This is a genomic window from Methylobacterium sp. Gmos1, assembly GCF_053764715.1.
This window is the reverse complement of sequence record NZ_JBSNCC010000010.1, coordinates 171,561-225,636: the sequence shown is the minus strand read 5'-3', so window position 1 is coordinate 225,636 and position 54,076 is coordinate 171,561. Positions and strand designations below refer to the sequence as shown.

The 54,076-nt window shown below is 71.8% G+C and carries 43 protein-coding genes and 1 pseudogene (1 of these 44 running past the window's edge); 21 read left to right on the top strand and 23 right to left on the bottom strand.

The features are described from left to right. Window positions 1-242: pseudogene (locus ACS5PV_RS20020) on the bottom strand (hypothetical protein); the annotation flags it as partial. A 378-nt stretch (window positions 243-620) separates the two neighbouring features. On the opposite strand from ACS5PV_RS20020, the gene dnaK reads away from it, so the two are divergent. From dnaK to ACS5PV_RS20005, 3 genes are all read left to right on the top strand, one after another. Further along, window positions 621-2,537, top strand: coding sequence for a molecular chaperone DnaK (dnaK, locus tag ACS5PV_RS20015; protein WP_455397090.1), 1,917 nt, complete (start codon window positions 621-623; stop codon window positions 2,535-2,537). Window positions 2,538-2,684: 147 nt separating this feature from the next. Next, on the top strand, window positions 2,685-3,857 hold the full coding sequence (gene dnaJ, locus ACS5PV_RS20010) for a molecular chaperone DnaJ (protein ID WP_455397089.1): 1,173 nt from the start codon (window positions 2,685-2,687) through the stop codon (window positions 3,855-3,857). 165 nt (window positions 3,858-4,022) lie between these two features. Continuing rightward, window positions 4,023-4,667, top strand: a complete 645-nt coding sequence (locus tag ACS5PV_RS20005; protein ID WP_455397088.1) for a class I SAM-dependent methyltransferase — start codon at window positions 4,023-4,025, stop codon at window positions 4,665-4,667. Between the two features lie 146 nt (window positions 4,668-4,813). Here ACS5PV_RS20005 and ACS5PV_RS20000 read toward each other — a convergent pair whose 3' ends face one another. Then, window positions 4,814-5,863 carry a hypothetical protein gene (locus ACS5PV_RS20000; RefSeq protein WP_455397087.1) on the bottom strand — a complete coding sequence of 350 codons (1,050 nt, stop codon included), beginning with the start codon at window positions 5,861-5,863 and terminating at the stop codon, window positions 4,814-4,816. Between the two features lie 170 nt (window positions 5,864-6,033). Between ACS5PV_RS20000 and ACS5PV_RS19995 the strand changes: the two genes are divergently transcribed. The 6 genes from ACS5PV_RS19995 to ACS5PV_RS19970 all read left to right on the top strand — a co-directional run bounded on the left by ACS5PV_RS19995 (window position 6,034) and on the right by ACS5PV_RS19970 (window position 12,116). Next, a complete protein-coding gene (locus tag ACS5PV_RS19995) occupies window positions 6,034-7,350 on the top strand; it encodes a replication-associated recombination protein A (RefSeq protein WP_455397086.1) in 1,317 nt (438 codons plus the stop codon). 130 nt (window positions 7,351-7,480) lie between these two features. After that, window positions 7,481-8,329 carry a ParA family protein gene (locus tag ACS5PV_RS19990; protein ID WP_455397085.1) on the top strand — a complete coding sequence of 283 codons (849 nt, stop codon included), beginning with the start codon at window positions 7,481-7,483 and terminating at the stop codon, window positions 8,327-8,329. A gap of 313 nt (window positions 8,330-8,642) precedes the next feature. After that, the gene (locus ACS5PV_RS19985) at window positions 8,643-9,995 is read left to right on the top strand and encodes an RluA family pseudouridine synthase (protein ID WP_455397101.1); all 1,353 of its coding nucleotides are present in this window, start codon (window positions 8,643-8,645) and stop codon (window positions 9,993-9,995) included. A gap of 156 nt (window positions 9,996-10,151) precedes the next feature. Further along, a complete protein-coding gene (locus ACS5PV_RS19980) occupies window positions 10,152-10,574 on the top strand; it encodes a hypothetical protein (protein ID WP_455397084.1) in 423 nt (140 codons plus the stop codon). 47 nt (window positions 10,575-10,621) lie between these two features. Next, window positions 10,622-11,284 (top strand): HAD-IA family hydrolase, encoded by a 663-nt coding sequence (locus ACS5PV_RS19975; protein WP_455397083.1) that lies wholly within the window; start codon window positions 10,622-10,624, stop codon window positions 11,282-11,284. Between the two features lie 43 nt (window positions 11,285-11,327). Further along, the gene (locus tag ACS5PV_RS19970) at window positions 11,328-12,116 is read left to right on the top strand and encodes an ATP12 family chaperone protein (RefSeq protein ID WP_455397082.1); all 789 of its coding nucleotides are present in this window, start codon (window positions 11,328-11,330) and stop codon (window positions 12,114-12,116) included. Window positions 12,117-12,149: 33 nt separating this feature from the next. Here the strand turns inward: ACS5PV_RS19970 and ACS5PV_RS19965 are convergent, their stop codons facing one another. Together ACS5PV_RS19965 and ACS5PV_RS19960 are read right to left on the bottom strand one after the other, a co-directional pair. Continuing rightward, a complete protein-coding gene (locus tag ACS5PV_RS19965) occupies window positions 12,150-12,440 on the bottom strand; it encodes a hypothetical protein (RefSeq protein ID WP_455397081.1) in 291 nt (96 codons plus the stop codon). 98 nt (window positions 12,441-12,538) lie between these two features. Further along, a complete protein-coding gene (locus ACS5PV_RS19960; protein ID WP_455397080.1) occupies window positions 12,539-12,856 on the bottom strand; it encodes a hypothetical protein in 318 nt (105 codons plus the stop codon). 436 nt (window positions 12,857-13,292) lie between these two features. Here ACS5PV_RS19960 and ACS5PV_RS19955 point away from each other — a divergent pair, with 436 nt between their 5' ends. The 5 genes from ACS5PV_RS19955 (at window position 13,293) to ACS5PV_RS19935 (ending at window position 18,748) form a co-directional block, all read left to right on the top strand. Further along, window positions 13,293-14,483, top strand: coding sequence for an aminotransferase class V-fold PLP-dependent enzyme (locus ACS5PV_RS19955; protein WP_455397079.1), 1,191 nt, complete (start codon window positions 13,293-13,295; stop codon window positions 14,481-14,483). 374 nt (window positions 14,484-14,857) lie between these two features. Further along, window positions 14,858-15,796, top strand: coding sequence for a D-2-hydroxyacid dehydrogenase (locus ACS5PV_RS19950; RefSeq protein WP_455397078.1), 939 nt, complete (start codon window positions 14,858-14,860; stop codon window positions 15,794-15,796). Between the two features lie 183 nt (window positions 15,797-15,979). Continuing rightward, the gene (locus ACS5PV_RS19945; protein WP_455397077.1) at window positions 15,980-16,840 is read left to right on the top strand and encodes an NADP-dependent methylenetetrahydromethanopterin/methylenetetrahydrofolate dehydrogenase; all 861 of its coding nucleotides are present in this window, start codon (window positions 15,980-15,982) and stop codon (window positions 16,838-16,840) included. Next, the gene (gene fchA / locus ACS5PV_RS19940; protein WP_455397076.1) at window positions 16,840-17,508 is read left to right on the top strand and encodes a methenyltetrahydrofolate cyclohydrolase; all 669 of its coding nucleotides are present in this window, start codon (window positions 16,840-16,842) and stop codon (window positions 17,506-17,508) included. The genes ACS5PV_RS19945 and fchA overlap by 1 nt, the downstream gene beginning before the upstream one ends. A gap of 331 nt (window positions 17,509-17,839) precedes the next feature. Beyond that, on the top strand, window positions 17,840-18,748 hold the full coding sequence (locus ACS5PV_RS19935; RefSeq protein ID WP_455397075.1) for a metal ABC transporter substrate-binding protein: 909 nt from the start codon (window positions 17,840-17,842) through the stop codon (window positions 18,746-18,748). Window positions 18,749-18,754: 6 nt separating this feature from the next. Here the strand turns inward: ACS5PV_RS19935 and ACS5PV_RS19930 are convergent, their stop codons facing one another. From ACS5PV_RS19930 to uvrC, 4 genes are all read right to left on the bottom strand, one after another. Beyond that, window positions 18,755-19,801, bottom strand: a complete 1,047-nt coding sequence (locus ACS5PV_RS19930; RefSeq protein ID WP_455397074.1) for a DUF3616 domain-containing protein — start codon at window positions 19,799-19,801, stop codon at window positions 18,755-18,757. 150 nt (window positions 19,802-19,951) lie between these two features. Further along, window positions 19,952-20,203: a molybdopterin converting factor subunit 1 gene (gene moaD / locus ACS5PV_RS19925; protein WP_355292099.1), complete on the bottom strand. Its 252-nt coding sequence runs from the start codon at window positions 20,201-20,203 to the stop codon at window positions 19,952-19,954. 8 nt (window positions 20,204-20,211) lie between these two features. Further along, window positions 20,212-20,811 carry a CDP-diacylglycerol--glycerol-3-phosphate 3-phosphatidyltransferase gene (gene pgsA, locus ACS5PV_RS19920; RefSeq protein WP_455397073.1) on the bottom strand — a complete coding sequence of 200 codons (600 nt, stop codon included), beginning with the start codon at window positions 20,809-20,811 and terminating at the stop codon, window positions 20,212-20,214. 79 nt (window positions 20,812-20,890) lie between these two features. Further along, window positions 20,891-22,942 carry an excinuclease ABC subunit UvrC gene (gene uvrC / locus ACS5PV_RS19915; protein WP_455397072.1) on the bottom strand — a complete coding sequence of 684 codons (2,052 nt, stop codon included), beginning with the start codon at window positions 22,940-22,942 and terminating at the stop codon, window positions 20,891-20,893. 110 nt (window positions 22,943-23,052) lie between these two features. On the opposite strand from uvrC, the gene ACS5PV_RS19910 reads away from it, so the two are divergent. After that, window positions 23,053-24,150 (top strand): glycosyltransferase family 61 protein, encoded by a 1,098-nt coding sequence (locus ACS5PV_RS19910; RefSeq protein WP_455397071.1) that lies wholly within the window; start codon window positions 23,053-23,055, stop codon window positions 24,148-24,150. Window positions 24,151-24,214: 64 nt separating this feature from the next. Here ACS5PV_RS19910 and ACS5PV_RS19905 read toward each other — a convergent pair whose 3' ends face one another. After that, a complete protein-coding gene (locus tag ACS5PV_RS19905; RefSeq protein ID WP_455397070.1) occupies window positions 24,215-24,931 on the bottom strand; it encodes a chemotaxis protein in 717 nt (238 codons plus the stop codon). Between the two features lie 258 nt (window positions 24,932-25,189). On the opposite strand from ACS5PV_RS19905, the gene ACS5PV_RS19900 reads away from it, so the two are divergent. Continuing rightward, a complete protein-coding gene (locus ACS5PV_RS19900; RefSeq protein WP_455397069.1) occupies window positions 25,190-26,152 on the top strand; it encodes a L,D-transpeptidase family protein in 963 nt (320 codons plus the stop codon). Between the two features lie 91 nt (window positions 26,153-26,243). Here the strand turns inward: ACS5PV_RS19900 and ACS5PV_RS19895 are convergent, their stop codons facing one another. Further along, window positions 26,244-27,014: a DUF2076 domain-containing protein gene (locus tag ACS5PV_RS19895; RefSeq protein ID WP_455397068.1), complete on the bottom strand. Its 771-nt coding sequence runs from the start codon at window positions 27,012-27,014 to the stop codon at window positions 26,244-26,246. Between the two features lie 293 nt (window positions 27,015-27,307). On the opposite strand from ACS5PV_RS19895, the gene ACS5PV_RS19890 reads away from it, so the two are divergent. Further along, window positions 27,308-29,479, top strand: coding sequence for a malate synthase G (locus tag ACS5PV_RS19890; protein WP_455397067.1), 2,172 nt, complete (start codon window positions 27,308-27,310; stop codon window positions 29,477-29,479). Between the two features lie 182 nt (window positions 29,480-29,661). On the opposite strand, the gene bcsS is transcribed toward ACS5PV_RS19890, so the two are convergent. The 5 genes from bcsS to ACS5PV_RS19865 all read right to left on the bottom strand — a co-directional run bounded on the left by bcsS (window position 29,662) and on the right by ACS5PV_RS19865 (window position 37,776). Further along, a complete protein-coding gene (gene bcsS, locus ACS5PV_RS19885) occupies window positions 29,662-30,444 on the bottom strand; it encodes a cellulose biosynthesis protein BcsS (protein ID WP_455397100.1) in 783 nt (260 codons plus the stop codon). Window positions 30,445-30,595: 151 nt separating this feature from the next. After that, complete coding sequence (locus ACS5PV_RS19880) at window positions 30,596-33,070, bottom strand: response regulator (protein ID WP_455397066.1); 2,475 nt, start codon at window positions 33,068-33,070, stop codon at window positions 30,596-30,598. A gap of 89 nt (window positions 33,071-33,159) precedes the next feature. Then, window positions 33,160-34,389: a UDP-phosphate alpha N-acetylglucosaminyltransferase gene (locus ACS5PV_RS19875; protein ID WP_455397065.1), complete on the bottom strand. Its 1,230-nt coding sequence runs from the start codon at window positions 34,387-34,389 to the stop codon at window positions 33,160-33,162. Then, the gene (locus ACS5PV_RS19870; protein ID WP_455397064.1) at window positions 34,386-36,353 is read right to left on the bottom strand and encodes a GumC family protein; all 1,968 of its coding nucleotides are present in this window, start codon (window positions 36,351-36,353) and stop codon (window positions 34,386-34,388) included. The genes ACS5PV_RS19875 and ACS5PV_RS19870 overlap by 4 nt, the downstream gene beginning before the upstream one ends. A gap of 238 nt (window positions 36,354-36,591) precedes the next feature. Continuing rightward, a complete protein-coding gene (locus tag ACS5PV_RS19865) occupies window positions 36,592-37,776 on the bottom strand; it encodes an acyltransferase family protein (protein WP_455397063.1) in 1,185 nt (394 codons plus the stop codon). 194 nt (window positions 37,777-37,970) lie between these two features. On the opposite strand from ACS5PV_RS19865, the gene ACS5PV_RS19860 reads away from it, so the two are divergent. Beyond that, window positions 37,971-38,225 carry an acyl carrier protein gene (locus tag ACS5PV_RS19860; RefSeq protein WP_455397062.1) on the top strand — a complete coding sequence of 85 codons (255 nt, stop codon included), beginning with the start codon at window positions 37,971-37,973 and terminating at the stop codon, window positions 38,223-38,225. Between the two features lie 221 nt (window positions 38,226-38,446). Here the strand turns inward: ACS5PV_RS19860 and ACS5PV_RS19855 are convergent, their stop codons facing one another. The 5 genes from ACS5PV_RS19855 to nth form a co-directional block, all read right to left on the bottom strand. After that, window positions 38,447-38,824 (bottom strand): hypothetical protein, encoded by a 378-nt coding sequence (locus ACS5PV_RS19855; RefSeq protein WP_455397061.1) that lies wholly within the window; start codon window positions 38,822-38,824, stop codon window positions 38,447-38,449. A 26-nt stretch (window positions 38,825-38,850) separates the two neighbouring features. Beyond that, window positions 38,851-41,988, bottom strand: coding sequence for an efflux RND transporter permease subunit (locus ACS5PV_RS19850; RefSeq protein ID WP_455397060.1), 3,138 nt, complete (start codon window positions 41,986-41,988; stop codon window positions 38,851-38,853). Between the two features lie 12 nt (window positions 41,989-42,000). Beyond that, window positions 42,001-43,728 (bottom strand): efflux RND transporter periplasmic adaptor subunit, encoded by a 1,728-nt coding sequence (locus ACS5PV_RS19845; RefSeq protein ID WP_455397059.1) that lies wholly within the window; start codon window positions 43,726-43,728, stop codon window positions 42,001-42,003. Between the two features lie 89 nt (window positions 43,729-43,817). Further along, window positions 43,818-44,249 (bottom strand): hypothetical protein, encoded by a 432-nt coding sequence (locus tag ACS5PV_RS19840; protein ID WP_455397058.1) that lies wholly within the window; start codon window positions 44,247-44,249, stop codon window positions 43,818-43,820. Window positions 44,250-44,295: 46 nt separating this feature from the next. After that, the gene (gene nth, locus ACS5PV_RS19835; protein ID WP_455397057.1) at window positions 44,296-45,081 is read right to left on the bottom strand and encodes an endonuclease III; all 786 of its coding nucleotides are present in this window, start codon (window positions 45,079-45,081) and stop codon (window positions 44,296-44,298) included. 20 nt (window positions 45,082-45,101) lie between these two features. On the opposite strand from nth, the gene ACS5PV_RS19830 reads away from it, so the two are divergent. Then, the gene (locus ACS5PV_RS19830) at window positions 45,102-45,638 is read left to right on the top strand and encodes a DUF2244 domain-containing protein (protein ID WP_455397056.1); all 537 of its coding nucleotides are present in this window, start codon (window positions 45,102-45,104) and stop codon (window positions 45,636-45,638) included. A 63-nt stretch (window positions 45,639-45,701) separates the two neighbouring features. On the opposite strand, the gene recD2 is transcribed toward ACS5PV_RS19830, so the two are convergent. From recD2 to ACS5PV_RS19815, 3 genes are all read right to left on the bottom strand, one after another. Continuing rightward, window positions 45,702-47,954 carry an SF1B family DNA helicase RecD2 gene (gene recD2, locus ACS5PV_RS19825; RefSeq protein WP_455397099.1) on the bottom strand — a complete coding sequence of 751 codons (2,253 nt, stop codon included), beginning with the start codon at window positions 47,952-47,954 and terminating at the stop codon, window positions 45,702-45,704. Between the two features lie 69 nt (window positions 47,955-48,023). Next, window positions 48,024-48,872 carry an FkbM family methyltransferase gene (locus tag ACS5PV_RS19820; RefSeq protein ID WP_455397055.1) on the bottom strand — a complete coding sequence of 283 codons (849 nt, stop codon included), beginning with the start codon at window positions 48,870-48,872 and terminating at the stop codon, window positions 48,024-48,026. A 118-nt stretch (window positions 48,873-48,990) separates the two neighbouring features. Then, the gene (locus ACS5PV_RS19815) at window positions 48,991-49,632 is read right to left on the bottom strand and encodes a DedA family protein (protein ID WP_455397054.1); all 642 of its coding nucleotides are present in this window, start codon (window positions 49,630-49,632) and stop codon (window positions 48,991-48,993) included. Between the two features lie 292 nt (window positions 49,633-49,924). On the opposite strand from ACS5PV_RS19815, the gene ACS5PV_RS19810 reads away from it, so the two are divergent. Together ACS5PV_RS19810 and ACS5PV_RS19805 are read left to right on the top strand one after the other, a co-directional pair. Next, a complete protein-coding gene (locus ACS5PV_RS19810; RefSeq protein WP_455397053.1) occupies window positions 49,925-51,286 on the top strand; it encodes an MdtA/MuxA family multidrug efflux RND transporter periplasmic adaptor subunit in 1,362 nt (453 codons plus the stop codon). A 235-nt stretch (window positions 51,287-51,521) separates the two neighbouring features. After that, window positions 51,522-54,076: the 5' portion of an MdtB/MuxB family multidrug efflux RND transporter permease subunit gene (locus ACS5PV_RS19805; RefSeq protein WP_455397052.1), read on the top strand. The gene runs 565 nt beyond the window's last position; only the first 2,555 of its 3,120 coding nucleotides appear in the window; it begins with the start codon at window positions 51,522-51,524; its stop codon lies off the right edge, out of view.

The following is a 54,076-nucleotide window of genomic DNA, read 5'->3' as shown; positions in this document are numbered from 1 at the left end:
GGCGGCGCCTCGCCCGGGGGGCGGGCGCCCGGCACCGGGGCCGGCGGCGCCGGCGGGCGCGCAGCGCGACCGATGCCGAACAATTCCTCGAGGAAGGACTGGGCCGAGGCCGGGGCCGGCGCCACCATCAGGACCGCCGCGAGAGGCAGGGCCGCCAGCGCGGGCAGGGCCATCGGGCGGAGGGAGGGGCGAACGGGCTGCATCAGGCTCCAGCAGAACGGCACGAGGACGGAAATTCCCAATGATCCTCGTGTCGCTTCCTAGCATGCGGTCCGTGGCAGGGGCGTGGCAAGCCCGCAACATTGTCGTGGCGGCTTGACCGTGGGTCGCAGGGGAAGCGCACCCCGGGGCGGGCCGTTGCGGATCCCTGGCGGGGGCATTGCAGATCCCTGGCGGGGCCCTTGCGAATCACGGTGCGCGAGCCGGCCTGGCTCGCCTTGCGGCTCCGAAACCGCCTTCTTATATCCGGCTCGGCGCGGGCAACTCCCCCCGCTCGCCGGGTTTCCGGCGGGGCGCGGTCCGGCCCGCCCGGGCTCAAACCATTCGACAAGTACCGCCATGGGCCGAGCTGCTTCGGGGCTCGGCGGTCTGCTTAAAAAACACCAACGAGGGATCCCACCATGGGTAAAGTGATCGGCATCGACCTTGGCACCACCAACAGCTGCGTGGCCGTGATGGAAGGCACGCAGCCCAAGGTCATCGAGAACGCGGAAGGCGCGCGCACCACCCCGTCGATCGTCGCCTTCACGGATGACGGCGAGCGGCTCGTCGGCCAGCCGGCCAAGCGCCAGGCGGTGACGAACCCCGAGCGCACCTTCTTCGCGATCAAGCGCCTCATCGGGCGCACCTACGACGACCCGATGACGCAGAAGGACAAGGGGCTCGTCCCCTACAAGATCACCCGCTCGAGCGGCGGCGACGCCTGGGTCGAGGCGGACGGCAAGCCCTACTCGCCGTCGCAGATCTCCGCCTTCACGCTGCAGAAGATGAAGGAGACCGCCGAGGCCCATCTCGGCCAGCCGGTCACCCAGGCGGTCATCACCGTCCCGGCCTACTTCAACGACGCCCAGCGCCAGGCGACCAAGGATGCCGGCAAGATTGCCGGCCTCGAGGTGCTGCGCATCATCAACGAGCCGACCGCGGCGGCGCTCGCCTACGGCCTCGACAAGAAGAAGACCGGCCTGATCGCGGTCTACGACCTCGGCGGCGGCACCTTCGACGTCTCGATCCTGGAGATCGGCGACGGCGTGTTCGAGGTGAAGTCGACCAACGGCGACACGTTCCTGGGCGGCGAGGACTTCGACAACCGCATCGTCGAGTACCTCTCGGCCGAGTTCAAGCGCGAGCAGGGCATCGATCTGACCAAGGACAAGCTCGCCCTCCAGCGCCTCAAGGAGGCCGCCGAGAAGGCGAAGATCGAGCTGTCCTCGGCGACCCAGACCGAGATCAACCTGCCCTACATCACCGCCGACGCGAGCGGCCCGAAGCACCTGGCGCTCAAGCTCAGCCGCGCCAAGTACGAGTCGCTGGTCGACGACCTGGTGCAGCGCACGATCGAGCCGTGCCGCAAGGCGCTCAAGGATGCCGGCGTCTCGGCCTCCGAGATCGATGAGGTCGTGCTCGTCGGCGGCATGACCCGCATGCCGAAGGTCCAGGAGCAGGTGAAGACCTTCTTCGGCAAGGAGCCCCACAAGGGCGTCAACCCGGATGAGGTCGTGGCGATCGGCGCGGCGGTGCAGGCCGGCGTGCTCCAGGGCGACGTCAAGGACGTGCTGCTCCTCGACGTGACCCCGCTCTCGCTCGGCATCGAGACGCTGGGCGGCGTGTTCACCCGGCTCATCGACCGCAACACCACCATCCCGACCAAGAAGTCGCAGGTGTTCTCGACGGCCGAGGACAACCAGAACGCGGTCACCATCCGGGTCTTCCAGGGTGAGCGCGAGATGGCGGCCGACAACAAGCTGCTCGGCCAGTTCGACCTCGTCGGCATCCCGCCGGCCCCGCGCGGCCTGCCGCAGATCGAGGTGACCTTCGACATCGACGCCAACGGCATCGTCAACGTGACAGCCAAGGACAAGGCGACGGGCAAGGAGCACCAGATCCGCATCCAGGCCTCGGGCGGCCTCTCCGACGCCGACATCCAGCGGATGGTGCAGGAGGCGGAGGCCAACGCCGCCGACGACAAGAAGCGCCGCGAGCTGGTCGAGGTGAAGAACCAGGGCGAGAGCCTGATCCACGCCACCGAGAAGTCGGTGACCGAGCACGGCGACAAGGTCCCGGCCAACGACAAGGCCGCGATCACCACCGCCATCGACGCCCTGCGCCAGTCGCTCGCCGGCGAGGACGTCGAGCAGATCAAGGCCCGCACCACCGACCTGATGCAGGCCTCGATGAAGCTCGGCGAGGCGATGTACGCCGCGAGCCAGGCCGCTCCGGACGCCGCCGCCGGCGCCCCGGGCGCGGAGGCGAAGAAGGACGACGTCATCGACGCCGACTTCCAGGAGGTCGACGACAAGGACCAGAAGAAGCGGGCGTAAAGATACGCCTTGAGCTTGCCGCACGGATCTGAGATCCGTGCGGCCCAGTGATGAAGTGCGACCCGGTCCCCGGCGCCGACAACGGCGCCGGGGACCGGACGTGTATGGACGATGCCCGACGGGGATTCGGCGGGGCCGGGGACAGGAATGTCGAAGCGCGACTACTACGAGGTGCTGGGCGTCGCCCGCACCGCGACCGACGGTGAGATGAAGTCGGCCTTCCGCAAGCTGGCGATGGTCTACCACCCCGACCGCAACCCCGGCGACAAGGAGGCCGAGCTCAAGTTCAAGGAGCTCAACGAGGCCTACCAGTGCCTGTCCGACGGGCAGAAGCGTGCCGCCTACGACCGCTTCGGCCATGCCGCCTTCTCGCAGGGGGGGCAGGGCGGTCCCGGATTCGGCAACGAGTTCGGCGATTTCATGTCGGACATCTTCGACACGTTCTTCGGCGACGCCCGCGGCGGACCGGGCGGCGGGCGCCCCGGCGGCCAGGGTGGGCGTCCGGGCGGCGGCCGCGAGCGCGGCGCCGACCTGCGCTACAACCTCGAGATCAGCCTCGAGGAGGCCTTCACCGGCAAGACCGAGACGATCAAGATGCCGACCTCGGTCACCTGCGAGGTCTGCGCGGGCTCAGGCGCCAAGGCGGGCTCGAAGCCCAAGACCTGCCCGACCTGCGCCGGCTACGGCCGCGTGCGGGCGGCCCAAGGCTTCTTCGCCATCGAGCGGACCTGCCCGGCCTGCCAGGGCCGCGGCGAGATCATCGAGGATCCGTGCCCGGCCTGCTCGGGCGCCGGCCGCGTCACCCGCGAGCGCACGCTCTCGATCAACGTCCCGGCCGGCGTCGACGACGGGTTGCGCATTCGGCTCGCCGGCGAGGGCGAGTCGGGCCTGCGCGGGGGACCGGCGGGCGACCTCTACATCTTCCTCGCCATCAAGCCGCACCCGTTCTTCCAGCGCGACGGCGCCGACCTCTTCTGCCGCGTCCCGATCTCGATGGTGACGGCGGCGCTCTCGGGCGAGATCACCGTGCCGGTGATCGACGGCTCGCACACCTCGGTCCGTGTCCCGGCCGGCACCCAGACCAACAAGCAGTTCCGCCTCAAGGGCAAGGGCATGCCGGTCCTGCGCTCGCGCGACGTCGGCGACCTCTACATCCAGGTCTTCGTCGAGACGCCGCAGAACCTCACCAAGCGCCAGCGCGAGCTGCTGCAGGAATTCGACACCCACGGCACCCATGCCGACAACCACCCGGAGAGCGCCGGCTTCTTCTCCCGGGTGAAGGAGTTCTTCGACGGGCTCAGCGGTTCCGGCCGCGCCTGACCGCAAGGGCGGGCGAACCGACGCAGCCCTCGCGCGTTCTGTCGCGCGACGGGATTGCGTGGTTCGCGGGTCGCGTTCGAGCGCGTCAGGCTTGACGGCAGCGCGCCTTTGAACGACAGCCGTTCGCCAACCGATCTTTCTTCGCGTGTTCAAGGGTCTTCGGTCTTGCCTTTGCCTCACCGATCCAGGGCCAAAGCCGTCGCGGTCTCCAGCCCGCTGCCCCACCCGCAGCCCCAGAAGAAGCGCGACATCCTGGAGGACGAGGCGCGGTTCCTGCGCTCCTGGTTCGAGCGGCCCCTGGTCACCGGCGCTGTGACGCCGTCGGGCCGGATGCTCGCCCGCACCATGGCGTCCTACGTCGATCCGCGCCTGTCCGGGCCGGTGATCGAGCTCGGACCCGGCACCGGCCCGGTGACCGACGCGTTGGTGCGCCGCGGCATCGCGCAGGAGCGTCTGGTCCTCGTCGAGTACAACCCGGATTTCTGCACCCTGCTGCGCCGGCGCTTCCCGAAGGCCACGGTGCTCCAGGGCGACGCCTACGATATCCGCGCGACGCTGGCCGGCGTGGTCGCCGAGCAGGCCTGCGCCACGATCTCGAGCCTGCCGCTGTTCACCAAGCCCCTGGAGCAGCGCCTCGACCTCCTGAGCGCCGCCCACGACCTGATGCATCCGGACGCGCCGTTCGTGCAGTTCACCTACGCGGTGGTGCCGCCGATCCCGGCCAAGTCCACAACCTACACCGCCAGCCGCTCGAACAAGGTGTGGCTGAACCTGCCGCCGGCGCGGGTGTGGGTCTATCGCCGGCCCTGAGAGAACCGCAGGGCCATCCGGCGTCCTGGACGAGTTCTGAAATCCTCTGGGTCATTCCGGTGCCGCAGCAGGCGAGAGCCCCGGGATGACGCGGAGATTGCGGGAACGTCAGCGGCTAGTCTGGCTCCCGCGCAGGGAAGGAGGCCTCACGCCTTCTCCCACTGGTTCTCGATGATGGTGTAGACCTTGTCGCTGAGGTTGATGTCCATCTCGACGAGGCCGAGGGTGGCCTTCACCCGGCTCAGGGTCTCGGCGAGTTCGAGCACCGGCTCGGGCACCCGGCGCTCGGGTACGGCGGGGCCTTCGAGCTTGAGCACGTCGGTCAGCATCGCCGTGTAGGCGCCCCAGAAGTGCTGGTGGCCGATGACGTGGAAGCGCGACAGCGCCTCGATCGCCAGCGTCCAATGCCCCGGCTTCATCGCCTCGCCCGGGAAGGTGCAGGAGAGGTCGCGGGTGAGCGGGTTCTCCAGCCAGGCATATGTCTCGAGGTCGATGCGGTCGAATCCCTTGCGCAAGGCCGAGAGGCTGCCGAGGTCGAGCCCGGCCGCGAAGGCGCTGGGCCCCTGCAGGTGGTCGACGCGCCAGCTTTGGGCCGGGTCCTTGCCGATCTCGGCCATCCGGCGCAGGTACAGGATGCGCTTGGCCAGTTCCACGTAGGGATCGACGACCAGGATCGTCTTCACGTACTCGCCGCCCTGGATCACGTCCTCGTAGCGCTTCAGGAGAACGCTGCCCTGGAGCAGCATCGAATCGCTGTACTTGATGTCGATGATGCAGCGTAAGAGATCGAAATGGATGTCGTGGACGCCGAAATACGCCATCGCGAATTCCGGAAAGAGCATGTCGCGGGCGGCGTTGTCCTGGTTGATCGTGTAGTCGAGCGCCAGCACGCGGGCCGCGCGGTGGGCGGCGTCGGTGCGGTGCCGGTAGAGCAGGATGTTGGTGTCGGCGTCGTAGATGTCGTAGCGCCCGGCCTGGTCGAGGCCGGGGCAGCTCTCTGCGTCGAGCTTGAAGCCGCAGGTGCCGTGGGCGTGCCAGCCGAATTCCTTCAGCTGCGGATAATGGACCCACGCCTCGATCACGGTCTCCCGGGTCCGGTCCATGACCACGCGGACGCGCGGCGTGCGGCGCATGTCGTCGGGGGCGATCCAGAGCTCGAAGCTCGCCGGGCCGACGACGTTGAAGTTGAATCGCATGCTGCTTGCTAGGCTGAAGACGGCGACGCGGCAAGGCCGCGGCGGGCCTGCCGCCGCGACCCGGGCGCGCGACGGCAAACCTAGCAGTTCCGGCGCGCCGGATCACCCTCGCGGTGGGCGGAGCGGGCGGGGGCCTTGCGGCCTTGCGCCCGGCGGGTGTTGATGCGGCCATGTCCGACCTGTTCGTCTCCGCCGGCCTCGAGCGCGACGCGCCCCGCCCCCTCGCCGACACCTTGCGGCCGACGAGCCTCGCCGAGGTGGTGGGGCAGGAGCACCTGACCGGGGAGGGGGGCGCGCTGACCCGCCTCCTGCGCGGGCGCAACCTCGGCTCGCTGATCCTGTGGGGACCGCCCGGCACCGGCAAGACCACGGTGGCGCGCCTGCTCGCCGGCGAGACCGACCTGCATTTCGAGCAGATCTCGGCGATCTTCTCCGGCGTCGCCGAACTCCGGAAGGTGTTCGAGGCGGCGCGCGCCCGGCGGGCGGCGGGCCGCGGCACGCTTCTCTTCGTCGACGAGATCCACCGCTTCAACCGGGCCCAGCTCGACGCCTTCCTGCCGGTGGTCGAGGACGGCACCGTGACGCTCGTCGGCGCCACGACCGAGAATCCGTCCTTCGAGCTGAACGCCGCGCTCCTCTCCCGCGCCCGGGTCCTGGTGTTTCGCGCCCTCGACGAGGCGGCGATCGCCCGCCTCCTCGACCGCGCCGAGGCGGTGACCGGCCGGGCGCTGCCCCTCGACCCGCAAGCGCGCGCGGTGCTGGTGCGGATGGCCGACGGCGACGGGCGTGCGGCGCTGACGCTGGCCGAGGAGGTCTGGCGCTCGACGGGACCGGACGAGACCCTGGACGCCGCCCTGTTGCAGGAGCTGATCCAGCGGCGCGCCCCCGTCTACGACAAGGCGCAGGAGGGCCACTACAACCTGATCTCCGCGCTGCACAAGACGATCCGCGGCTCGGACCCAGACGCCGCCCTATACTACCTCTGCCGCATGCTCGATGCCGGCGAGGACCGGCTGTTCATCGCCCGCCGGCTGGTGCGGGCGGCGGTGGAGGATATCGGGCTCGCCGACCCGCAGGCGCTCGTGGTGGCGAACGCCGCCAAGGAGGCGTTCGACTTCCTCGGCTCGCCGGAAGGCGAGCTGGCGCTGGCGCAGGCGGCGGTCTACCTCGCCACCGCCCCGAAATCGAACGCCCTCTACGCCGCCTACAAGGCCGCGACCCGCACGGCCAAGGAGCACGGCTCGCTGCCACCACCCCGCACGATCCTCAACGCGCCGACCAAGCTGATGCGCAAGCTCGGCTACGGCGAGGGCTACCGCTACGACCACGACGAGCCCGACGCCTTCTCGGGCCAGGATTACTGGCCGGAGCGCCTGGGGCGGCAGCACTTCTACGCGCCGACCGACCGGGGCTTCGAGCGGCGGGTCGCCGAGCGGCTGGAATGGTGGGCGGCGGCACGCCGCGAGCGCGCCGGGGACGAATCCTAGTTCCGGACCGTGCCGGGCCGCCGCGCGCGTGACGGTTGTGTGAACAACCCTGCCGATCGCCGTTGACGCCCTGCGCTCCCTTAAGTCAGCCTGCCGGGATGAGACACAACCTCCCGGACGAACGGGTGCGATGACGGCGCGGGTCCTCTCCATCGCCAACTGCAAGGGCGGCACCGGCAAGACCACCTCGGCGGTCAACCTCGCGGCCGAGCTCGGGGCCCGGGGCTACCGGGTCCTCGTGGTCGATCTCGACCCGCAGGGCCATGCGGGGCTGGGGCTCGGCGTCACGGCCCGGCTCGGCTTCCCGACCGCCCACGCGCCGCTGCTGCGCCGCCCGGCCGGTCCCGACCGGCACGCCGGCCTCGACGGCGCCGTCCAGGCCACCGAGGAGGACAACGTCGCGGTGGTGCCGGCCGACCGGGGCTTCGACGGGCAGCTCGGCACCAGCGACATCCGCTGCCTCGCCGACGCCCTCGCGCCCTTGCGCCACGTCCACGACCTCGTGCTGATCGACGTGCCGCCGGCGGCGGCCGCGCTCACGGTCTGCGCCCTGATGGCGAGCGACGGGGTCGTCGTCCCCACCACCCTCGACCCCCTCGGCCTCGAGGGCGTGCGCCAGTTCGCCCGCTCCTACCACGACACGATGCTGCGCTTCCGCGCCGCGCCGCTCGGCCTCGCCATCGCGCCGATGCGCATCGACCTGCGCACCAACGTCGAGCGCGAGACGCTGGGGAGCCTGCGCACCGCCTTCGGGCCGGGCCAGATGGTGCGCGGCGTGCGCACCGACGTGGCGGTGAGCGAGGCCTTCGCCCGGCGCCGTCCGGTGCGGCGCCACCGCCCCCAGGCCCGGGCCGCGGAGGATTTTTCCGGGCTCGCCGACGATCTGGTGCAGCGCTTCGGCATCGACTGCGCCGCTGCCTTCGCCGACCCGCCCTGCGGACGCCAGGAGGGGTTTTCGCGCGGGATCTCGTGGCGATGACCTTTGGCGATGACGCGGGCAAGGTGATTCGCCGGGCGTGACGGGAAGGTCCGCGGATGCTACGAGCCGCCGCATGACGAAGCCTCCTTCTCGCGGCGGTTCCGGGCGGTCGCGGACCGGCCCGGGCGGACCCGCCCGCCCGCCGCGGGCCCGTACCGGACCGCGCAACACCGCCCGCGACGCCGCCGAGCGCGCCGCCGGCCTGGTGGTCTCCAACCGGGCCGCGCCTGGCAAGTCTGCGCCTGGCAAATTCGCTCCTGCGAAGTTCGCTCCTGCCGGGGCCGCTCCGGCGCGCCCCGCCTTCGGCCGCGACATGAGCGACGCCTCGCCCTGGGACCGGGACGAGGGGCAAGCCCGCGTGCCGGCCTCCAAGCCGAACCTGGGCAAGCCGAAGGCGGGCGGGTCGAAATCGGGCGAGCCGAAGCCGGACAGGCCGAAATCGGATCGGCCGCGCACCGGCGCGGCGGAGCGGGCAGCCGGACGGCCTGCGCGGAACGCCGAGCAGGAGGGCCGCGCGCCGGCCCGTCCGCGCCGGCAGGAGAACAGGCAGGATAGCCGGCAAGAGGGGCACGACGAGCGCCGGGAGGCCGGCGACGCGCCGCGCCGCGCTCCCGCAGAGGCCAAGCCTCCGACCCGCCGGGCGCTACGCGAGGCGACCGCCGAGGCGCTGGCCACCGGGGTGCAGACCCTGGAGGTGACGCCGGACGAGGCCGGGATGCGGATCGACCGCTTCCTCTCGGCCCGCTTCCCGCAACTGCCCTTCACCCGCATCCAGAGCCTGGTGCGCAAGGGCGAGCTGCGCGTGAACGGCAAGCGCGCCAAGGCCGCCGACCGGGTCGAGCCCGGCGCCAGCGTGCGCGTGCCGCCGCTCAGCCTGGAGGCGCGCCCGCCGGCCCCGAACTCGCCGCGCGCCGAGGGCGACCTCGCCTTCCTGCGCTCCCTGATCCTCTACGAGGACCAGGACATGATGGTGCTCAACAAGCCGTTCGGGCTCGCGGTCCAGGGCGGCTCGGGCACCACCCGCCACGTCGACGGCCTGCTCGAGGCGATGCGCGACAAGGACGGCCAGAAGCCGCGCCTCGTCCACCGCCTCGACAAGGACACGGCGGGTTGCCTGATCATCGCCAAGACCCGGCTCGCGGCGGCCACGCTCGCCAAGACCTTCCGGTCGCGGGCGGCGCGCAAGATCTACTGGGCGCTCGCCGCCGGCGTGCCGAAGGTGCGCCAGGGCCGGATCTCGACCTACCTCGCCAAGGAGGAGATCGGCGATGCCGACGCTCGCATGCGGGTGGCCAAGCACGGGGACGAGGGGGCGAGCCACGCGCTGACCTACTACGCGGTGGTCGACCAGGCCGGGCAGAAGCTCGCCTGGCTGTCGCTGAAGCCGGTCACCGGCCGCACCCACCAGCTGCGGGCGCATGCCGCCCATATCGGCCACCCGCTGGTCGGCGACCCGAAATACTTCGACATCGAGAACTGGGAGCTGCCCGGCGGCTTGCAGAACCGCCTGCACCTGCTGGCGCGCCGCATCGTCATCCCGCACCCCCGCACCGCCAAGCCGATCGACGTGACGGCTCCGCTGCCGCCGCACATGGCGCAGAGCTGGAATCTGCTCGGCTTCGACGCCGCCCGCTACGATCCGATCGTCGAGGCGCCGGAGGCGTGACGCTCCCGGCCGTCCGGCCTAGGCCGGGCCCGCGGAGCCCGGCCCCGAGGCCGAGCCCTTGGCAGGACGGCCGCGCGCCTTATTCTCAAGGCGGGCCGCCGCGGCCGCGGCACCAGCGCGGGCTCAAGCGACCCGTCCGGGAGTGAGACAAGCCAGATGAGACCCGCCGCGCTCGCCAGCCTCGGCCTGATCGGATTCCTCGCCTGCGCCGGGACGGCGCCGGCCCAGACGCCCGCGGCGACTCCCGCGCCATCGCCGGGCGCCGCCCCGGCGGGGGCTGTCACCTCCCCGGCAGGACCTGCCGCCCGTCCGGACGGCAAGCCCGCCCCGGTCCGGACCGAGGGACGCCAGCCGGACGGCCGCGCGGCGCCTGCGGACGGCAACGCCCCGGCTGCCCGGCCGGCGGCGCCCGAGCGCGCGGCGACGCCCCGGCGGCGGCGCCCGAGCTACGCCGCCTGCAACCGCGCCTCGCAGCGGCGCAGCCTGAAGGGCGGCGCACGACGCCGCTTCCTGATCCGCTGCCGCCTGGGCTATGAGCGGATCCAGCCGGGCCAGCAGCCGGCCCGCGCCAAGCCCTGACGGGCCGCCCGGGCCGCACCCGGCCAGCGAGGCGGCCCGAAACACCCATGATCCTCATCGTCTTCGACGTCGACGGCACCCTCGTCGACAGCCAGCACATGATCGTGGCGGCGCAAGGAGAGGCCTTCGCGGCGGTCGGGCTGCCGGCGCCGACGCGGGAGCGCTCGCTGTCGGTGGTCGGGCTGTCGCTGCCGCAGGCCTTCACGGCGCTCGTCGGCGCGGACGGGCCGGTGGTGGCGCTGTCGGAGGCCTACAAGCAGGCCTTCGGCCGCCTGCGGGCGCAGGCCGAGATCCGCGAGACGCTGTTTCCCGGCATTGCCGCCCTGCTCGCGCGCCTCAACCGCGAGCCGGCGGTGCAGCTCGGCATCGCGACCGGCAAGTCGCGCCGCGGCGTCGACCACCTCCTCGCGATCCACGGCTGGGAGGGCTGGTTCTCGACCGTGCAGACCGCCGACGACGCTCCCTCGAAGCCGCATCCGGCGATGCTCGAACAGGCGATGGCCGAGACCGGCGCCGCGCCGGGCGAGACGATCATGATCGGCGATTCGACCTACGACATGGTGATGGCGCGCGGCGCCGAGGTCACCGCGCTGGGGGTCGCCTGGGGCTACCACACGCCGGACGCCCTGCAGGCCGCCGGGGCCCACGCGGTGATGGACAGCGTCTCCGAGCTCGAAGCCGCCTTGTCCGGGCGGATCTCGGCGGCGTGAGACCCGTCTCGCAACCGCCGCCCCGGAGCCCTATCTTCCTCCCATGACCAACGACGTGACCCGTGACTGGCTCGGGGATCCGGAGGCGACGCCCGATCCGGTCCGTGCCGCCCGCCAATCGGCCAAGCCCGCGCTGCCGAAGCGTTTCTACACCGAGGCCGGCGTCGCCGAGGCCGAGGACGGCTACCGCCTCGTCCTCGACGGCCGCCCGGCCCACACCCCTGCCCGCCGCCGCCTCGCAGTGCCGCAGGCGGCGCTTGCCGCGGCGCTCGCCGAGGAGTGGGGGGCGCAGGAGGAGTTCATCGACCCGGCGCGGATGCCGCTCACCCGTCTCGTCAACTCGGCCCTCGACGGGGTCGCCGAGCGGCGCGATGCGGTGATCGACGATCTCTCGGCCTATGCGGGTACCGACCTGATCGTCTATCGCGCCGGCGACCCGGCTCGCCTCGTGGCGGCGCAAGCGGCGGCCTGGGACCCGGTTCTCGACTGGGCGCGGCAAGCGCTGGGGGCGCGGTTCATCCTCAGCGAGGGGGTGATGCACGTCACCCAGCCGGCGGAATCGGTCGCAGCCCTGCGTTGCGCCATCGAGGCCGTCGAAACCCCGACCGCGCTCGCCGGCCTGCACTCCTTGACGACGCTCACCGGCTCGCTGCTGATCGCGCTCGCCGTCCTCCACGGCCGCCTGACGCCGCAGGAGGGGTGGAGCGCCGCCCATGTCGACGAGACGTTCCAGGCCGAGGTCTGGGGGCGGGATGCGGAGGCCGAGGAGCGTCTCGCCAAGCGCCGGGCGGAGTTCGAGGCCGCGGCGCGGGTGGCGGCGCTCAGCGCCTGAGGGACCGGGGCGAAGCGCCCCGGCCTTCCATCCTTACTTCTTCAGCGTGCCGGTGGCGATGTCGGCATTGGGGTCGATCATCTGCGGCACCGACGGGCCGAAGGCCACGAGGCCGCTGGTGTCGATGCTGCGCACGTCCACCTCGGCGCCCGGCGCCATGCGGGGCAGGGCGGCGAAGAGCGGCATGCCGGCCGGCACGCTCTCCGAGAAGCCCGGCACGTCGAGGGCCGGGATCCCGGCCTGGTCGAGGCTGGTGCCCTCGGCGCGGGCGGCGGCGGAGCCGGCCAGAACGAGGCCGGCCGCGATGATGGTCTTGAGAAGCATCTCGAGGTCTCCGGTGCGGGGCAGATCCTGCCAAGCCAATTCTTGACAAGACAATGCGCGAACCCCGGCCGCGGTTCTCGACGACGCGAAAGAATGGCTCAGCCGACGGCGCGCCAGTCGGGCTCGGGTACCGCCGCGATGGCCGACAGCTGGTGGAACAGGTGGAAGCCGCAGGTCTCGGCGCCCCGCTCCGCCACCTCGGCGAGGAAGCCGGGCGGGGCCGCGGACGGGGCGTCGATGCAGCCCACGAAGGTCCAGGCCTCGCCGGTGACGAAGGCCGGCACCGGGAAGTCGTTCGGCACCGCGCAGACCAAGTCCGGCTCCGCGCGCCGGCGAAACAGGTTGTAGGTCGGCCAGCGCCGCACCGTGCGCGGCCGCGCGCGTGTGAACCCTGAGCCCACGCTGGTCACGGTCATCGTCAGTCTCCCCCCGGGTCCGAGCCGTTGCATCGTTGGCCGATGCATATCCGCCGTGATCGGAACCGCTGATCACATTCGATAAGGTTTGCGGCTTTTCTGGGCAATACTGCCGATACGGCGAAGCCTAGATTAGGCCGTGCGGCGGAAGGCGCAGGTGCCTACCCCTTTCGGCCGAGCTTGCCGGCGGTGTTTCAAATTTTTGAAGGTGGGGCTCGGTTTTTTCAGTTTTCCTTGCCGCCCTGGGTTCCGCATAGTCTCGTCCGACACGGCGATCGGGAGCGGCGAGACGCCGCCTCGTCTTCCCGGCTCGCCGCGCCCGCGTCGACGAGACCCGAGCGATCCGACACGAGATGGCCGGCGGCGCGTCCCGCACTCACGACACCGGACGGGCCCGAGCCCGGACGGGTCAGGCCGCAGGGCCGGAGGAGACACCATGGCTGGATCGAGACGCCCGGGACGCAACTTCCTCTTCGTGCCGGGCCCGACCAACGTGCCGGAGCGGGTCCGGCGCGCGATGATCGTGCCGATGGAGGACCACCGCTCGCCCGTCTTCCCCGAGCTGGTCCTGCCGCTGTTCGAGGAAGCGAGGAAGATCTTCAAGTCCTGCGACGGCCAGGTCTTCCTGTTTCCCTCGAGCGGCACCGGCGCCTGGGAAGCCGCGCTCACCAACACGCTCTCGCCGGGCGACCGGGTGCTGGCGCCGCGCTTCGGCCAGTTCAGCACCCTGTGGACCGACCTCGCCCGGCGGGTCGGCCTCGACGTCGCGATCCTGGACGAGGAATGGGGCACCGGCGCCGACCCGGCGCGGATCGAGGAGGCCCTGCGGGCCGACCGCGAGCACTGGATCAAGGCGGTGCTGGTGGTCCACAACGAGACCGCCACCGGCGTCACCTCCGACATCGGCGCGGTGCGCCGGGCGATCGACGCGGCCGGCCACCCGGCGATGCTCTACGTCGACGGCGTGTCGTCGATCGGCAGCATCGACTTCCGGGCCGACGAGTGGGGCGTCGACTGCGCCATCACCGGATCGCAGAAGGGCCTGATGCTGCCGGCCGGCCTCGGTATCGTCTGCGCCAGCAGGCGGGCGCTCGAGGCCGCAAAGACCGCCGAGTGCCGCCGCTCCTATTTCGCGTTCGCCGACCAGCAGAAGGCCAACGCCGCCGGCTACTTCCCCTACACCCCGCCGCTGCCGCTGCTCTACGGCCTGCGCGAGGCCCTGCGCTGCCTGGAGGAGGAGGGACTGGAGCAGGTCTTCTCCCGCCACCGGCGCCTCGCCGACGGTGTCCGTGCGGCTGTGCGGGCCTGGGGGCTGAGCCTCTGCGCGAGGGAACCGAAGTGGCATTCCGACACGGTGAGCGCCGTGATGGTGCCGGATGGGGCCGACGCGGCCGAGGTCATCGATCTCGCCTATCGCCGGTACAACCTCTCCCTCGGGGCCGGCCTGTCGCAGGTGGCCGGCAAGCTGTTCCGCATCGGCCATCTCGGCGACCTCAACGAGCTGATGCTGCTCGGCGCTCTCTCTGGAGCGGAGATGGCGATGCGGGATGCCGGCATCCGCATCGAGCCCGGCAGCGGCGTCGCGGCGGCGCAGGAGCATTTTCGCGAGACGCGGGTGGTGGAGTGAGGCGCAAGCTTCCTCTCCCCGCGGGCGGCCGCCGGGCCCTCCTCGAAATCGAGGGCGCGGGACCCCCTCCCCCGAGTGGGAGAGGGGTAGGGGTGAGGGTGGAGACGGTGCCGCAAGAAGGCTGAACCGTTGAGCTGCGCCGCTCGGCCTTCAGTGCTTGATCCTGAAGCCGAGCCACCCTCACGCGGGATCTTCGATCCCCACGGCCCCTCTCCCACACGGGAGAGGGGGGACTCGCGCCCTGTATTTTCCCGGCTTTCCCTGCCACGCGGGAGAGATCCCGCGCTCTTACCCTCAAGACCCGCTGCCACACCCCACCGACCATGCCATTCTGCCGCGCCAGGCCCCGCCGCACCGGGGCGCCGGAGACCGACATGTCCCACCGCATCGTCTTCCTCGACCGCGAGACCCTGGATGCCGACCTGCGGCGCCCGAGCTTCCCGCACGACTACGTCGAGCATCCCGTAACGGCGCCGGAGGAGATCGTGGCGCGGCTCGAAGGCGCCGACATTGCCATCCTCAACAAGGTGCCGATGCGGGAGGAGACCCTGTCGCGGCTGCCCGACCTGAAGCTGATCGCGGTCGCGGCGACCGGCACCGACGTGATCGACAAGGCGGCCGCCAAGGCGCGCGGCATCACGGTGGTCAACGTCCGCAACTACGCCTTCAACACCGTGCCGGAGCACGTGATCGGGCTGATCTTCGCGTTGCGGCGCGCGATCGTGCCTTACGCCAACTCGGTCTGGCGCGGCGATTGGGCCAAGGCGCGGCACTTCTGCTACTTCGACTACCCGATCCGGGACGTCGCCGGCTCGACGCTCGGCATCGTCGGCTACGGGGCGCTCGGCCGGTCGATCGGCCAGCGGGCCGAAGCCCTCGGCATGCGGGTGATCGCCTATGACGTGATGCCTCAAGCGGGCCTCGTCGATCTCGATACGATCCTGCGCGAGAGCGACGTCATCACGCTCCACGCGCCGCTGACGCCCGACACCCGCAACATGATCGGCTGGGACGAGCTGGCGCGGATGAAGCGCGACGCGATCCTGATCAACACCGCGCGCGGCGGCCTCGTCGACGAGGCGGCGCTCGCCGAGGCCCTGACCGCCGGCACGATCGGCGGCGCCGGCTTCGACGTGCTGACGAGCGAGCCGCCGCGGGACGACAACCCGCTCCTCGCCCTCGACCTGCCGAACCTCATCATCACCCCCCACGTCGCCTGGGCGAGCCGGGAGGGGATGCAGATCCTCGCCGACCAGCTCGTCGACACCATCGAGGCCTTCGTGGCCGGCCGGCCGCAGAACGTGGTGGAGTAGGGCGGGCGGGAGCGCTAGGGCGCCTCACGATCGCGTTGCAATCGCGAAGCGCTCTAGATCTTTGATTTTTGCCGCATTTTCTTCGACGAACCGGTACCCACTTCGTCGGAAAATGCTCTAACCCGCTCTCGCACCCGATGGATACCCCGCGCCGGCGGCGCGCCCGCGGCGGAGAGGACGACGATGAAGAAACTCCTGTTCCAGTTCGACACCGACCCGATGCCCAGCGTGTTCGACACGGTGGTGGGCTACGACGGCGGCGCCGACATCATCACCGGCTACCCCAACGTGACGCCCGACAACGTGGGGGCGCTCGTCGACGGCACGATCTACACCCGCGGCGGCTCGGACAAGAAATCGACCGCGATCTTCGTCGGCGGCGGCAGCATGGCGGCCGGCGAGGCGGTGTTCCGGGCGGTGCGCAAGCGCTTCTTCGGCCCGTTCCGGGTCTCGTGCATGCTCGACTCGAACGGCTCGAACACCACCGCGGCGGCAGGCGTGGCGCTCGTCGCCAAGGCGGCGGGCTCGCTCCAGGGCAAGCGCGCGGTGGTGCTCGCCGGCACCGGCCCGGTCGGCATGCGCTCGGCGGCTTTGCTCGCCCGCGAGGGCGCGAGCGTGACCCTCGCCGGACGCCAGCTCGCCAAGGCGGAGGAGGCGGCAAAGGCCATCGAGACCCGCTTCAAGGTCGCGATCCGGCCGATCGAGACCCCGGACGCCGAATCCCGCGGGGCCGCGGTCGCCGCGGCCGACGTGGCGTTCTCGGCCGGCGCCATCGGGCTCGAGCTCGTCTCCGAGGCGCAGTGGCAATCCGCCAAGGATCTCGCCTTCATCGCCGACTACAACGCCCAGCCGCCCCTCGGCTTCGGCGGGATCGAGGCGACGGACAAGGGCAAGGAGCGCCACGGCAAGACCGTGTTCGGCGCGCTCGGCATCGGCGGCCTGAAGCTCAAGCTGCACCGCGCCTGCGTCGCCAGGCTGTTCGAGAGCACCGAAGCGGTCCTCGACGCGGAAGAGATCTACGCGCTCGCGAAAGAGATGGCTTGATGACCCAAAATCTTCACTCCCAAAATCTTCACTCCCAGGATCTTCATTCGGAGGACACGATCCCGGGCTTCCTCGACGCGCTGGCGAGCGAGCGCCCGACCCCCGGCGGCGGCGGCGCGGCGGCGATCTCCGGCGGCATGGGGGCCGCCCTGGTCTCGATGGTCTGCAACCTCACTATCGGCAAGAAGAAGTACGCCGAGGTCGAGGCCGAGATGATCGCGACCCGCGAGCGCGCCGAGGCGCTCCGCGCACGGCTCACCGGCATGATCGCCGAGGACGTGAGCGCCTTCAACGCCGTGATGGGCGCCTACGGGCTGCCGAAGGCGAGCGACGAGGACAAGGCGGCGCGCGCCGCCGCGATCCAGGACGCGTTGCGGCTCGCCACCGACGTGCCGCTCGCCTGCGCCAAGGCCTGCCGGGCGGTGATCGACATGTGCGAGGGCATCGCCGAGCGCGGCAACCTCAACGTCGTCAGCGACGCGGGCGTCGCGGTGCTGGCCGCCCAGGCGGGCCTGCGCAGCGCCGCCCTCAACGTCTACGTGAACGCCAAGGCGATCGAGGACCGGACCTTCGCGGAGAGCCGCCTCGCCGATCTCGCCCGCGCGCTCGACGGGGCCGACGCCCTGACCGAGCGTGTCTACGGCCTGGTGAAGGCGAAGCTGACCTGACGGTCGGAGCGCCCGGCCGATCGCTGGGCGCCGGCCGCAAAGCGCCGAGCTCGTCGGCCGGGCGCCGAGGGTTTCCTCGCGCCCATGATCGGCGAGAGCGGCGGGCCGGGGCATCCCGCTCGCGCGTGATGGTCCGGTCCGCCCGTGACACCGTTCGAGCGGGAGCGGCAGGAACGGCGTGACGGCCGCGACCGTGGACGCGTCTCGCTGCCCTGTCCTCGCTCCAGGTTAACGCTGCGGCCGACTCTCGCACCACCGGGCATGTAACATTGTTGCAATCTTCCTCGTGCCGGCCTAGGTGAGGCGCGTCGCCGAGCGAGGGATTGGTGTGATGGGCAGGCTGGGAATCGGGACGCTGCTGCTGGCCTTGAGCCTGGCCTGGATCGTTCCGGCGCGGGCCGAGGCGCCGGTTCGCGTGGTGGCGACCTTCTCGATCCTCGGCGATCTCGTGCGGCAGGTCGGGGGATCGCGCGTCGCCGTGACCACCCTCGTCGGGCCGAACGGCGACGCCCACAGCTTCGTGCCGGCCCCGGCCGACGCCCAGGCGGTGGCGGCAGCGCGGCTCGTGGTGGTGAACGGCCTCGGCTTCGAGGGCTGGATCGACCGGCTGATCAAGGCCTCCGGCACCAGGGCCAAGGTCGTCGTCGCCGCCAGCGGCATCGTCCCGATCGAGGAGGACGACGGCCACGGTCCGGATCAAGGGCACTCGCACGCCGCCGACCCCCATGCCTGGCAGAACGTCGCCAATGCCAGGACCTACGTCGCCAATATCCGCGACGGGCTGGCGAGCGTCGATCCCGAGGGCCGGGCGGCCTATGAGGCCAACGCGACGGCCTACCTGGCGCGGCTCGACGCCCTCGATGCCGAGGTGCGCAAGGCGATCGGCGGCATCCCGGAGGCGCGCCGGCGCATCGTCACCACCCACGACGCCTTCGGGTACTTCGCCAAGGCCTACGGGTTGCGCTTCCTCGCGCCCCAGGGCGTATCGAGCCAGAGCGAGGCCACCGCCCGCGACGTCGCGGCGATCGTGCGCCAGGTCCGCCGCGACCGAATCCCGGCGGTCTTCCTCGAGAACATCTCCGATCCGCGGTTGATGCAGCAGATCGCCCGCGAGAGCGGCGCCAAGGCGGGCGGGCGGGTCTTCTCCGATGCCCTGTCCGAGCCCGGCGGTCCCGCGCCGACCTACCTCGACATGATGCGCCACAACGTGCGGGAATTCGCGGCGGCTCTGGCGAGCTGAGGCCTCCTAACGCAGGTCGAGCGTCAGGCTCCGGAAGCGCTTGCCGTCCCGCGACTCCTCGCACGGCTTGCCGTCGGAGCCCAGCGCCTCGCCGTCGTCGCTCAGCACCTGGACCCGGTCGCCGGCCGGGCTGACCAGGAGGGCCTCGGGCTGGAAGTCGGGAATCGGCGCGAAGGCCGCGGCGGCGCCCTCGACCCGCACGGGTCGGTCCGCCGGATCGCCCGACCAGCGGTAGAGGTCGAACGGCTCGCCCCCGCCGCCGGCCCCGCCCGCGAGGATGAAGTAGGCCCTGGCCTGCGGCGCGTAGGCGATGTCGCGGATGCCGCGGCCCTTGAGGTCGAGGGCGACCGGGGCGCCGAGGCGCGGGGCGGCGCCGGCCACCGCCTCCGCCGGGTTCTCCAGGGGGACCAGCAGGGCGTTGGCGTCGGTGTCGAGGGGATTGCGCAGGCCGAGCCAGAGCGACGTGCCGTCCGGCCGCGGCGCCATGCCCTCGATGTTGAAGCCCTTGCGCTTCGGGTCGAGGTCATCCCGCGCCGGCACGTCGAGGCCGATCCGCGCCGCGAACAGCGGCGACAGGGCGGCGAAGGCCTGCGGCAGACCCTTCACCGCGCGCCCCTTCGGGGCGAGGGCTGGCGTCCCGCCCTGGTCCGTCACCGTGACGACGGCGAGGCGGCCGCGGCCGGGGCTCTGCTTGCCGCCGCGCCGGCGGCTGTGCGAGCCGAGCACGTAGAGGTCGGAGCCGAGCCAGGTCGCGGATTCGAGGTCGGCCTTGCGGTCCTCGGGGGTGAGGCCGAGTTGCGGACCCAGATCGGCGCCGCCGAGCGGCAGCGCGTCGCCGCTCGCGCCGGCCCGGTAGAGCATCATCACGGTCGATTCGTCGTCGACCACCAGGAACCGGTCACCGACGCTGCCGCGCGGATACGGCACCGCGCCCGAGGCCTCGCACATCCCGCGATGCTCCAGGAGCGGCCCGACCTTCACCGGCTCGGCCGAGGCGGCCGAGGCGGCGAGGGACGAGACCACGAGCGCGAGGAGCGGCAGGGGGCGGGGCATCGGGAGACTCCGACGGACAATCTTCGAGATCCCACCCGCGGCCTCATCCTGAGGTGCCCAACCGGTCTTCGATCGGCGGGGCACCTCAGGATGAGGCCGCGGGTGGGCTAAGTTGAAACTGGAAGAGACGGATCACTCGGGAATGCCGCCTCACCCCCCGGTCATCGGCGGGAAGAACGCCACCTCGCTCGCGCCTGCGAGCGCCGTCCCGGGCTTGGCATGGACGCGGTCGACGGCGGCGCGGACGACGCCGTCGGTCTCGAAGGCGTAGGCGTATTCCTCGCCCCGGCTTCTCAGCCAGGCGACGAGGTCGGCGACCGTCGCCACGTCGGGCGGCAGGTCGAGGGTTTCCTCCGGACGGCCGATCCGCTCGCGGACCCAGGCGAAGTAGACGAGCTTCATCGGGCGGCTCATCTCTCGTCGTCGATGACGTGGCGGATGCCGGAGCGCATGTAGTCGTAGCCGGTGTAGAGCGTCAGCGCCGCGGCGAGCCAGAGCAGGACGAGGCCCAGCGTGCCGTTGCCCGGCAGCACCCGCTCGCCGGCCGGACCCGCGATCAGCACGCCGAGCGCGACGAGTTGCACCGCGGTCTTCCACTTGGCGACCCGGCTCACCGGCACGCCGACCTTCAGCTCGGCCAGGTACTCGCGAAGTCCCGAGACCAGGATCTCGCGGCACAGGATCACGATCGCCGCCCACAGCGACCAGCTGCGGATCGTCCCGTCGGCGCAGAGCATCAGGAGGCTCGCGGCGACGAGCAGCTTGTCGGCGATCGGGTCGAGCATGCGCCCGAGCGCCGAGCTCTGGGCGTAGGTGCGGGCGACGTAGCCATCGAGGTAGTCGGTGATCGCGGCGGCGACGAAGACCGCGACGGCGATCCAGCGCGCGGTCTCGTCCTGCGGCCAGAACAGCAGCGCCACCACCACCGGAACCGCGACCAGGCGGCCGTAGGTCAGGAGGTTCGCGAGGTTCAGGGCCGTCGAGCGGCGCCGGGGTACGACCACGTTCATCGCCGTCGGTGAAACCACGCGGGAGGAGGGGGCGTCAACAGAACTCGGACCGGACTCAGCGTCACGCATCGGCGATTCGTCACGCATCGGCATGAAAGAAGTCGTAGATCGCCCGGGCGGTGGCGGCGTTCACGCCGGGCGCCTTGGCGAGGTCCTCCAGCGCCGCGCGCTCGATCGCCTTCACCGTCCCGAAATGATGCAGGAGCGCGCGCTTGCGGGTCGGGCCGACCCCCGGGATCTCGTCGAGGGGGTTCTTCACCATCTCGCGCTTGCGCTTGGCCCGGTGCGCCCCGATGGCGAAGCGGTGGGCCTCGTCGCGCAGGCGCTGGACGAAATAGAGCGTCGGGTCCCGCGGCGGCAGCCGGAACGGCGCCTGGCCGGGGACGAAGAAGGTCTCGCGGCCCGCATCCCGGTCTCGCCCCTTGGCGATGCCGACGAGGGGCACGTCGGTCACCCCGACCTCGTCGAGGGCCTTGCGGGCCGCCTCGAGCTGGCCGCGGCCGCCGTCGATCAGCACGAGATCCGGCCAGGCCGGAAACGCCTCGGCGTCGGCCGGGTCCGGCGCGGGCTCCGGCTCCGTCGGCCCGCCCTCGGCGGCGGCGATCGCGGCCTCGGCCCTGGTGCGCGGGTGCTCCTTGACGAGGCGCGCGAAGCGGCGCTGGAGCACCTCCCGCATCATGCCGTAATCGTCGCCGGGCTTCACCTCCTCCGACTTGATGGTGAAGGTGCGGTAATGGGTCTTCATGAAGCCCGTCGGCCCCGCGACGATCATCGCGCCGACCGCGTTCGTGCCCATGATGTGCGAGTTGTCGTAGACCTCGATCCGGCGCGGCGCGACGCTCAGCCCGAACGACGTGCCGAGGGCGGCGAGCAGCTTGCCCTGCGAGGCGGTGTCGGCGAGGCGCCGGGCCAGGGCCTCGCGGGCGTTGCGGGCGGCGTAGTCGACGAGGTTCTTCCGCTCGGCGCGCTTGGGCGCGTGGATCTCGACCCGGTTCTCGGCCCGCGTCGAGAGCGCGGCGGCGAGCAGCTCCGCGTCCTCGATCTCGTGCGAGGTGAGCACGAGGCGCGGCGCCGGCTTGTCGTCGTAGAACTGGGCCAGGAACGAGGCCAGCACCTCGGCCGGGCTCATGCTGCGGTCGGCCTTCGGGAAGTAGGCCCGGTTGCCCCAGTTCTGCCAGTTGCGGAAGAAGAACACCTCGATGCAGAACTGGCCGGCCTGCTCGTCGAGGGCGAAGACGTCCGCCTCCTCGATGCCCTGCGTGTTCACGCCCTGCACGCCCTGGATGGCGGCGAGCGCGGCGATGCGGTCGCGGTAGCGCGCCGCCTTCTCGAACTCCCAGGCGTCCGACGCGGCCTGCATCTCGGCGGCCATGCGCTCCTTCACGGCGTTGGACTTGCCCGAGAGAAAACCCCGCGCCTCCGCCGCGAGCCCGGCATAGTCCTCGACCGAGATCTCGTTGGTGCAGGGGCCCGAGCACCGCTTGATCTGGTAGAGCAGGCAGGGCCGCGTGCGGTTCTCGAAGTAGCTGTCGGAGCAGGAGCGCAGGAGGAACGCGCGCTGGAGCGCGTTGACCGTGCGGTTGACCGCCCAGACGCTCGCGAAGGGGCCGTAATAATGCCCGGCCCGCCGCCGCGCCCCGCGATGCTTGACGAGCTGGGGCGCGTCGGAATCGGCGGTGAGCAGAATGTAGGGCAGGGACTTGTCGTCCCGCATCAGCACGTTGAAGCGGGGCTTCAGCTGCTTGATGAGGTTGGCCTCGAGCAGCAGCGCCTCGGTCTCGGTCGCCGTGGTGACGAACTCCATCGAGGCCGTCTCGGCGATCATCCGGGCGATGCGGTTGGTGTGCGCCTGGCCGCGGGCGTAGGACCCGACCCGGTTCTTCAGGTTCTTGGCCTTGCCGACGTAGAGCACGTCGCCCTTGGCGTCGAACATCCGGTAGACGCCGGGCGAGGTCGGCAGGGTGGTCCAGAACCGGCGGATCACGGCCGTGCCGGCCTGGATCGCGCCCGCACCTGCATCGAGGTCGAAGTCGATCTCGGGGGCGGTGTCGAGGGCGTCCACCGCCTCGTCGTCGTCCTCGATCGTGTCGAGGGCGTCGGGCGGCACGTCGTTCCCAGGCTGTCGGCTCATCAGGGCGATGTAGGCGGCCTGACCCCCGCTGGAAAGACCGCGCCTGGGCGCTAAAAGGCCTCCCTGACGAACGCATCCGCGAAGGATCACATCGTGACGCCCCGCCCCGCATGACGCTCCGCGCCTGCCGGACGCCCCGGATCCCGCCCCTCCGGCCCGACCTGCCGGCGGTGCGGATCGTCGAGGACGTCCTCTACCTGCCGCACAGCGAGGCGCGGGGCCAGCCCTCGGCCCTGTTCGACGCCGCGCGCCGCTTCATCCCCGAGAGCGTCGATTACCGCGGGCCCGGCACCACGCCATCCTGGCAGCGCACCGACTGGCCGCTGGACCTGCCGGCGGACGTACCCCTCGCCCCGGAGGAGGCCTACCTGTTCCTCGGCGGCGCCCACCTGCATTACGGGCATTTCGTGGTCACCACCCTGCCGCGGTTCTGGCCGCTGCTGCGGGGCCGGCCCGTGGCGCCGATCCTGTGCTACGCCCCGGCCCACGAGAGCCTGTGGCAGCCCTACCGCTTCGCCGTCGACATCCTGGCGCGGCTCGGCCTGGAGGTGCGCGACATCCACGCCTTCGAGGCGCCGATGCGCCTGCGCCGCGCGATCGTCCCGGCCCCGGCCTTCCAGGAGGAGGGTTTCGCCCACACGGTGTTTCGCGACCTGTGCCGGGAGATCGGGGCCGGCTGCTACGCCCCGGACGAGGTCGATGCCGACGCGCGCCCGGCCTACCTCGCCAAGACGCGGCTGTCGGGCGGCGTGCGCCGCTTCGCCAACGAGGAGGCGGTGACGGAGATCCTGGCGCGGGAGGGCGTCGAGATCCTGCACCCGGAGACGATGAGCTTCTCCGAGCAGGTCCGGCTCTTCGCTCGCCGGCGGGTGGTCGCGGGTTCGCTGGGCTCGGCGCTCCACACCGCGTTGTTCGCGCCGCCCGGCCGGCGGGTGGTGGCGCTGAGCCCCGGCCCGGCGATCAACCCGACCTTCCTGCTCGCCGATGCCCTGTGCGGCAACGCCGTGGCCTATCTCCACCAGCCCGGCACGGCGGAGGCGGAGCCGGGCGCCTTCGGCAGCCAGCAGGTCCTCAGCGATCCTCGCGCCGCCGCGGACGGGCTGCTGCGGCGGATGGCCAGGATGGCGGCCGCGCCCGAGCCGGGGCGGGGCGTGCTGTCGGCGGCCTGGTCGCGGCTCGGGAGGATGGCCGGGCGGGGGCGCGGGTAGCCCGCGCGCCGATGCCGACACCCTCCGGGTCATGGTCGGCGCCTCGGCGCCGCACTCACCGCCGTCAGTCGAACAGCGCGTCGATGTCGTTCTGGTCGACGTGGCCCGGATCCTCGTCGAGCTTCGGCCCGTTGAGGAGGCTGCTCTCGTCGTCGATGCTGACCCCGGCGCGCTCGCCGATCAGGTCCTTGAAGGCGTCGAGCCCGCCCCAGGCCTCGATCATCCGGTCGATGTGGTCCTCGACGAACTTCAGCACGCTGACGATCTTGCTGATGCGCTGGCCCGTCAGGTCCTGGAAGTTGCAGGCCTCGTAGAGCACCACGGTGCGGTCGAGGATCGCGTCGACGTCGGACTGGTCCTTCAGCCCGCCGGTCGAGCGCAGCACCGAGGCGTGGGTCTCGATGTCCTCGACGGCGGCCAGGATGGTGGTGGTGGCCCGTTCGGTGGCATCGACCACGGCGTCCAGCTCGCCGGCGGCCCGGCGCACGCCCTTGCCGTCGAAATCCTGCCGGTGCAGCACCGCGATCTCGTGCTTGGTCCGGCCGATCGCGGCCTTCATCACGTCGAGCTCGGCCCGCATGCCGTAGATCTCGTTCATCTCCCGCCGGCAGGCGTCGATCACGTCGCCGGTGGTGGTCTCGGTCAGACGCTTGAGCTCGTTGACCTTCGCCAGGATCTCGGCGATCCGGTCGTCGTTGGGCGAGGACGACGGCGCCGCCGCCTCGACAGGAGCGGAGGCAACGCCGAGACTGTCCTCGATGCGGAAGCGCTTGTTCTTCATGGGTCCGAGAGAGCCTGCAACCGCGGCCGTATCGCACGGCCCACGTGGGCCAATTTCTCCAAGATTGATTGCGAATTGCTGAATGCCTGCCGGGGCCTGCCCCGGCAGTGACGAAGGATTCACGATGCGGCCGAATTAATGATTCGCCGCAAGGATTTAGCGAAACGCTCACCACGTTCCTTCACCGCCCGGTCCCGGGGGCCCTGCTCTCCTGCCGCCATCGCCGGGCTGCGGCAGGGGTTTTCGGGGACGGGTGCGATGGTGGTGCGCGGGATGGTGCTGGCCGGGGCGATCGCGGCCGGTCTCGGAGCGGGTCTCGAAACGCCTGCGGCCCTGGCGCAGGGCGCGCCGGGCCCCTATGGCGGCGGCTTCATCGAGTTCCTGATGACCGGGCAGGACCCGGCCGCCGCGGCCCGTCCGCTGCGCCCGGCCCCGGTCGCGCCGGACGGCACGATCCTTCCGGGCCGCGGCTACCGGCAGGCCAGCTACGCCGCCGCCGGCACCTCGGGCGCCCAGGTCGGCTACGCGCCGGTCGCGCCCGGGACGGCGCTGCATTCCGGCGATCCGGTGCCGTCGCAGGACTATCCCCGCCGGGACTATCCCCGCCAAGCCTATCCCCGCCAAGCCTACGCGCCGCAGGCCTACGTCCCGCCTCCGGTCTACGCCCAGCCTCAAGCGTCCCAGGCCTACGCCCCCGACCCGTTCGAGACGCCCCGCGGCCGCCCGGCCCCGGTGGCGCTGCCGGAGGCCCGGGAGGAGGGGATCGGCCGGGCGATGGATCCGCGCTTCCAGCGCCAGGAGGTCGCCTATGACGGCGGCCAGCGGCCCGGCACCGTGGTGATCGATACGCCGTCGCGCTTCCTCTACCTGGTCCAGCCCGGGGGCCGGGCCCTGCGCTACGGCATCGGCGTCGGGCGGCCGGGCTTCACCTGGTCGGGCATGAAGACGGTCAGCGCCAAGCGCGAATGGCCGGACTGGACGCCGCCGCCCGAGATGCTGCGCCGCCGCCCCGACCTGCCGCGCCACATGGCCGGCGGACCCGCCAACCCGCTCGGGGCCCGCGCGCTCTATCTCGGCTCGTCGCTCTACCGCATCCACGGCACCAACGAGCCCCACACGATTGGCCAGTCGGTCTCGTCGGGCTGCATCCGGATGATGAACGAGGACGTGACGGATCTCTACGAGCGCGTCCCTGTCGGCGCCCGCGTGCAGGTGATCTGAAGACCAGGTGATCTGAAGGCCCGAGATCTGACGCGAAAAAGGCCCCGCCGCGTCGCCGCGGCGGGGCCCTTCAATTCAGCGTAACGGCCGATCAGACCCAGTCGTCGCTGCCGCTGTCGCCCATGTCGCCGTCGAAGGAGGCGTCCTGGAAGCCGGCATCGTCGCCGCCGAGGGGAGCGCCGAAATCCTGGCTGCCGCCCTGGTCGCCGAAGTAGTTGTTCTCGATCACGGTCTCGCCGCCCGCACCCGCCGCACCGGCGCCGCCGAGGCCCGCCATGCTGCCGAGCGAGGAGTGGCCGCCCGCGAAGGCGTTGCTGAGCGCGCTGCCGAGGAGCATGCCGCCGGCCGCGCCCGCGGCCATCGGCAGCGCCGTGGCGAGGAAGCCGCCGCCGCGCTGCTGCGGCGCGGCTTGCCCGCCCCAGGGACCGCCCTGCTGCGGGGCGTAGCCGGGCTGCTGCGGGGGATAGCCCTGCTGCGGACCGCCATAGCCGGGCTGCTGCGGCTGGCCGTAGCCGCCGCCCTGGTTGCCCCAGGCGCCGCCACGCTGCGGCGGCTGCTGCGGCTCGGGCCGCGACCCGCCGCCGAAGATGCTGGAGAAGAAGCCGCCTCCGCCGCCGGAGCCCTGGCCCGCAGCCTGGCCGCCGCGCTGGGCCTCGGCCCGGGCCTGCTCGAGCTGCTGGTTGAGGCTCTTGATCGCCTCCTCCTGCACGTAGACGAGCTGTGCCATGGCGTAGGGGGCGTAGGGCTGGGCGCGGATCTTGTCGGCGATGAAGCGCTCCGCGTCGGCATCGCGGGGCTGCTGCGCGGCCTGCTCCAGTCGCTGGAATATGCCGTTGATGACGTCGCGTTCTTCGCTGTTCATGGAGCCGTACTCCTTCGGTTGCCGGCGGGCGGGCCCGGCCCGGCGCCCACGAGATGGGCAGGGGGCCGGCATTTGTCACGGGGAGGAAACGCCCGAGCGGGGCATTTTCGATCCCACAGGACATTACGTTTTCGACAGGTCGTCTCATCCCGGGATGCCCGCCGGTGCGAGGCGGCGCCCTAAGGCCCGCCGCCCGGGTCCGCGCCCGCACGCCCGCTTTCTGGCGCCCGCATCCCCTGGTAAGGGGAGCGCGAAGACGCGGCACGTGCGGATGCCCGCGGGAGGAAAGTCGAATGGATCGCAAGACGGTCGGTGGCGTGTCGGTGGCCGCGGTGCTGCACGATTTCGTGGTCGAGGAAGCCCTGCCGGGGACCGGGATCACCCCGGAGGCGTTCTGGAGCGGCCTGTCGGCCATCGTGCGCGACTTGAGCCCCTGCAACCGCGCCCTGCTCGAGACCCGCGACGCCATCCAGGCGAAGATCGACGCCTGGCACCGCGAGCGGGCGGGCCGGCCGGTGGACGAGGCGGCCTACAAGGCCTTCCTCACCGAGATCGGCTATCTCCTGCCCGATCCCGGCCCGGTGCAGGTGCATACCGGCGACGTCGACGACGAGATCGCCGCCATCGCCGGCCCGCAGCTCGTCGTGCCGACCTCGAACGCCCGCTACGCGCTCAACGCCGCCAATGCCCGCTGGGGCTCGCTCTACGACGCGCTCTACGGCACCGATGCGGTGTCGGAGGAGGGCGGCGCCACTCGCGGCAAGGGCTACAACCGCGCCCGCGGCGACAAGGTCGTGGCTCGCGCCCGCGAGTTCCTCGACGCCGCCCTGCCGCTCGCCGGCGGACGCTACGCCGACGCGACCGGCTTCTCGGTCGAGGCGGGCAGCCTCGTCGCGAAGACCAAGGACGGCGCGCTCGCCCTTGCCCGGCCCGAGGCCTTCGCGGGCTATCGCGGCTCGGCCGAGGCGCCCACCGCCCTGCTCCTGCGCCACAACGGCCTGCACGTCGAGATCGCGGTCGACCGCGACCACCCGATCGGCCGCACCGACCCCGCTGGCGTCGCCGACGTGCTGGTCGAGTCCGCGGTCTCGACGATCATGGACCTCGAGGATTCGGTCGCGGCGGTCGATGCCGACGACAAGGTCGTGGTCTACCGCAACTGGCTCGGCCTGATGAACGGCACCCTCTCGGCCCCGGTCGAGAAGGACGGCCGCCGCTTCGAGCGCAAGCTCAACCCCGACCGGGTCTACACCGCCCCCGACGGCCAGGGCGAGGTCAGCGTGCCCGGCCGCTCGCTGATGCTGGTGCGCAACGTCGGCCACCACATGTTCACCGACGCCGTCCTCGACGCATCCGGTGCCGAGGTGCCGGAGGGCATCCTCGACGCCGCCGTCACGGCCCTGATCGCGATCCACGACCTCAAGAGCACGTCAGGCATCCGCAACAGCCGCCGCGGCTCGGTCTACATCGTCAAGCCGAAGATGCACGGGCCCGAGGAGGTCGCCTTCGCGGTCGAGCTGTTCGGGCGCGTCGAGGCGATGCTGGGCCTCAAGCCCAACACCCTCAAGATGGGCATCATGGACGAGGAGCGCCGCACCACCGTCAACCTCGCCGCCTGCATCAAGGCGGCGGCCGAGCGGGTGGTGTTCATCAATACCGGCTTCCTCGACCGCACCGGCGACGAGATCCACACGTCGATGGAGGCCGGCCCGGTCATCCGCAAGAACGACATGAAGGGCACGCCCTGGATCAAGGGCTACGAGGCGAACAACGTCGATGTCGGCCTCGCCTGCGGGCTGCTCGGCCGGGCGCAGATCGGCAAGGGCATGTGGGCGGCGCCCGACGCGATGGCCGACATGCTGGCCCAGAAGGGCGCCCACCCGAAGGCCGGCGCCTCGACCGCCTGGGTGCCCTCGCCGACCGCCGCGACGCTGCACGCGCTGCACTACCACGAGACCGACGTGAAGGCCCGTCAGCAGGAGCTGGCGCGCCGGCCGCGCCAGGCCCTCGACGAAATCCTGCAGATCCCGCTCGCCCGCTCGAACTTCGCCCCCGACGACGTGCAGCAGGAGATCGACAACAACGTCCAGAGCATCCTGGGCTACGTCGTGCGCTGGATCGACCAGGGCGTCGGCTGCTCCAAGGTGCCGGACATCCACGACGTGGCCCTGATGGAGGACCGCGCGACGTTGCGGATCTCGTCGCAGCACATCGCCAACTGGCTGCACCACGGCGTGGTGTCGCAGGACCAGGTGATGGAGACGATGAAGCGCATGGCGCAGGTGGTGGATCGCCAGAATGCCGGCGACCCGCTCTACCGGCCGATGGCCCCGGGCTTCGACGGACCCGCCTTCCAGGCCGCCTGCGACCTGGTGTTCAAGGGCCGCGTCCAGCCCAACGGCTACACCGAGTACGTGCTGCACGCCCGGCGCCGCGAGGCCAAGGCCGGCGGCGCGCCGGCCTGACGCCGGGGAGGGGCGCCCGGGTCGCCGGGCGCCCTTTCTCGTCCCTGGGAGTAGTCGGGCGTTTCGTCGAAACGCTCGACGGTCTTCACGCCTTCCCGGTCATTCCGGCCTCCGCGTTCGCGGCTCCGGAACGACCCGGAGGGTCGTAGGATCGGAGGGGCTGATCGAACGGGCTCCGCGACCTAGAAATTCGCCCGCGCCTCGATGCTCGAATAGTAGCCCGAGCCCTGGACCCGGTCCTGCACGAAGCCCGCCGCCAGCGACATCTGCACCGGCCCGAACTTCACGCCCGAGAGATGGGCGCCGATCCGGTACTGGCGGAAGAAGTCGTCGCCGAGAAACAGCGCCTCGGGGCCGATATAGACGCCGTCGGCGACCATGTAGCCGACGCGCAGGCGGGAATAATAGGCGTTGAACTTGGTCGAGTACGAGCCGTAGGCCGACACCATGGTGCGGTCGGTGGGGTTGGCGTAGAAGTTCGCGGCGACGCGCAGGCCGATGCCGGTGCCGACCACCGGGTTGCCGGGATCGGGGATCGAGAGCTGGTTGCTGCGCACGTTGAAGCCGATGAAGCCGGCGAGCGCCGCGTCGCGCCACACCCACTCGTAGCCGGCCATCGCCGAGCCTTCCTGCTGGTAGCCCGTCACCCGCGAGGCGACGGCCTGACCCGGATAAGAGTAGGTGCCGGCGATGGCCTCGACCCGCACCCGCGGGCCGCTCTGGCTCGGCGAGCCGGCGAGCGGCGCCGTCACGGTGACCGAGCCGAAGGCCGAGCTGTTCGAGGTGACGCTGGTCGAGCCGTCGACGGCGACCGCCCAGCTGTCGTCGACGGCTTGCGCCTGCGCGCCGGTATACCAGTCGGCGTCGGTGCCCGGCGCCCGCAGGTCCGCCGCCCGCGCCGTGCCCGCCGCGGCGAGCGCGGCGAGGCCGGCGCCGGCGACACGGCGGAGTAGTCCAGATTTGATCGAGGCAATCAACGCCGCCTCCTACGCAACATACCGAGATACTGTGCACTGGTTTATGCGGGGAGACGGTTAAAATTTAGCGTGCCTGATCCGACGATCGGATCGGCAAAATTTACCTAGCGGACAAGAGAGCGACCGCGCGCCGCGCCGATCAGGCGGCGCGGGCGGCCAGCACGGCGGCGAGGTCCTCGCGCCGGAACGGCTTGTCGAGCTGGAGGAAGCGGCGCGCCGCGGCGGGCAGCTGGCCGTGCGGGCTCGCCAGGACGACGCGGATGCCGGGATGGCGCTCGACCACGGTGGCGGCGAGCTGGAGGCCGGTCATCACCGGCATCGCCTGGTCGGCGATCATCGCGTCGAAGGCGGCGTCGTGGGCGAGCAGCCCCAGGGCGTGCTCGCCGGAGGCCGCCTGGACCACCTCGTGGCCGAGCTCGGCCAGGGCCTCGACGAGGCTGGCGCGCACGAGGCTGTCGCTCTCGACGAGCAGGATGCGCAAGACGGGCTGCGGGCCCGGGCCGGCGATGGCGGCGTGGGGCGGAGCGGCGGGACCTGCCGTCCGCGCCCGCGCCTCCGCGGGACGCGCCTCCGCGCGCAGCCAGGCCTCGGCCAGGAAGGCCTCCTCGCCCGTTCCGTCGCTGAGGACGCGCCAGCCGCCGCCGCTCGCGACGAGGAGCCGCGCGACGGTGTCGAGCGCCTGCCCGTGCGGCCGCGCGGCGGCGCCCGCCGGGCGCCGCCCGCTCGCGAACAGCACGCGCAAAGCCGGGCCCTCCGGCATCCCGGGCACCGGGGTCGCATCGGCCGCGTGCCCGGCCGCGCCGACCGCGAAGCCGTGCAGGCCGAGGTCGCGGACATGGAAGGCGAGGTTGAGCAGCACCAGCTCGACCATCCGCTCGCCGCAGGCCGCCCTCGGGAGGTCGTCGGGGATGCGCGTGACGAGGGGCGCGTCGCGCAGGACGTTGGCCTGGAGGAAGGGCAGGAACGCCGCGACCGTCGCGGCGAGGTCGCAGGCGCCGATCTCCGCCGGAGGGCCGTCGCCGGCGAGGTCGCCGCCGCGCACCAGGCCGAGCAGGCGCCGGGTCAGCGCCGCCCCGCGCTGGGCTCCGGCGAGCGCCGAGTCGGTCAGGGCCGCCTGGCGCGCATCGAGGCCGGTCTGGCGCCGCAGCACCCCGAGATTGGCCAGCACCACCGTGAGCACGTCGTTGAAGTCGTGGACGATGCCGTCGGTGACCCGGCGCAGCACGAGGTTGCGCCGCCGCTCGTTGGCGCCGGCCGGGCTGTCGGCGGGCTCGCCGTCGCGGATCGTCCGGCTCAGCGCGTGGACCCGGATCCGGCCGGCGGCGTCGCGGCCGCGCAGCAGCCGCACCAGCAGGCGGCGGCCGGATTCGGGCCCCGGCCCGCTCGTGCGCAGGATCACGTCGTGGGGCCCGTCCGCTCCGAGGGCCGCTTTCAGGGCAAGGTCGAGGAGGGGGCGGTCGGCGGGCTCGAACCGGGCGGCGAGGTCGCCCAGCGTCGCGACGCGGTCGGCTCCCGCCAGGGCGCCGGAGCCGTCGGGATCCGACCACACGACCTGCCGGGTCTCGGGATCGATCTCCCAGCAGGTCCAGCCCGACATCGCCTCGAAGGTGTGCAGGCGGCCGCGCACCCGGTCGAGGCCGGTCCCGGCCCCGGCGAGGCGGGCGTCGAGGCTCTGGGCCCGGTCGCGGACGGTGCCGGCGACCGCCGCGATCTCGCGCACCCGCGACGCCGGCGCCGCGCCGCCGGTCTCGTCGGCGGTGCCGGCCTCCTCGGCGAGGCGGCGAAGGCGCGCCGAGACCCGCCCGCCGAGGGCGTAGCCGAGGCCGCCCGCGGCGAGCACCAGGGCGAGGCCGAGGGCGATCAGGCGCGGGTCCGCTCCGGCGGATGTGAGCGGGATCGCCGGCGCCGAGGCGGTGACGAGCCAGCCGGGGCTCGCGATGTCGCGGCTGCCGCGGGTGGGCGCGGCCTCGTGCGGTCGGGGATCGTCCGGAGCCGGCAACGGACCGACGAGCGCCCGCCCGTCCGCCCCCGCCACCGCGAAGCGGATCGCGTCGCCGGCGCCGAGCGTCCGGCGGACGCGCTCGCCGATGCCCTCGAAATAGGCCGGGCTCGCGCGCAGCACGACCCGGTCCGACCGGCCGGGCTGGCCGAGCGCCAGGGTCAGCGCGAAGGGCGCCTCCGCGGGGCCCGCCGCCACCGCGACCTGGGTGTTGCGCGCGAGCGCGCGGTCGACCCGCGTCCCGCCGGGCCCGCCGGCGGCGCGCAAGGTCCCGTCGGGGGAGAGCAGGGCGGCATCGCGATAGCGCGGATTGAGGGCGAGCCAGTCCTGCAACCGGCCCGTGCGCCAGGAATCGGGCAGGGTCGCATCGTCGAGGCGCAGGAGCAGGGCGGCGTTGCGGGCGTCGTTGATCGAAGCGCTCAGCTCCTCGTCGAGGGCGTCGGCGTAGGCGCGGGCCGCCTGGACGAGGGTGTGGGCGAGCGCCGGCCGCTCCGGCGTGGACGGGGCCCCGGAGAGGGCGCCGCCGAACCAGGCCAGCCCGAAGGCCGCGGCCGCCACCGTGGCGAGCTGGGCCGCGTTCAGCACCTTGAGCGAGATCCGGACCGAGTCCAGCATGAACGGGTTCCACGGCGCGCCCGCGAGCACCGGCCGGACGGACGGTACACGCGTGCCGTATCCTGGACGGACCTTTGCTTAAGACCGGGTTAACGCCCCGCCTCCTCCGGCCCCGCCCCGTCCGCCACTCCCATCATGAACCACACCAGCGCGGCGGTCTTGATCGAGTACGGCGAGTCGCTGATGACGAGGAGCAGACAGAGATAGATCGCCATCGCGCAGCGCAGGCGCCAGCCGTCGGGGTTGCGCGCCGGCATCAGGACGAACAGGCCCCAGGCGACCAGCGCGCCCACCACCCCGAGCTGGGTCAGGGTGTAGGCGTAGCCGGAATCCGACAGGAATATCTTGTCGGGCATGATGCCCCACACGCCCTCGGGCGGCAGGGAGGTGATGAGGAGCGCGGCCCAGAGCAGGCGGCCCGCCATGTCGTTCTGCCAGCTCGTCTGGAGGCTCTCGAAGCCGTAGACCGCGAGCGCGAGCAGGATCGTGAACGGCAGGGCGATCCACAGCAGGCGCGGCAGGCGGTAGCCCACCAGCATCGCCCCGGCGATGGCGACGCAGACGTAGGCGCCGAAGCGCGCATCGGCCAGGATGATGGTGATGGCGGCGCAGAGGAACAGCCAGATGCGCCCGCGCATGGTGCGCCGGTAGAGCGCCCAGGCGAACAGCACGGCGCCGAAATTGCCGGCCGAGACCGGCTCGAGGAAGACCGACGAGACCCGGTGCGGCCCGAGGAACGGCAGGATGGAGCGGGAATCCGGCCGGATGCCCGAGGTGAACAGCGAGCCGGTCAGCTCGCTGATCTCCGACGCCGACATGCTGCCGCGGGCGACGTAGTAGCGGACGATGTTGAAGTATTGCTGGTAGACGTCGAACAGGCCGTACTCGAACAAACCCATCACCACCACGATGATGCCGCTGGCCAGCACCACCCGGTCGGCGTCGCGCAGGGACGGGCTGCGGGTGCCGAGGCCGTAGAACACGACCGGGATCAGGAAGTCGCGGATGCCCTTGACGTCGGGGTTGCCGCGCAGGGTGACGAGGAGCAGCCCGTAGGTCACGAGCCCGGCGAGGACGAGCCACGGGCCCGGACGCTCGTCGAGGGCAAAGCCCAGGGTGACGGCGATGATCGCCACCTCGGCGCCAATGACGGTGCCGCCGCTGACCGGGAACCCGGCGGTGTTGAGGAAGCAGAGCGCGGCGTTGAAGACGAGCGCGCCGACCAGCACCGCGAACGCGACCCGGCCCTGGAGAGGCGCGCGCCAATCGGCGGCGGGCGCGGCCGAGGGCGCCAGGCCGACATCCAGGCCGGCATTCATGCCGCCCGGACCTGCCCGGTCACCGCCCGCGCCGGCACCCGCCTGGGCCGGGTGATGGCCCGCCGCGCCTCGACCGTGACGAGGCCGAACAGCCCCTGCGCCCGGAACCGGCCGGCGCCGTCCAGGGTCTCGAGCAGGCGTTCCAGGCGGCTGCGGGTCATCCGCCCGGGGGCGACGACGAGGAGGATCGCGTCGGAGGTCTCGGGGATCGAGAGCCAGCCGTCGCCGCGGGCGAGGTCGCGCTCCGCCACGATGATCTCGGGCCGGGCCATGCGCTCGATCCCGCGGACGGGCTCGATCACGGCGATCTGGCCGCGCACGGGCGCGTCGGTGCACGGGCCGTCGCCGAAGCCGAGGCGGGCATAGGCCTGCTCGGGCACCATCAGGGCCGGCTCGCCGAGGCGCACCAGCAGGTCGGCGAGGATCTCCGCCGCGTGCAGGCGCTCGGATGCGAGCCCGTCCGAGGCCACGGTGACGATCACCGGCTGGCCGCGGCCGGCGAAGCGGTTGCGCAATTCGCGCGCCGCGGTGACGAGCGCCTCCTCGGCGCTGGTCCCGCCCCGGCCCCGCCGTTGCAGGCGCGCCCAGACCGGCGCCGCGGTGCCGAACCCCGAGACGGTCGTGATGTTGCCGCGCCAGAGATCGTAGAGGAAGCCGAGGATCAGCCCGAGCACGGCGCCGAACAGCCCGGCGGCCACCACCACTACCGGCGCCGGGGTGTCCGAGGGCTTCAAGGGCGGGGTGGCGCGCGACACGATCTGCGAGTTGCTCGGGTTGATCGATTGCTGCTGCTCCAGGTCCTTCGTCCGGTCGAGGACGAGGTTGTAGGTGCGCCGGATCGCCTCCGCCTCGCTCTCGAGCTGGCGCAGGCGGATGCCCTCCTGGTTGCTGCTGGTCTGGTTCTGGATCAGCCGCTCGGCCCGGCCGCGCAGCTGGCGCAGCGACTCCTCGGAGCGGCGCAGGTCCTCCTCGATGGTGCGGCGGATCCGCTCGGCCTCCAGGGCGATCAGCCGCGCGGTCGCGGCGCGCTGGGCTGCGAGCGCGATCATCTGCGGGTGGCTCGGCCCGAGGCTGCGCGACAGGGTCGCGGTCTCCTGGAGGGTCTGGGCGTACTGGGTGCGCAGCGAGACCATCACGGGCGAGGTGTCGGCCTCCGGTACCGCCTGGACCTGGCCGTCGGGCGCGCGCAGCTGGCGCACCTGCTCGCGCCGGGACGAGAGCCGGGCGACGTTGGTCTCCGCGACGGTGATCTGGGCGTAGAGCTCCTTGATCTGCTGCGACACCAGGAGGCCGGCTTCGCCGGAGCCGATCAGCCCCTTCTCGGCTCGGTAGCGCTCCACCGCCACGTCGGCCCGGTTGAGCTGGGCGCGCAGGTCGGCGGCCTGGGTCAGCAGCGCCTCGTTGGCCCGGCGCACCACCGAGACCCGGTCCCGGGCGCCGACCTCGAAGAACTGCGCCGCGACGGTGTTGGCGATCTCGGCCGCGCGCCGCGCGTCCGGATAGGCGACGGTGAGCTGGAAGTTGAACGAGTTGTCGACCCGGCGCACTACGATGCGCTTGCGCAGGGCCTCGAGGGCGACCACCGCCGGATCGGCGCCGGGCGGGGCGCCCCGGACCAGCACCGGGTCCGTCGCGAGGCCGAGCTGCGCGATCACCGGGTCGAGGAGCTTGCCCGAGAGCAGGACGAGCCCCTGGCTCTCGAGGTTGGCGAAGTCGAGCTGGGCCGGCGCGTCCGGGCGCGACAGGCCGCGCCCGACGATCTGGAGCGCCTGCGGGTCGATCAGGAGCTCGACCGTCGCGCGGTAGGTCGGCACCTGCCGCAGCGCGTAGAGCCCCCCGAGCGACGCCATCACGCCGGCGCTCGCGACGATCCACACCGCGCGCCGGCGGGCCGATCCCCACAGGTCCGCCAGCGTGCCGCCGGTCCTGCGGGGGATGGCCGCGGCGGGCTCTGCCGTCGACATCTGGTGTCCCTGCCTCATGCGACTTCCGATTGACTGTCTGGCCATGCGGAAATCTGCTCCGCTCGTCCGTCATGCGGGCCGATCGCGGGCGCCGGGGACAATCGTCTCCAGACGGGGTCCGCTCCTCAACCATCCCTGATCCGGCAGGGCACGATGAGGAACTTAATCGTCATTCGGTTACCGATCCGGCAGCCGTTTCCGCCGCCGGGCCATCCCAAACTGAGACAGGCCGCGTCGTTCAGCGCGATGCCAGGGCGGCCATGGACTCCGGGGCGCGGGCGGCGGGTGCGGCGAGGCCGGCGTCGATGCGCTTGAACCAGGCGAGCGCCGGGCGCTCGACGAACCGGTGACTGAGGGCGGCGAGCGGCACCGTGAGCGCCACCAATGCGGCGGCGGCCGCGAGGTTGGCAGTCCCGGATCCGAAATCGACGACGCGGTCGTGCCCGTGCACCACCGTGAGGGCCAGCCCGGTGCGCGCCTCGATCGCGTGGACCGTCGCCATGAAGACCTGGATCGCCGGAAGGTGCAGGAGGTAGATCGAGAACGACCACAAGCCGAGGCGCTGCGGAACCCGGGTCCGGGCGAGGTCCGACACGGCGCCGCCCTGGTGCGAGAACAGCGCGATCATCGCCGCGAAGGCGAGGCTCGCGCCGTAGCCGAGGGGGCCTTGCGGGAGCAGCAGCACGAGGGCCGGCAGGACGAGAATCGCCAGGATCTCGGCCGGGGTCGCGGCTCGGCGCGGCAGGCGCAAGCCGTCGCGCAGGGTGTAGACGAGGCAGCCGAGGAACAGGTCGAACAGGCAGCGCACGATGCCGAAGTTCTGGATCACGAACAGCGTGCGCGGGCTCGACCACCACAGGGCGAGCGCGGAGACGCCGGCGAGCCCGGCGAAGACGAGGCGGTGCCTGGGGCCCGCCACCATCACGATTCCCGCCAGCAGGATCGAGGCCCAGAACTCGACCGCGATGCTCCAGGACGGGAAGTTCCAGCTGTACTCGCCGAAGGTGCGGAAGTTCTGCAGCAGCAAGAGGTGGGTGACGATCTCGACCGGCCGGTGCTCGGGCCCGAAGGGCGGCGTCGCGACCGGGGCGCCGGCATGGTGGGCGAGGGCGAGGACGCGCAGCCCTTCGAGCAGGACCAGGAGCCCGAGCGTCGCGGCGTGCAGCGGCCAGAGCCGGCCGAGGCGCATCAGCCCGAAGCGCAGGACCTGCCGGCCCGTCGCCAGCCGGTCGCCGTAGGCGTGCAGCAGCACGAAGCCCGACAGCACGAAGAACACGTCGACGCAGAGTTGCAGGTTCGGGAACCAGGCCTGCTGCTGCCACGGATGCGCCAGCGGCATGTGGAAGAACGCGACCGCGAGGGCGCAGACCCCCCGCCCGGCATCCAGCGCCTCGAACCGCTTCGATCCCTCGCCTCCGCGCATCGCCCGCCACCCGTGCCGTTCTCGAACAATCCTGTCCGGTCCGGGGATGCCGGGCCGAGGCTCGTGCTCCAGTGCGCAGGATCGGTGCCGGGTGGTGCGGCGAAACTACCGAGGGACGACAGGAGCCGCGAAACGGGTTTGATTTCCGGCTTGTGTCTGTCTAAGCTTGGCCATGACGAGAGCGAGGACGAGCGATGGTGTCTGCCGATGAAATCCGGGTGATCCTGGCGCGCCACGGCACCCTCGCCCGCAACATCGCCCGTCTCTCGGACGACGATTGCCTGTTCGACAACGGGCTCGACTCGTTCGGCGCGGTCCAGGTGATGATGGACCTGGAAGAACATTTCGACGTCGAGTTCCCGGAGCACCTGCTCGGCCGCGAGGTCTTCTCGACGGTGCGCAATATTCAGGCCTTCGTGGCGGCGCAGGTGCTGCGGCAGGCGGCGTGATCGGACGGTCGCTGTCGAGACTCTGATCGATTTGTCTCTCGCGATGTCCACACCCTCCTGGTCATTCCGGGCTCCGGTACGCGGCCCCGGAATGACCAGGAGGGTAGCGATTCCGCCGACCGACTCGAACAGACCCTGACACGTTTCACCCTTTCCGGGCCCGGAAAGGGGAGGGGCGTGACGGCAAGAGTCCCCGCCGCTCCCACCACCGGATTCCCCGCTCAGTTGAACTTCCCGCTCGCCGCCGCACCGTCCGGACCGGTGATCTGCACCACGCCCTTCGGGTTCGCGCCGAGCGCCACCTCGGCCTCGCCGGTGAGCCGCGCCGCGGCCGGGGTCAGGACCACGCGGGCGGGCTTGCCGCCGACGACCAGGATCGCCGTGCCCTTGAAGCCGGCGGGAGAGACGGCTTTCTCCTTGGCGTCGTAGATCGTGACCTCGACGGTCCTGTCCTTCGTCACCAGCTCGATGTGGTAGGGCCCGGCATCGGCCACGCGGCCGCCATTGTGCCCGGTGCCGTCATGGGCGCAGGCGTGGCGCGCGCAGAGCGGCAGGGCGAGGGCCAGGGCGCCGGCGGTGAGGATTCGTCTGAACGGCATCGCGTCTCTCGTGGCGTGAGGGGGATTCAGTAGAGGTCGGCTGGCGCGGCGCCCGCGGGCGCCCTGCGCGTCGCGGTCTCGCGGGCCGCCATCAGGCGCTCCAGCGGCTTGCGGCCGAAGCGCAGGAGCAGCACCGGGGTCAGCAGCGCGTCGAGCAGGGTGGCGCTGACGAGCCCGCCGAAGATCGTCACCGCGACCGGGTGCAGGATCTCCTTGCCGGGGCTCGCCGCATCGTAGAGGAGCGGCACCAGGGCGACGCCGGCCGAGAGCGCGGTCATCAGCACCGGGGTCAGCCGCTCCAGGCTCGCGCGCACCACGAGGTCGGGGCCGAACGGCACGCCCTCGTGGAGGGCGAGGTTCAGGGTGTGGCTGACTTTTAGGATGCCGTTGCGGGCCGCGATGCCGGTGAGCGTGATGAAGCCGATCATCGAGGCGACCGAGAGCGGCTGCCCCGCGAGCCACAGGGCCGCCACCGAGCCGATGAGCGCCAGCGGCACGCTGCCGAGGATGATGAGCGCGAGCGCCCCCGAGCGGTAGCGGCTGGCGAGCAGCGCGAAGATCAGCCCGAGCGAGACGAGCGACAGCGCCCCGATGGTACGGCTCGCCTCCTCCTGCGCCTGGAACGTGCCCTCGAGGCTGGCAAAGACCCCCGGCGGCAGGGTCTCGGCGGCGATAGTCCTCCGGATCGCGGCGACGATCTCCGCCATGTCGGACCCCGCGGTGGTGTTCGCCATCACGACGAGGCGCCGGCGGCCGTTCTCGCGCAGGATCTGGTTCGGGCCGTCGGTCTCGCGGATGTCGGCGACCTGGCGCGCCGGCACCCAGCCCGACGGCGTCTCGATCAGGAGGTCGCCGAGACCCGCGGTGGTGCGCTGCGCCTCGGGGAGCCGCAGCACCACCTCGAAGCGGCGGTAGCCGTCGACCACCGTTGAGACGAGGCGGCCGTTGGAGAGCCGGCTGATCTGCTCGACGACCGCCGCCGGCTGCACGCCGTAGAGCGCCGCCCGTCCGTAATCGACCCGGATCTCGAGCTGCGGGATCCGGGTCTGCTTCTCGACCTGGAGGTCGGCGAGGCCCGGGATCGCCCGCATCCGCTCCTGGAGACCTGCCGCCACCCGGCGCAAGCCGTCCAGGTCCTCGCCGAAGATCTTGAGGGCGATCTCGGCCCGGACGCCGGAGAGCATGTGATCGAGCCGGTGCGAGATCGGCTGCCCGACATTGACCGAGACCGGCAGCACCGCGAGCCGGTTCCGGATCTCGGCCACGAGGTCCGCCTTCGGCCGGCCGCCGCCTTTGAGCGCCACCTCGAGATCGGAGGAATGGACGCCCTCGGCGTGCTCGTCGAGTTCGGCCCGGCCGGTGCGCCGGCCGACCGCCGCGACCTCCGGGATCTCCATCAGGAGCCGCTCGGCGATCGAGCCCACCCGGCTGCTCTCGGGCAGCGAGATGCCGGGGGTGAAGGCCATGGTGACGGTGAACGAGCCCTCGTTGAACGGCGGCAGGAAGGCCCGCGGCAGCTGGGCGGCGGCGACGCCCGCGCCCACCACGAGGGCGGCGACCGCGCCGACGAGGATCCGCTGGTGGCGGAACACGATCCGGAGCGCGGCGGCGTTGGCGCGCTTGAGCGCCCGGATGAAGCGGCTTTCGTGCTCATCCAGGCTCTTCATCCCGGGCAGCAACCAGGAGGCGAGGACCGGCGTCAGGGTGATCGAGACGACGAGGCTCGCCAGGATCGACACGATGTAGGCCTGGCCGAGCGGCGCGAAGAGCCGCCCCTCGATGCCCGAGAGGGCAAACAGCGGCACGAAGACCAGGACGATGATCGCGGTCGCGTAGACGATGCCGGAGCGCACCTCGTTCGAGGCCGCGACCACGACCTCGAAGACCGAGCGCGGGTTGCCGGCGGCCCGGTTCTCGCGCAGCCGCCGGAAGATGTTCTCGACGTCGACCACCGCGTCGTCGACGAGCTCGCCGATCGCGATGGCGAGCCCGCCGAGCGTCATGGTGTTGATCGACAGCCCGAGGAGATGGAACACCAGCGCCGTCGTCAGGATCGACACGGGGATTGCCGTCAGCGAGATCAGGGTGGTGCGGACGTTCAAGAGGAAGCAGAACAGCACGATCGCCACCACGGCGATCGCCTCGACCAGCACCCGCTCGACGTTGGCGATCGAGGTCTCGATGAAGTCGGCCTGGCGAAACAGGATCTTGTCCGCCGAGATGCCGGCGGGCAGCGAGGGCGCGATGTCCTTCAGCGCCGCCTCGATGCTGCGGGTCAGCGCCACGGTGTCGACGTCGGGCTGCTTCTCGACCGAGACGATCACCGCCGGCTTGCCCTGGTAGCCGCCCTCGCCGCGCTTGGCCTTGGCCGCGAAGGAGACCTCCGCCACCTGGCGCAGGCGCACCGGGGCGTTGCCCGTGGCCCCCACCACGAGGTCGCGCAGATCCTCCAGGCTCATCGTGCGGGCGAGGTTCCGGATCAGGTACTCGCGCGAATACTGGTCGGTGAAGCCGCCGCCGGCATTGGTGCCGAATTGCTGGAGCGCGGCGTCGAGCTGGGCGTTGGTGAGCCCGAGCGCCCGCATCGCCGCCGGGTTCGGCGCGACGCGGAACTGGCGCACCTCGCCGCCGATCGGGATCACCTGCGCCACGCCCGGCAGGTTAAGGAGGCGGGGCCTGAGCACGAAGTCGGCGGTCTCGCGCAGCTCCATCGGCGACAGGCTCTCGCCCGTCACCGCGATCAGCAGCACCTGGCCCATGATCGAGGAGACCGGGCCCATCTGCGAGGTCACCCCGCGGGGGAGCTGATCCTGGACCAGGGCCAGCCGCTCGGCGACCTGCTGGCGGTTGCGGTAGATGTCGGTGCCCCAGGCGAACTCGACGTAGATCACCGACAGGCCGACGCCCGAGACCGAGCGCAGCCGGGTCACCCCGGGTAGGCCGTTGAGCCGGGTTTCGATCGGGTAGGTCACCATCTGCTCGACCTCCGGGGGCGCGTAGCCCTCGGCCTCGGTCATGATGGTGACGGTGGGACGGTTGAGGTCAGGGAAGACGTCGACCGGCAGCCGCGTGAGGCTGAACGCCCCGTACAGCACCAGCACGGCGGCGATCGCCAGGACCAGCAGGCGGTTGCGCAGGGATTGCGTGACCAGGACGGAGAACATCGCGGCCTCTCCCTACCGGACCTGGTCCAGGAGCTCGGCGCCCTGGACCACCACGCGGGTGCCGGGCTTGACCCCGGCCTCGACCAGCACCCGCGCCCCGTCGAGGGGCGCGACCCGCACCGGCCTCGCCTCGTAGCGCTCGGCGGCGGTGTGGGCGTAGACCACGTCCTGGCCGTTGGCGGTGCGCACCACGCTTCCCCGCGGCAGGGCGAGGCCGCTCTGCTCGGCGTCGGTGGCGGCGAGCACGGTGACGAACTGGCCGACCCGCAGGCCCTCCGATCCGCTCTGAATCGCGAACTGAACCGGAATCGCCTGGTTGCGGTCGGCCAGCCCCGCGCCCTGGTAGGCGAGCGGCAGGCTGCGCCCGTCGGCGAGCCGGGCGGTCGCGTCGGATGCCGGAGTCAGGGCGTCGAAGCTCAGGGCCTCGACCCAGAGCCTTGCCGGATCGACGATCTGGAAGACCATCTGGCCGGGATTGGCCATCTGGCCGGCGATTGCGGCGGCTTCCGCGATCACCCCGCCGACGGGGGCGACCAGCACTTCGGGATCCTGGCGGATGCGGTCGAGGGCGCCGCGGCGGTCCTTCAAGCCCTTCAGCTCGTCCTGCGCCTCGTCGAGCTGGACCTGCGAGACCGCGCCGCCAGGGCTAAGCTTGAGGTACCGGTCGACCCGGCGCTGGACGATGGCGATCTGCTGGTCGAGCTCGCCCTGGCGCTGGCGCATGTCGGAGAGATCCACCCGCTGCACCGGCGGGGTGACGAGGGCCAGCACCTCGCCCGGGCGCACCCGGGTGCCGAGGCGCGGGAAGCTGCCCGAGGGCGGCGGCGCCAGACGCCCGCCGACGGAGGATTGTACCACGCCGCTGGCATTCGGGTCCGGGATGATTCGGCCGGGCAGCGACACGGTGCGGCGGAACGCGCCCTCCGCCGCGATCTGCGTGCGCAGGGAGAGCAGGCGCTGGGTGGGTTTGGGCACGAACACCGCCCCGTCGGAGAGGCGCTGGGCGAGGTCGGTGGGCGGCGGGACGAAGGCGGCGCGGGTCTCCGGATGATCCCCTTCATGCGCGAAAGCGGTGGCGCCGAGCACCAGGCTCGCGGCCAGCACCAGCACGGCGACGACCGGCGCGCGGCGTCCGGCCCGCATCAGCCCCATCGCGACCAAGCCGAGCACGAAGCCGCCCGCGGCGGCGAGGCCGGCGCCGGGATCGCGCGCGGCGAGCCGGTCGATCAGGCGTTCGGCGAGCGTCTGCACCCAGCCCTCGCCCTCGTGATCGTGCCGAGCGTCCGCGGCTTCGGCGGGCTTCGGCAGCGCGACCGCCAGCGGCAGCACGTCCACCTCGCCGCCCGCCGTCACCGTGACAACGAGGTCGAGGTGATCTCGGCCGGGGTCGCGCTTGGCGAGCCACGGCGCGGCGAGGCGGTAGCTTCCGTCCGGGGCGGCCTCGGCCGTCGCGGGACCGGCCGGGGTCTCGACCTCCAGGGTGGCGTCTGCGATCGGTTCGCCGGTGGCGAAGCGGTCGAGATAGAGCACCAGGGCGTCGCCCCGGGGGATCGCCACCAGCTCGAAGGCGGCGGAGGCCGCCTCGCCGCGGGGCGCGATGGTCTTCGAGACCGGCGCCTGGGGCGCGCCATGGTCGTGGCCCTCGTGGGCCTGTATCGGGGCAGGCAGGAACGGCAGCGCCGTGAGGGCGAGCGCCACGGCGAGCGCGCGCGGCGCGGCCGGCAACCGGAACGGAAACATCGGGGGAAAAACCTTCGCGAGCGGACGTCGAGGGGCGCCCGCGGGAGCGTCCGCCGGTCAGGGCGGCGCGCCGGCGCGGGGCGCGGGCGTCAGGCGAAGGGCCGCGGGGGTCGCGCGGGGGAATCCGGCGCGATGCCGGCGGGCAGCGCGTCCTCGGCGGTCGCGAGGCGGCGGGCCGGACGGGCGCCCGGGAACGCCGCCAGGCTCTCGGGCAGCAGCCCGGGCACGCAGCAGGAGGCGCCCATCAGGCAGCACAGCCCGTTGCAGGGCCGGGCGGCCGGTGCCTCGTCCGGATCCGCGGCAGTCAGGCGCGGCGCTTGCGCGGCCGCGCGGGCCTCGGCCAGCGTCAGCGCCGTCGCCGCGGGCGCGTCGAGGGACGGGCCGTGATGGGCGTGGCCCTGATGCGCATGCCCTTGATGGGCTTGCGCTGACGACACCCCGACCAGCGGCGCGCCGAGGCACGCGGCGATCAGCACGATCACCACGGCGAGCAGGCGCGCGAGGGGGCGGGGCGGAGTCATGGCGCCAGATTACCAGATTCCGGACCGGAGGGAAGCGCGAGCGGCCTCAGCCGGGCCCGGGGGTCTTGTCCGGGTAGCGGCACAGGTCGGCGATCGGGCAGCGCCAGCATTCGGGTTTGCGCGCCTTGCAGACGTAGCGCCCGTGCAGGATCAACCAGTGATGGGCGTTGAGGCGGTAGGGCTCGGGCACGATCGCCTCCAGCCCGGCCTGGACCTTGTCGGTTGTGGAGCCGGGCGCCAGCGGCACACGGTTCGAGACCCGGAAGATGTGGGTGTCGACCGCGATGGTCGGCTCGCCGAAGGCGACGTTGAGCACGACGCTCGCGGTCTTCTTGCCGACGCCGGGCAGCACCTCCAGGTGCTCGCGGGCGCGGGGCACCGCGCCGCCATGTTCCTCGATCAGGATGCGCGAGAGCGCGATGACGTTCTTGGCCTTGGTGTTGAACAGCCCGATCGTGCGGATGTGGTGGCGCACCGTCTCCTCGCCGAGCGCCAGCATCGCCGCCGGATTGTCGGCGAGCGCGAAGAGCGGCGCGGTGGCGAGGTTGACGCTCTTGTCGGTGGCCTGCGCCGAGAGCACCACCGCGACGAGCAGCGTGTAGGGATTGAGGTATTCGAGGTCCGAGCGCGGCTCCGGGTTGGCGGCGCTCAGGCGCGCGAAGATCTCGGCGAGCGTCGCGGCGTCGACCGGCTCCGGCGTGATGGCGCCGGCGGTCAGGGGCTTGACCAGCCCCGCCTTGACCTGCCCCGCCTTGGCGAGACCACCCTTCGCGGGACCGCCCTTGGCCGGTGCGGTGATTTTGTCGGGGGCGGGCGGCTTCCGGCGAGTCATGCGCGCCTTATATTGTGCGCATGGCAAGCGGCAAGGCACCGGACGACGCACGCGCGCGGCACCCCTACGGGCGTGACCCGGACGCGATCGAGCGCCCGGTCTTCTCGGCGACCATCCGGCCGCATTGCTCGCTGTCGCGCCTCGGCTTCCGGGTCGTGATGGCGGCCTGCAGCGGCGTCGCGCTGGTCACCGGCATCGCCTTCCTGCAGATGGGGATGTGGCCGGTCACCGGCTTCTTCGGCCTCGACATCGCTGCCCTGTGGCTGGCGCTGACGCTGAACGCCCGCCGCGGCCGCTCCTTCGAGGAAGTCGTGATCAGCCAGATCGAGGTGCTGGTCGCGCGCGTCAGCCACCGCGGCGAGCGGGCCGAGTGGCGCTTCAATCCGCTCTGGACCCGGCTGCACAAGGTCGAGGATGAGGAATACGGGCTCCTGTCCCTGTCCTTCGTCTCGCGCGGCCAGCGGGTGCTGGTCGCCCGCGACGCTTCCCCGACGGAGCGGCAGACGGTGGCCGACGGGCTGACGCGGGCGCTCGCCGAGGTGAAGAAGGGGTATTGACCGGCTGGATTTCGCGAATCATCCCCTTCTTTCCCGGACGACCGGATCTCCTTTCGCTTCGTGTCACTCGTCCGGGAAAGGGGAGAGGGTTGTCTGACCGGGCTGGCGTCGCGGCTGACCCGGGCGCTTCCTCGCCGGCTTCTGCAGCCACTCCGCCAGCTTCGTGTGCCGCGGCCTCGCCCCACCCCGCACCGCGATCGCTACCGCGCGGGTCTGGGCCACCAGCACTACCAGCCGCTTGCCCCGGGTCACGCCCGTATAGAGCAGGTTGCGGGCGAGCATCGTGTAGTGCTGGAGCGCCACCGGGATCACCACCGCCGGATATTCCGACCCTTGCGACTTGTGGATCGTGATCGCGTAGGCCGGGCTCAGGGCGTCGAGCTCCTCGAACGGCCAGGTCACCTCGCGGCCCTCGAATCCCGCCGTGAGCACGCCGTCCTCGGGATCGACCCGCAGCACCACCCCGAGATCGCCGTTGAAGACCTCGCGGTCGTAGTCGTTCTGGCCCACCATCACCCGCTCGCCGGGCGCGAAGACCCAGCCGAAGCGCTCGACCGAGACCGGCGGGTTCGGGTTCAGCACCCGCTGGAGCGCCTGGTTGAGGTGGCGGCTCCCGAGCGCCCCGCGGGTCATCGGGCAGAGCACCTGCACGTCGCGGACCGGATCGAGGCCGAAGCGGCGCGGGATGCGGCGCGTGACGATCTCGACCAGCTTCTCGGCCCCGGCCTCGGGATCGTCGATCCGCACCACGAAGAAGTCGCCGTCGGGGGTGTCCGCGCCCTCCGGCATCTGCCCGGCATTGATCCGGTGGGCGCCCGTGACGATGCGGCTCTCCGCGGCCTGGCGGAACACTTCGGTGAGACGCGCCACCGCGACGCGGCCCGAGTCGATCACGTCGGCGAGCACCCGGCCGGGGCCGACCGAGGGCAATTGATCGACGTCGCCGACGAGCCAGAGGGCGGCGTGGCGCGGCAGGGCGCGGGTGAGCGCGTTCATCAGCGGCACGTCGATCATCGAGGCCTCGTCCAGCACCAGGAGATCGCAGGACAAAGGCGAGTGCTCGTTCCGCTGGAAGCCGCCGTGGCGCGGGTCGATCTCGAGCAGGCGGTGGATGGTCTTCGCCTCGCGGCCGGTCTGCTCGCTCATCCGCTTGGCGGCCCGGCCCGTGGGGGCGGCGAGCAGCACCGCGGCCCCGGCCTCGTCGAGCATCCGCAGCAGCGCGTCGAGCGTGCTGGTCTTGCCGACCCCGGGCCCGCCGGTCATCACCGCGACCTTGGCGCTCATCAGCGTCGCGGCCGCCGCCCGTTGCGAGGGCGAGAGCGCCCGGCCGGTCGCGGCCTCGACCCGCGCCAGCGCCGCCGGCGCGTCGACCTCGTCCCAGGGTAGCGGCGCGTCGTCGAGGGCGACCAGCCGCTCGGCGATTGTCCGTTCCGCCGCGTGCAGGCCGCGCAGGAAGAGGTGGGGCACGTCGGCGATCGTGTCCATCACCACCGACTCGCCGCCGATCTCCTCGACCAGGGCTGTGCGCAAGAGACCCGTCTCGACCGAGAGCAGGTCGGCGGCCCGCGCGATCAGGTCCGGCACCGGCAGGGCGCAGTGGCCGTCATCCATCGCCGCCTGGAGCGCGTAGGCGAGGCCGGCGCGCAGGCGCGCGGGCGCGGTCGGCGGCAGGCCGAGCTTTGCGGCGATCGAATCCGCGGTACGAAATCCGATGCCGCGCACGTCGCGGGCCAGCCGATAGGGATCCTCGGTCATCACCCCGACCGAGTCGGTGCCGTAGGTCTTGTAGATCCGGACCGCCCGGGCGGTGCCGACGCCGTGAGCGTGCAGGAAGACCATGATCTCCCGCACCACCTTGTGCTCGGCCCAGGCCGCCGTGATCCGCGCGGCCCGCGTCGGGCCGATCCCCTGCACCTCGGTCAGGCGCTCAGGTGAAGCCTCGATCACCGCGAAAGTGTCGGCCCCGAAGGCCGCGACGATGCGCTTGGCCATCTCGGGGCCGATGCCGCGCATCTGGCCCGAGGCGAGATAGCGGCCGATGCCCTCGACGCCCGTGGGCGGCGTCGCCGCCAGCGTATCGGCGCGGAATTGCAGCCCGTGCTCGCGGTCGCTGACCCAGGCGCCGGTGGCGGTCACCCACTCGCCCGCCGCCACGGCCGGCGCGTGCCCGATCACCGCCACGAGGTCGCGCCGGCCCCGCGCCTTGACCTTCAGGACGCAGAACCCGCTCTCGGCGTTGTGGAAGGTGACGCGCTCGATCGACCCGGCGAGGGCGTCGGGGGAGCGGGAGCGCGGGGGAGCGGCGAGGGCGGCCATCGGCACGCCTTCACATCGGGAAGGAACGGGGAGGCCGCAAGGGCCGCCCTGCTACAAGCGGCCGCCCCGCTACCCCTCGCGCTCGAAGATCAGGTTCAGCCGGGTCTTGGCGATGCGGCGGTAGCCGTGGCGGGCGAGGAGGGCCGCGAGGTCGGTCTGCCACAGGTCGGTGCCGTCCTCGACGACGAGGAGGCGGGGGAGCAGGGAGGGCGGCGCCTGGCGCAGGAACGGCTCGAGGATCAGGTCCTCGGCGCCCTCGACGTCGAGCTTGACCGCGTCGAGCCGGGTCAGGCCCTCGCCGCGCACCAGGTCGAGGAGCGGGACCGCCGGCACACGGATCGCCGCGCCCTCGCTGGTGCCCACCACCTTCAGGCTCGATTCGCCGCGGTTGCGCGGATCGACGAACAGGGTCATCTCGCCGGCCTTGTCGGCGACCGCGCAGGCCACCGCCTTGATCGAGCCGAACGGGTTCTGGGCGATGTTGAAGGTGAGCTTGTCGAAGATGTCGGGCTGCGGCTCCACCGCCAGGATCCGCGCGCCGGGGCCGGCGGTGGCGGCGACGAATAGCGCGTAGGCGCCGACATTCGCCCCGATGTCGAGGAAGACGCAGTCCGGCCCGATCCGCTCGGCGAGGATTTTTCTCTCCAGCGGGTCGAAGAACTGCGGGGTGAAGAGCACCTTCTTCTCGCAGTTGTTGTTGTAGGGGTGCAGCCGCATCCGTGCGCCGTAGCGCTCGACGTCGAGGGGCCGGCCGCGCAGCAGGCGGATGGCGCAGCGCCGCAGGAGCAGGGCGAGGCGCCGGGCGCGCCAGCTCTCGTCGGGCAGGCGCTCGGTGCGCGAGACGATCCAGCGCACGAGCCCGGCGGGCGCGTAGGTACCGAAGGGTTGGGTGGCGAAGGATTGGGTGGGCTGTGTCATCGGGCCGGTTCGACGCCGCGGCACGCCGCGGCCGCCCCGCGCGGCGGCGGGGCGGTGGAGGTCTCGTTGCGCGCCTCATGCCACCCGCGGCCGCGGGCGGCAATGCGCGGGGCGGCGTTCAGGCGAGGGGGCCGGGGATCGCGGCTTCCGCCTCGTTCGTCAGCCGCGCCTCGTGCCGGCGCACGAACAGCCACAGGGCGATGCCGCCGAACACCACGAAGGCGAGCAGCCCGAGGCCGATCGGCCCGACGACGTGCTCGATCGAGCGGCCGCACAGATAGGCGCCGAAGCCCATCAGCGAGGCCCAGGCGATGCCGCCGGCGGCGTTGAACAGGAAGAAGCGGCGGGCGTCGAACTGGTTCACCCCGGCGAGCAGCGCCGCATAGGCGCGCAGCATCGCGGTGAAGCGGCCGAAGAACACGATCTTGCCGCCGTGGCGCTGGAACAGGTACTGGCCGAGCTTGAGCCGGCGGTGGTCGAGGGCGATCTTCGAGCCGTGCTTGAGCAGCAGCGGCATGCCCCAGCGCCGGCCGACCCAGTAGCCGAAATTGTCGCCGATGATCGCCGCGAGCGCCGCCGCCAGCACCACGAGCCCGATGCGCAGCTGCCCGGTCGAGCCGGCATAGACGGCGGCCGAGATCAGCGCGGTCTCGCCCGGCATCGGCACGCCGGCGCTCTCGAGGGTGATGACCAGGAAGATCGCCCAGTAGCCGTACTGGGAGATCAGGTCGGCGACCGGAAGGTCGTGGAGGAAGTGCATTCTGGTACCGTGTACGATCGATGCAGGGCGGCGCCGTGTCGCGCCCCCGGACCTTCAGATAAGCGTGCGGATCGTGGCTCTTCCAGGGCGCCGTTCAGCAATCGTGAGGCAACATCGCGGTCGTACTGGCGACGCATTGCCGTGCGGAAAGGGCCGGTGCAGGGGCCCCTCCGGCTCGCGGGCGACGTGCCGCAGGCGTCGTTGCGGGTTGCCGGTACGACATGAGGGGCATCGCGGGGGCGCGAGTCAGGTTTTCCGAATCAGGTTGTCCAAGTCCGGGTTGTCCAGGTCGATGAACGAATTGTCTCCCATCCGGACCGACGACGCGGTCGAGGCGCCGCGCCGCCGGCGCGGCCGCGGGCCGCTCTGGTTCCTGGTGCTGCTGGTGCTCGCCGGCGGCGGCTACTGGGCCTATCGCACCTACTTCCCGGACGGGTTCAGGAAGGCCGAGACGCAGCAGGCCGCCACCGGCCGGCGCGGTGGCGGGCGCCGGGGCGGCGGTGGCGAGGGCCCGCAGGCGATCGGCGTCGCCACCGTGCAGAAGGGCGAGATGCCGGTGGTGCTCTCCGGCCTCGGCACCGTGACCCCGCTCGCCACCGTGACGATCCGCTCGCAGGTGAGCGGCTACCTGACCCAGATCGGCTTTCGCGAGGGCCAGACCGTCAAGGCCGGCGACTTCCTGGCGCAGATCGACGTGCGGCCCTACGAGGCGCTGCTGGCGCAGTACCAGGGCCAGCTCCTGCGCGACCAGGCCCTGTTGCAGAACGCGCGCCTGGATCTCACCCGCTACCAGACCCTGAACCGCCAGGATTCGATCTCGAAGCAGAACGTCGACACCCAGGCCGCCACGGTCAAGCAGTACGAGGGCGTCGTCGCCTCCGACCAGGCGCAGATCGACCAGCAGAAGCTCAACATCCAGTACGGTCGCATCACTTCTCCCGTCGAGGGCCGGGTGGGCCTGCGCCAGATCGACCAGGGCAACTACGTCACCGCCGCCTCGACCGGCATCGTCGTCGTGACGCAGCTCCACCCGATCTCGGTGCTGTTCACCCTGCCCGAGACCGTGCTGTCGCGGGTGATGGACCGGCTTCGCGCCGGCGCCACCCTGCCGGTGCGGGTCTTCGACCGCTCCGACACCACCGAGATCGCCCGGGGCAACCTCGACACCGTCGACAACCAGATCGACGTGACGACCGGCACGGTGAAGCTGCGGGCGCTGTTCCCGAACAAGGACGACCGGCTGTTTCCCAACCAGTTCGTCAACGCCCGCCTCGACGTTGACACCGTGCGCGACGCCGCACTCGTGCCGGCGGCGGCCGTTTTGCGCGGCACGCCCGGCACCTACGTCTACCTGCTCACGGGCGAGGACAAGGTCGCGGTGCGCCCGATCGAGATCGGCGAGAGCGACGGCGTGCGGACCGTGGTGACCAAGGGGCTTTCGGTCGGCGACCGGGTGGTGGTCGACGGCACCGACCGGCTGAAGGACGGGGCGCAGGTGCGCGTCACCGGCGGGCGGCCGGAGAGGGCGGCGGAGGCGAAGCCGGCGGAGGGGAGCAAGGCGGCGGAGGGGGAGGGCGCAGCCCAGCCGAAGCCGGAGACTCCCCGTCCCGAGGGCGAGCGCCCGCATCGTCGCCGGCAGAGCCAGAACCCGTGACCATGACGAGGCACGCCGCCCTGATCCCTCCCCCCTCTGCGGGGGAGGGTGCCCCACGGAGTGGGGCGGGAGAGGGGAACCCCGTTCCCGGAGAGGTCGCGCGCGTCATGAAGGGCGCCACCTGGACCAGCGTCGCGCTGCCCCTCTCCCGGCTCGCTCCGCTCGCCACCCTCCCCCGCAGAGGGGGGAGGGTTGAGCACGCACGGCTGTCCGTGAACTGTGATCGCACGCCCAGATGAACCCCTCCCGCCTGTTCATCCTGCGCCCCGTCGCGACCACGCTGCTGATGCTGGCGATCCTGCTCGTCGGCATGATCTCCTACTTCAACCTGCCGCTCTCGGCGCTGCCGTCCGTCGACTACCCGACGATCCAGGTCCAGACCTTCTACCCGGGAGCGAGCCCCGAGGTGATGACCTCGGCGGTGACGGCGCCGCTCGAGCGGCAGTTCGGCCAGCTCGCCAACCTCAACCAGATGACGTCGCAGTCCTCGGCCGGCGCCTCCGTCATCACGCTCCAGTTCAACCTCGATCTCGGCATCGACATCGCCACGCAGGAGGTCCAGGCCGCGATCAACGCCGCCGGCAACCTGCTGCCCGGCGACCTGCCGGCGCCTCCCGTCTACGCCAAGGTCAACCCGGCCGACGCGCCGATCCTGACGCTCGCACTCACCTCCAAGACCCTGGCGCTGACGCAGGTGCGGGACCTCGCCGAGACGCGTCTGGCGCAGAAGATCAGCCAGGTCTCGGGCGTCGGCCTCGTCTCGATGGCGGGTGGGCAACGGCCGGCGGTGCGGGTGCGCTTCAACGCCTCGGCGCTCGCGGCCTACGGCCTCAACATCGACGACCTGCGCACCACCATCAACAACCTCAACGTCAACACCCCGAAGGGCTCGATCGACGGGCCGACCCAGTCCTTCACCATCAACGCCAACGACCAGATCCGCGACCCCGGCGCCTACCGCGACGCGGTGATCGCCTACCGCAACGGCGCGCCGGTGCGGCTCTCGGCGGTGGCCGAGGTGGTGGAGGGGGCCGAGAACACCCAGCTCGGCGCCTGGATGGACACCACGCCCGCGGTGATCCTCAACATCCAGCGCCAGCCCGGCGCCAACGTGATCGCGGTGGTCGACCGGATCAAGGCGCTGCTGCCCCAGCTCCAGGCCACGCTCCCGGCGGCGATCCAGGTCACCCCGCTCACCGACCGCACGGTGACGATCCGCGCTTCCGTCGAGGACGTGCAGTTCGAGCTTCTCCTCGCCATCGCGCTGGTGGTGCTGGTGATCTTCCTCTTCCTGCGCTCGCTGCCCGCGACCCTGATCCCGAGCCTGTCGGTGCCGCTGTCGCTGGTCGGCGCGCTCGCGGTCATGGACCTGTGGGGCTTCTCCCTCGACAACCTGTCGCTGATGGCGCTCACCATCGCGACCGGCTTCGTCGTGGACGATGCGATCGTCGTCATCGAGAACATCGCCCGCCACGTCGAGGAGGGCGACAGCCCGATGGAGGCGGCGCTCAAGGGCTCGCGCGAGATCGGCTTCACCATCATCTCGCTCACCGTGTCGCTCCTGGCGGTGCTGATCCCGCTCCTGTTCATGGGCGAGGTGGTGGGGCGTCTGTTCCACGAATTCGCCATCACGCTGGCGGCCACCATCGTCATCTCCGGCGTCGTCTCGCTGACGCTGGTGCCGATGCTGTGCGCACGCCTCCTGCGCCACCAGCCGCCTCAAGGTCGCGCCGCCGGGCGGATCGGCAGTGCAGGGCGCCGGCTGATGGAGGGCGGCATCGCCTTCTACGGCCGCACCCTGCGGGGCGTGCTCGCCCACCAGTGGCTGACGCTGCTGGTGGCGATCGGCACCCTCGTGCTCACCGTCTACATGTACGTCGTGATCCCGAAGGGCTTCTTCCCGGTCCAGGACACGGGCCTGATCCAGGGCATCACCCAGGCCGACCAGACCGTCTCCTACGGCGCCATGGCCGAGCGGCAGCAGCGGCTGGCGGATGCGATCCTCAAGGACCCGGACGTGGTCAGCCTGTCGTCGTTCATCGGCGTCGACGGCCAGAACGTGACGCTCAATTCCGGCCGCTTCCTCATCAACCTGCGCCCGCGGGAGGAACGAGCGGAGAATGCGAGCGCGATCATCCGGCGCATCGGCGCCCGGGTCGCGAACGTGCCGGGCATCGCCCTGTTCATGCAGCCGGTCCAGGACCTCACCATCGACACGGCGGTGAGCGCCACCCAGTACCAGTTCATCCTGGAGAACCCGGACCCCGCCGCCTTCGACACCTGGGTCCCGCGCCTCGTCGACCGGCTGAAGCAGATTCCCGACCTCGCCGACGTCGCGAGCGACCGGCAGGCGAGCGGGCTGTCGGCCTACATCACCATCGATCGCGCCACGGCCGGCCGCTACGGCATCACCCCGGCCTCCGTCGACAACGCGCTCTACGACGCCTTCGGCCAGCGCATCATCTCGACGATCTTCACCCAGTCGAACCAGTACCGGGTGATCCTGGAGGCCGATCCCGAGCTGCACCGCACCCTTGAATCGCTGCAGCGAATCTACCTGCCGTCCTCCACCGCCACCAACGGCCAGGTCCCGCTCACTGCCATCGCCCAGGTGAGCGAACGGCGCGCGCCCCTGCTCGTCAGCCATCTCGGCCAGTTCCCGGCGACCACGATCTCGTTCAACCTCGCGCCCGGCGCCTCGCTGGGTCCCGCGGTGGCGGCAATCAAGGCGGCGGAGCAGGAACTCGGGATGCCCGACAGCTTCCGGCTGATCTTCCAGGGCTCGGCGCT

What these genes read in the sequence shown, in the direction of transcription:
- dnaK (WP_455397090.1), top strand. Translation starts at nt 621, where the DNA reads ATGGGTAAAGTGATCGGCATCGACCTTGGCACCACCAACAGCTGCGTG.
- dnaJ (WP_455397089.1), top strand. Translation starts at nt 2,685, where the DNA reads ATGTCGAAGCGCGACTACTACGAGGTGCTGGGCGTCGCCCGCACCGCG.
- ACS5PV_RS20000 (WP_455397087.1), bottom strand. Translation starts at nt 5,863, where the DNA reads ATGCGATTCAACTTCAACGTCGTCGGCCCGGCGAGCTTCGAGCTCTGG.
- ACS5PV_RS19995 (WP_455397086.1), top strand. Translation starts at nt 6,034, where the DNA reads ATGTCCGACCTGTTCGTCTCCGCCGGCCTCGAGCGCGACGCGCCCCGC.
- ACS5PV_RS19990 (WP_455397085.1), top strand. Translation starts at nt 7,481, where the DNA reads ATGACGGCGCGGGTCCTCTCCATCGCCAACTGCAAGGGCGGCACCGGC.
- ACS5PV_RS19985 (WP_455397101.1), top strand. Translation starts at nt 8,643, where the DNA reads ATGAGCGACGCCTCGCCCTGGGACCGGGACGAGGGGCAAGCCCGCGTG.
- ACS5PV_RS19980 (WP_455397084.1), top strand. Translation starts at nt 10,152, where the DNA reads ATGAGACCCGCCGCGCTCGCCAGCCTCGGCCTGATCGGATTCCTCGCC.
- ACS5PV_RS19975 (WP_455397083.1), top strand. Translation starts at nt 10,622, where the DNA reads ATGATCCTCATCGTCTTCGACGTCGACGGCACCCTCGTCGACAGCCAG.
- ACS5PV_RS19970 (WP_455397082.1), top strand. Translation starts at nt 11,328, where the DNA reads ATGACCAACGACGTGACCCGTGACTGGCTCGGGGATCCGGAGGCGACG.
- ACS5PV_RS19965 (WP_455397081.1), bottom strand. Translation starts at nt 12,440, where the DNA reads ATGCTTCTCAAGACCATCATCGCGGCCGGCCTCGTTCTGGCCGGCTCC.
- ACS5PV_RS19960 (WP_455397080.1), bottom strand. Translation starts at nt 12,856, where the DNA reads ATGACCGTGACCAGCGTGGGCTCAGGGTTCACACGCGCGCGGCCGCGC.
- ACS5PV_RS19955 (WP_455397079.1), top strand. Translation starts at nt 13,293, where the DNA reads ATGGCTGGATCGAGACGCCCGGGACGCAACTTCCTCTTCGTGCCGGGC.
- ACS5PV_RS19950 (WP_455397078.1), top strand. Translation starts at nt 14,858, where the DNA reads ATGTCCCACCGCATCGTCTTCCTCGACCGCGAGACCCTGGATGCCGAC.
- ACS5PV_RS19945 (WP_455397077.1), top strand. Translation starts at nt 15,980, where the DNA reads ATGAAGAAACTCCTGTTCCAGTTCGACACCGACCCGATGCCCAGCGTG.
- fchA (WP_455397076.1), top strand. Translation starts at nt 16,840, where the DNA reads ATGACCCAAAATCTTCACTCCCAAAATCTTCACTCCCAGGATCTTCAT.
- ACS5PV_RS19935 (WP_455397075.1), top strand. Translation starts at nt 17,840, where the DNA reads ATGGGCAGGCTGGGAATCGGGACGCTGCTGCTGGCCTTGAGCCTGGCC.
- ACS5PV_RS19930 (WP_455397074.1), bottom strand. Translation starts at nt 19,801, where the DNA reads ATGCCCCGCCCCCTGCCGCTCCTCGCGCTCGTGGTCTCGTCCCTCGCC.
- moaD (WP_355292099.1), bottom strand. Translation starts at nt 20,203, where the DNA reads ATGAAGCTCGTCTACTTCGCCTGGGTCCGCGAGCGGATCGGCCGTCCG.
- pgsA (WP_455397073.1), bottom strand. Translation starts at nt 20,811, where the DNA reads ATGAACGTGGTCGTACCCCGGCGCCGCTCGACGGCCCTGAACCTCGCG.
- uvrC (WP_455397072.1), bottom strand. Translation starts at nt 22,942, where the DNA reads ATGAGCCGACAGCCTGGGAACGACGTGCCGCCCGACGCCCTCGACACG.
- ACS5PV_RS19910 (WP_455397071.1), top strand. Translation starts at nt 23,053, where the DNA reads ATGACGCTCCGCGCCTGCCGGACGCCCCGGATCCCGCCCCTCCGGCCC.
- ACS5PV_RS19905 (WP_455397070.1), bottom strand. Translation starts at nt 24,931, where the DNA reads ATGAAGAACAAGCGCTTCCGCATCGAGGACAGTCTCGGCGTTGCCTCC.
- ACS5PV_RS19900 (WP_455397069.1), top strand. Translation starts at nt 25,190, where the DNA reads ATGGTGGTGCGCGGGATGGTGCTGGCCGGGGCGATCGCGGCCGGTCTC.
- ACS5PV_RS19895 (WP_455397068.1), bottom strand. Translation starts at nt 27,014, where the DNA reads ATGAACAGCGAAGAACGCGACGTCATCAACGGCATATTCCAGCGACTG.
- ACS5PV_RS19890 (WP_455397067.1), top strand. Translation starts at nt 27,308, where the DNA reads ATGGATCGCAAGACGGTCGGTGGCGTGTCGGTGGCCGCGGTGCTGCAC.
- ACS5PV_RS19880 (WP_455397066.1), bottom strand. Translation starts at nt 33,070, where the DNA reads ATGCTGGACTCGGTCCGGATCTCGCTCAAGGTGCTGAACGCGGCCCAG.
- ACS5PV_RS19875 (WP_455397065.1), bottom strand. Translation starts at nt 34,389, where the DNA reads ATGAATGCCGGCCTGGATGTCGGCCTGGCGCCCTCGGCCGCGCCCGCC.
- ACS5PV_RS19870 (WP_455397064.1), bottom strand. Translation starts at nt 36,353, where the DNA reads ATGTCGACGGCAGAGCCCGCCGCGGCCATCCCCCGCAGGACCGGCGGC.
- ACS5PV_RS19865 (WP_455397063.1), bottom strand. Translation starts at nt 37,776, where the DNA reads ATGCGCGGAGGCGAGGGATCGAAGCGGTTCGAGGCGCTGGATGCCGGG.
- ACS5PV_RS19860 (WP_455397062.1), top strand. Translation starts at nt 37,971, where the DNA reads ATGGTGTCTGCCGATGAAATCCGGGTGATCCTGGCGCGCCACGGCACC.
- ACS5PV_RS19855 (WP_455397061.1), bottom strand. Translation starts at nt 38,824, where the DNA reads ATGCCGTTCAGACGAATCCTCACCGCCGGCGCCCTGGCCCTCGCCCTG.
- ACS5PV_RS19850 (WP_455397060.1), bottom strand. Translation starts at nt 41,988, where the DNA reads ATGTTCTCCGTCCTGGTCACGCAATCCCTGCGCAACCGCCTGCTGGTC.
- ACS5PV_RS19845 (WP_455397059.1), bottom strand. Translation starts at nt 43,728, where the DNA reads ATGTTTCCGTTCCGGTTGCCGGCCGCGCCGCGCGCGCTCGCCGTGGCG.
- ACS5PV_RS19840 (WP_455397058.1), bottom strand. Translation starts at nt 44,249, where the DNA reads ATGACTCCGCCCCGCCCCCTCGCGCGCCTGCTCGCCGTGGTGATCGTG.
- nth (WP_455397057.1), bottom strand. Translation starts at nt 45,081, where the DNA reads ATGACTCGCCGGAAGCCGCCCGCCCCCGACAAAATCACCGCACCGGCC.
- ACS5PV_RS19830 (WP_455397056.1), top strand. Translation starts at nt 45,102, where the DNA reads ATGGCAAGCGGCAAGGCACCGGACGACGCACGCGCGCGGCACCCCTAC.
- recD2 (WP_455397099.1), bottom strand. Translation starts at nt 47,954, where the DNA reads ATGGCCGCCCTCGCCGCTCCCCCGCGCTCCCGCTCCCCCGACGCCCTC.
- ACS5PV_RS19820 (WP_455397055.1), bottom strand. Translation starts at nt 48,872, where the DNA reads ATGACACAGCCCACCCAATCCTTCGCCACCCAACCCTTCGGTACCTAC.
- ACS5PV_RS19815 (WP_455397054.1), bottom strand. Translation starts at nt 49,632, where the DNA reads ATGCACTTCCTCCACGACCTTCCGGTCGCCGACCTGATCTCCCAGTAC.
- ACS5PV_RS19810 (WP_455397053.1), top strand. Translation starts at nt 49,925, where the DNA reads ATGAACGAATTGTCTCCCATCCGGACCGACGACGCGGTCGAGGCGCCG.